This is a genomic window from Bradyrhizobium sp. SOJA106 (assembly GCF_059448745.1).
Window position 1 is genome coordinate 7,582,063 of the sequence record NZ_CM182549.1, and the last position, 57,671, is coordinate 7,639,733.

The window sequence follows — 57,671 nt, forward strand, 5'->3', positions numbered from 1 at the left end:
GCGCTCGCCCACGCCGCCGGCATCGAGATGTCGACGCACCTGTTCTCGGAGGTCAGCGCGCACCTGCTCTGCGTGACGCCATCAGCGCACTGGCTGGAATATGTCGACTGGGCCGACGCGGTGCTGACGACGCGCTTGAAGATCAAGGACGGCTTTGCGCTGCCGAGCGAGGAGCCGGGGAACGGGATCGCGTGGGACGACGCGGCGGTGAGGAAGTATTTGGTGGAGTGATCATGCCGGCCCGGTCATCCCCGCGCAACCGCCAAGCGGTTGTCGCTGGAGGTGCGCGTTGCGCGATGCGAAGCTTCGCACCGCGAGCCTCGAAGAGTGAACAGCCCGGATGCAGCGGGCCCGTCGCCCTTCGAGGGCCGCTGAAGAGGCGAGCGCCTCAGGGGTGATGGTGACAGAACGCGTCACTGTCTCCACACCGTCATTGCGAGCCAAGGGGTCCGCGCTTCGCGCGGACCCCTTGGCTCGCAATGACGGAGTACTACCACACCTCAGCGCCCGGTATTTTCTTGCGCACCGCCATGCGCTGGATCCAGATGCAGCGACGGACAGACCGGTTGGAGCGGCCGACGGCGGATATCCCCTCGCCGGCCTGAAGCAGCGGCGCCACGTTCTGGCGCAGCTCGCGGCAGCGCTGGAGCTCGGCCTGCCAGTCGATGATCGCAGCCTCGGCGCGCGACGCCATCAGCGCCATCACCGCCAACGCAAGACGGCCAACCCGGGTCATTTGCGGTTCCTTCACTGTGACCTGCCTCCATCGCGCCGATAGCGGAAATTGCAATGAGAGGCGCCCTGCATGATCGTCTGGGTACGCGTGAGCTTGACGTCGGGGCCGAACCCTTCGGCGGTCGCAAAGTCCGCGGTGCAGACCAGGAGAAAGCCAAGCTCCGGCTCACCGAGCGCCTTATAGAACTCGGCATAGGCGCAGCGCGTCACGTCGAATGCGAACGCGTCCGGCGTCTGCTCGATGACGTCATAGCTGAGCGCGTCGTCGCGGGCGTAGGTCCTGAATGCCGAAGATACGGTCTTGCCGAGATCGGCTTCGTTGTTCGCAGGGTTCTTGGTCTTCCAGAATTCCTCGCCGAAACCGCGGTAGAGATCGCCGAGCACCCTGCGCACCAGCGCATTGGCGCGCGCCTCGCCGAGCTCGGCCTGCAATGCCTTGACCAGCGGCACCAGCACCTGCGCCTGGATTTTTGCCTGCTCGATGACGGACACGCTCATGGGCGGCCTCGTGTCTCTGGAAGATATCTCGCCTGGATGCCGGCGAGCATATCTCTGGCGTCGACGCTTGGCTAATTTTGCGCGGGGTAGGACAGGCGGCCATCAGCCATGACGCGCGCGGCCGGATTGATCTCGGCCTCTTTGACCTGCCCGGGTCCCAGAATGTGAAACACCGTCTCGCCGGCCGCGAGCAGACAATCTGTGATGATCCGGCGGTGGCACCGCCACCACAATGTTTCCGCACACATGATGGCGCAGCGCTGCATCCGCCCGAGGCCGCGCAAATGAACGAGACCTTCGTGAAAGACCGAGCCCATAGCGTGGTCGGCGTAATTGTGAAAACTGTCGTTCTGCCAGAAGGCGTTGGTCTCGCGCGGCACTTCACCCTTGCGGCCGCGCAGGCCGCCGAGCGAGGCGATGTGCTCGTAGCCGATCGCGTCGACCGCCAGCGACTGCGGCAGCGTCTCGCGATTGTACTGCGGGTTGGTGCGGGATCGGGGCACGGTGCGCACGTCGGCGACGAAGGTGACCGAGCTGCCCTGCAACAGTCCGGCGAATTCCTCGAGCGAACGCGCGGCATGGCCGATGGTGAAGAAGGGATGAGCCATGGGCAGCCCGTCAGCTCGCCTCGTGCCGCTCAGCTGCGCAGCCGCCGCAATGCCCGGCCCTTGTGCAGGGCGACGTGATCGGTCTTGTCGCTCTTGATCTCGTATTGCGGATCATCCGGGCTCGCATGGTGCGTGTGCCCCTTGTAGTCAACGTCCTTGGTGTGCACCCGCAGGATATGGCCGCGCACGCGGCCGGCCTCTGAATTCCAGCTGACGTGATCGCCGCGCTTGAAGGTTTTTGCGGAGGCTTTGGGCATGGCGGAACAATGCCGGATGGCGTTCGGGCGTTCCACGATACCGAGCAAGACGCGCCCGTCCGTCTACGCGCTCTAGGATACGCCGGACACGCTTCGCCGCAATTTTCCAGGCTGTGCCACGCGAAGCCGAACGCGACGCGTGGTGGGCACGACAGGGATCGAACCTGTGACCCCTACCATGTCAAGGAAGGTCCCGCAGGCGTATCTCGTTGATTTCAAAACGCTTCCGTTTCGTCCCGTGCCGTCCGGTTCGGCGCCATTTTCCGGCGTTTTGGCCCGAACGTGGAAAGCTCATGGAAAGCGGCCGACCTCCCGGGAGGTGCTGGCATGAGCGGAGCGCCCTCCCGTGCCACCGGACGCCTGCTCGACCGGCTACCTCCCGAGCCCCGCCAGCGCGGTGCTCATCCCGCGAGCTGTTCGGGAAACGACGCGCTCCGTGCGACATTGTGCGTGCCGATCGAACAGCTGATTGAGAGTCAGATGTTTGATGAACAACGACAGGTACTTAGATGTAAAAAGCGGTGCGAACCTGCCTGTACAGATCAATAGGTTACCGTCGAATTGTAAATCGAGTTCCGCGGATTAGCGAACCTGCACCCTCTGCGTCCCGAACGCAGTGAGCATCTTCTAAGTCATTGGCTTTTTGATACGGCAGGCCCGTCGGTCGCGTTCTGTTCACGTTCGTTTCGCTCAATTCGTTGCGATTTCGCTGCGGTGTTCTCGAGGAGACGCGCGACCCGTCCCTTCCTGGTTAGCGCCAACACACACTATCCGACGGTGACGTCACAGGTCTATTCGGCAAGTTCGCAAAACTCGTGAAAACTCGTCACGGCGACTCCACCCTCGGATCCGAGCACGGGCATAATGGAGCGGTCGGGGCATGCCATCGTCGCGGAGCGCGCTGCTATGCGGCCGCTGTTCGTCCATTTCAGGTTTCGCGGAAAGCGCGGGAGAAGCTGTCGAGGACCGGCTTCATGATGTACTCGAAAAAGGTGCGCTCTCCAGTCTTGATGTAGACGTCGGCGGGCATCCCGGGCGTCGGAATGAATTCAGGCATGCGCCTTAGAATATCGTCTTGGTCCAAACGCACCCGAACGACATAGAATTCCCGACGCGTGTCGCCGTCGGAGCGGGATTCGGTCTTCACCTGTACTTGCTCCGCCGCCAAGGCGTCCGCTGACACGTAGATAACGCTCGCTGCGACCATAGGCGTGATGCGCTGGTTGAGCGCGGACAGCCGCACCAGCGCCTCTTGGCCAATGCTCACGTGCGAAATGTCCTTGGGATTCACATGGGCTTCGATGATGCGCTCGTCGCCGATCGGTAGAAGCTCAAGGATCACGGCGCCGGGAGAGACGACGCCGCCTGGCGTGTGGAAGTTCTTCTTCACCACGATGCCCCGGACTGGCGAACGAACATCGATCCGGTCGACCACGTCCTGCGCGGCGCGGATCTGCTCATCGACGTCGTCCAGATCCGCCTCCGTCTCGCGCAGCTCCTTGGTCGCATCGCGGAGCGCCGTCGCATGGAGCTGCGTTATTCTTTCATTCGCCTGAGCGATCCGCTCCTTCGCATCCGCGATGCGGCCGAGATACTCGCCGAGATCTCCCCCGAGGCCTGCCTCGGAGCGCCGCAGTGCCAGCACATCTGACTTGCGGACCAACTGCTGACCAAGGAGCGAGTTCTTGTCCTTCAGCTCTTCGGCGAACAAGGCAATGCGCTCTTTGGTGGACTGCACTTGCGCCTGATATCCGCGAATGCTTTCCTCCAGCCCGGCAATTTGCTTGACGAGAACGCTTTCCTCGGTCATCAGACTAGCCCGACGTGCCCCGAGTTCGGCACGTTGCCGCTCGAGAATCGCTTTGATTTCCGGATCGCGTGCGCTCTCGCTGAATGCGACCGGAGTTTCGATATGATCCGAAGAGCTCATTTCAGCTTCAAGACGCGCCTTCATAGCGAGGAGCCGATACTTCTTCAAGACCAGTCGCCTCAGCTTGGCATTGGCAGCAGTGTCATCCATGCGAACGAGGACCTGGTTCGCCTCGACGATATCACCGTCATTGACCGCAATCTCGCGGATGATGCCGCCCTCGAAATGCTGAACGAGCTTGTTTTGTCCGGTTGCCACGAACGTACCCGAGGCGACGACCGCACTGTTCAGTGGAGCGACTGCCGCCCAAAGGCCGAAACACCCGAGCCAAACTACCAGGATGGCAAGGCCGGTGAAGATGGGCCACTTAGCGCTCAACGGAACGTCACGATACCATTCGCCGATACGGTCGTTTTCCGCCCTCATGCCATCCTCCCGCACTCGTCACCGGCCCGAGGATTCCATCCGTTGCGGCTGCTCCGGCTTATCTCCGCCGGCACCGCCCGGCGAGCGAACCAGGCGATGCAACACGTCGCTCGGAGATCCGAATGCTTCCGCGCGCCCGGCCCGCAGGATGAGGACTTTATCCACACTGTTCAGGAGCGCCGGGCGCAAGGTTACGACCACCACAGTGACCCCCCGCCTCTTGGCGCGCTGCAGCGTCTCGGTCAGAGCCTGCTCGCCAGCCGCGTCGAGATTCGAATTGGGCTCGTCGAGCACGACAAGGGACGGACTACCGAAGAAAGCCCGGGCGAGCGCGATGCGCTGCTTCTGCCCGCCGGAGAGCGGCCCGCCGCCGCGGTCGAGCACGGTCTCGTAACCTTGCGGCAGCTGGCAGACCATATCGTGGATGCCCGACAACATCGCCGCCTCATAAATGCTCGCATCAGGCAGGTCGTCGCGCATGCGGCAGATGTTCTGCTTGATGGTGCCGGGAAATAGCTCGACCTCCTGAGGCAGGTAGCCGCTATATTCCCCGAACTGGCGGCGATCCCAGTTGCGCAGCTCCGTGCCGTCCAGTCTGACCTTGCCAGCGGTTGGCACCAGGCAGCCCACCAGAATGCGCGCGAGCGTTGACTTGCCCGATCCGGACGGTCCGACAATGGCCAAAGATTCTCCTGGCGCCAGGTCAAGCGATACGCCATTGAGTATCGGCTCCTTCGAGCCGGGCGGCAGATACAAGACCCGATCAACGCTCAGGCGCCCTTGCGGTTTGGGCAAGCGCAGCTTGGGCGTCTCGCGCTGGAATGACTCGACTGCCTGCTTGACGCGCGCGTACGCCGATCGCGCCTGCACGCAGCTGCGCCATCCCTCGATCAAACCCTCGAGCGGCTGCAGGGCGCGTCCGGCAATGATCGAAGCCGCGATCATCATGCCCCCAGTGATCTCGGCGTGGAGGGCCAGATAGGCGCCAGTGCCGAGGATCGTAATCTGGGCCACGAGCCGGACGAACTTCGACGCACCGCTAATCCAGAAATTCCGGTCAAGCGCCTGGCTCTGAACCGTCAGCGCCGGCGCCTGCCGCTGGCCCCAATGCAGAATGCTTTCGCTCAGCATTCCCATGGCATTGATTACTTGCGAATTTCGGGCCAGCGACTCCGCCGCCGCATCGGCCTCTGCGGCGTGCAGGCCTGCCTCGCTCAAACGTTCCGAGGTCGCTTTCTGGTTGATCAGCGCAATCAGCGCAAGAGCCAAGCCCGATACGACTGCGATCCAGCCGAGATGCCGGTGAACGAGGAAAATGACTCCGAAGTAGAGGGGCGAGAGCGGCGCGTCCATCAGCAGAAGCATGATAGGGCTCGAGATGAAGCCCCGCACTTGATGAAGACTACGGATCGCCTGAATGGTCCCGCCCTCGCCGGCCCTGGCGTTATTGATGCTACTCGCCAGCACTGCGCCGCCGAGCACCGCCTCCATCTTGGTTGCAAGACGCCCCAGCACCTGCCGACGCAGAATGTCGACGATCGAGAGGACGCCGATGAACGCCAGCGCGAGAGCCGAGAGCATCAGCAGGGTCTCGAGACTGCGGCTCGTCAGCACGCGATCAGATATCTGGAACAGGTAGATCGGTAGCGTGAGCATCAGCAGATTCACAACGAGCGAAAATGCCGCGACCGCTATCAGGTTGGTGCGCGCGACCGAACGCCAGGTGGCCAGCGCGTTAACAGGTCCGACATAGTCGCGGGGTTTGCCGCCGGGTGCGACACGAAGGTGATCTGCAGGAACATTGCGCGGCGGATTGTCCAGTGTCTCGACGGCCGCCATGTTTGCCTCCTACTACAGGATGGCGTCGTGAGGTGCAACGTGATCGATCGGTTGAGTCGTGTCGACGCTGTCAGGAGGCGGCGGCGCGGGTTTTTGGACATCGGCAACCACTGGCCCCGAGGTGTCGAGAGCCGAGGCGGCGTCCCCCGGAGAGACAGCATTCTGGAGGGGAACCGCGGTGTCGCTGCTGAGCGTGACGCCATAGTCGGTATACTGGCTTCCGGTGAACAGCGCATTTGAGGGAGGGGGTGGGGTGTCGTTCAAGGCGATCACATCGCCAGAGACGGCACTCGGATCGACGGTCGCCGCGGCATTCGATGTGCCCGTTGCCACATTGTCCGCGACGGAGTTCGCGGATGTAGGACCCTGGTTCGGTGCGTCAGTTGCGGTGGCGAGCGCGAGAAGGGTGTCGGCTGATCCGGGGGGTGGAGCACTGCTGGAGTCCAGGGTCGTATCAACCACCGGCGCTGCATTGGCAGGCGCTGCACTGGCAAGAGTGTCGCCGGCTACATTCCCGGCGTCGGCCGGATGTGACGTGTCGCTGCTCGGATCGGCCGGAGCGGTAGCTGTGTTGGTGAGCACCGGCTCGGTCGGGTCAGCGATCGGCGCGGCATTCGCAACAGCGTCGCTGGCCGCGTTCGCGGCGTCGGCCGGATGTGACGCATCGCTGCTCGGATTGGTCGAAGCAGCAGCCGTCGGGGTGAGCAGCGGCTCGGTCGAGTCAGCGATCGGCGCGGCATTCGCAACAGCGTCGCTGGCCACGTTCGCAGCGTCGGCCGGATGTGACGCATCGCTGCTCGGATTGATCGAAGCAGCAGCCGTCGGGGTGAGCACCGGTTCGGCCGAGTCAGCGATCGGTGCGGCAGTCGCAACGGCGTCGCTGGCCACGTTCGCGGCGTCGGCCGGATGTGACGCGTCGGTGCTCGGATTGATCGAAGCAGCAGCCGTCGGGGTGAGCACCGGCTCGGTCGGGTCAGCGATCGGCGCGGCATTCGCAACAGCGTCGCTGGCCACGTTCGCAGCGTCGGCCGGATGTGACGCATCGCTGCTCGGATTGATCGAAGCAGCAGCCGTCGGGGTGAGCACCGGCTCGGTCGGGTCAGCGATCGGCGCGGCATTCGCAACAGCGTCGCTGGCCGCGTTCGCGGCGTCGGCCGGATGTGACGCATCGCTGCTCGGATTGATCGAAGCAGCAGCCGTCGGGGTGAGCACCGGCTCGGTCGGGTCAGCGATCGGCGCGGCATTCGCAACAGCGTCGCTGGCCGCGTTCGCGGCGTCGGCCGGATGTGATGCGTCGCTGCTCGGACTGGTCAGGATGGCAGCCGTTGGGGTGAGCGCCGGCTCGATCATATCAACGGGTGCGGCAGTCGCAACGGCATCGCCAGCTACATTGGCGAGCTCCGGCTCGTCACTGGTCGCAATACGCGTAGCCAGCGCCGACTCCGTGATTTCAAGAGCTGGCGAACTGTCAAGGGTGTCAGCGCCGGCGCTGTCCAATGCAGCCATTTGCGACAACAAGGTCGACTGGCTATCTGCACCCGTCTTCGGGCCGGCCATGTCGAGGGGGAGCGTGCTGACAGTGTCGGCCACGGTCGTGAGCACCGGCTGCACCGTCGCCTCCACCGGCGCAATCACGCCGCCCACGTCGCTTGCCAGCGTGCCGGCGGTGTCGCTCACCGTCGTGAGCAGCGGCTGCGCCACCGCCTCGACTGGCGCAATGGTGCCGGCCGCGTCGCTGGGCAGCATGCTGACGGTGTCGGCTACGGTCGTGAGCACCGGCTGCAGCGTCGCCTCCACCGGCGCAATCGCGCCGGCCACGTCGCTTGCCAGCGTGCCGGCGGTGTCGCTCACCGTCGTGAGCGCCGGCTGCACCTCCGCCGCGATCGGCGCGATGGTGCCGGCCACGTCGCTGGGCAGCGTGCTGACAGTGTCGGCCACGGTCGTGAGCACCGGCTGCACCGTCGCCTCCACCGGCGCAATGGTGCCGGCCACGTCGCTTGCCAGCGTGCCGGCGGTGTCGCTCACGATCGTAAGCGCCGGCTGCACCTCGGCCGCGATCGGCGCGATGGTGCCGGCCATGTCGTAGGGCAACGTACTGGCGGTGTCGGCCACGGTCGTGAGCACCGGCTGCACCGTCGCCTCCACCGGCGCAATCGCGCCGGCCACGTCGCTTGCCAGCGTGCCGGCGGTGTCGCTCACGATCGTAAGCGCCGGCTGCACCTCGGCCGCGATCGGCGCGATCGCGCCGGCCATGTCGTAGGGCAACGTACTGGCGGTGTCGGCTACGGTCGTGAGCACCGGCTGCAGCGTCGCCTCCACCGGCGCAATCGCGCCGGCCACGTCGCTTGCCAGCGTGCCGGCGGTGTCGGCCACGGTCGTGAGCATCGGCTGCACCGTCGCCTCCACCGGCGCAATGGTGCCGGCCACGTCGCTTGCCAGCGTGCCGGCGGTGTCGCTCACCGTCGTGAGCAGCGGCTGCGCCACCGCCTCGACTGGCGCAATGGTGCCGGCCACGTCGCTGGGCAGCATGCTGACGGTCTCGGCCACGGTCGTGAGCACCGGCTGCACCGCCGCCTCCACCGGCGCAATGGTGCCGGCCACGTCGCTTGCCAGCGTGCCGGCGGTGTCGCTCACCGTCGTGAGCGCCGGCTGCACCTCCGCCGCGGTCGGCGCGATGGCACCAGCCATGTCGTAGGGCAACATGCTGGCGGTGTCGGCCACGGTCGTGAGCACCGGCTGCACCGGCGCAATCGCGCCGGCCACGTCGCTTGCCAGCGTGCCGGCGGTGTCGGCCACCATCGTAAGCGCCGGCTGCACCTCCGCCGCGATCGGCGCGATCGCACCAGTCATGTCGTAGGGCAACGTGCTGACGGTGTCGGCCACGGTCGTAAGCGCCGGCTGCACCGTCGCCTCCACCGGCGCAATGGTGCCGGCCACGTCGCTTGCCAGCGTGCCGGCGGTGTCGGCCACGGTCGTGAGCATCGGCTGCACCGTCGCCTCCACCGGCGCAATGGTGCCGGCCACGTCGCTTGCCAGCGTGCCGGCGGTGTCGCTCACCGTCGTGAGCAGCGGCTGCGCCACCGCCTCGACTGGCGCAATGGTGCCGGCCACGTCGCTGGGCAGCATGCTGACGGTGTCGGCTACGGTCGTAAGCACCGGCTGCAGCGTCGCCTCCACCGGCGCAATCGCGCCGGCCACGTCGCTTGCCAGCGTGCCGGCAGTGTCGGCCACGGTCGTGAGCATCGGCTGCACCGTCGCCTCCACCGGCGCAATGGTGCCGGCCACGTCGCTTGCCAGCGTGCCGGCGGTGTCGCTCACCGTCGTGAGCAGCGGCTGCGCCACCGCCTCGACTGGCGCAATGGTGCCGGCCACGTCGCTGGGCAGCATGCTGACGGTGTCCGCTACGGTCGTAAGCACCGGCTGCAGCGTCGCCTCCACCGGCGCAATCGCGCCGGCCACGTCGCTTGCCAGCGTGCCGGCGGTGTCGGCCACGGTCGTGAGCACCGGCTGCACCGTCGCCTCCACCGGCGCAATGGTGCCGGCCAGGTCGCTTGCCAGCGTGCCGGCGGTGTCGCTCACCGTCGTGAGCAGCGGCGGCGCCACCGCCTCAACTGGCGCAATGGTGCCGGCCACGTCGCTGGGCAGCATGCTGACGGTCTCGGCCACGGTCGTGAGCACCGGCTGCGCCGCCGCCTCCACCGGCGCAATGGTGCCGGCCACGTCGCTTGCCAGCGTGCCGGCGGTGTCGCTCACCATCGTAAGCGCCGGCTGCACCTCCGCCGCGATCGGCGCGATCGCACCAGTCATGTCGTAGGGCAACGTGCTGACGGTCTCGGCCACGGTCGTAAGCGCCGGCTGCACCTCGGCCGCGATCGGCGCGATCGCACCAGCCATGTCGTGAGGCAACATGCTGGCGGTATCGGCCACGGTCGTGAACACCGGCTGCACCGTCGCCTCCACCGGCGCAATCGCGCCGGCCATGTCGCTGGGCAGCGTGCTGGCGGCGTCCGCCACGGTCGTGAGCACCGGCTGCGCCGCCGTCTCGACCGGCGCGGTCCCTCCCCCCGCGCCGTTGTCGAAATTGCCGACCATTCCAAGCAGCTGGCTGTTTCCGAGGTGGGAATTCGCTGACAGCGCGTTGACGGAACTGACGTCGATTGAGATTGGAGCGTCCTGCTCGGGGGAATCGGCATCATCGCCGCTTCCGCCGTCCCCGCCCAATGCGGCCGCGACAGCCTCACTGCGAGAGGAGCTCGGCGTGGCCGCCCCTTCATGTAGCTCCGCTTGAAGTCCAATCGGATCGAGCTGGGTCGCATGCGCCTGCGACGAGTGGGCGGCTCCCTTGGCCATCTCATCCTCTGCACTCGTTTTCCGCGCATCACCCATCGGCTGAACATCGTTTGTCACGTGCGGCGCGCCTGCCTGAGCGGCTTTCGCATCCTCCTCCTCGGCCGTCGCGGAATTGAACGTGGCAGCAAGAAACTCTTCTCTAGCGATCAAGGGGGCAATGGCAATGAAGAACGGCCAGGTTAAGAAGCTGAAAGAGCCGATTCGCTTGTCCAAACGCTGCGACCCAGCCTCGAAGATCTTTCGCTCTTGTTCGAACAGTTCACGCTTTTCTACATCGTTCATGATCGCCACCGTTCAACTCGTTCGTTACAAAGCAACTCGCACCGGGCGGCATTCACCGCCGGGCGCCGCTCTTTCGGCGCATCAGGCATCCGTGTTGTGTGACGTGTCCGTTGCCGCGTCGAAATGCCCTACGTCGACGTGATCCGCGTCCACCGGCCCCATCTGGCCGATGGCGTATTCGAGCGCATCGTCGGACGACATCGAAGCGAGCGCGCCGTGTATGTCACTCACATGATCCGGACCGTGCGAGCCGAAATCACCATGCGAGAAATCGAACCTGGCCAGCGCTTCGCCGGGATTACCATAGGTGTCACTCCCGCCGGCGTCGTCGGACCGAAGGTCGCAAGAATCCTTCGGCTGATAGTTGTGGTCCTTGGCGTCCATCCAGCCAACATGATGCTTGGAGTAGTCGCCCGGGCCATCTGTCGACGAGCCATCCTTTCCGCCAAGCTTGGAATACTCGTCGTTGTCACCGTTCTTCGAGTAGACGCTGCGCCCCCCATGATCGTCATTCCACTTGGACTGCTTGCCGTCGCTGCAGTCGTCGGGCTTGCTTGGCGTGCATTCCTGCGTTGGGACACCGATCCCCAAACTCTTTGTCAACCCGAAAATGCTCGTAATGCTGCTCAGGATAGACATGATTGTGCTCCTCCCTGCAGGTTTGCGACGGCAAGGGCACATGCGTCATGGGCACATGCCCCCGGATCACTGACCGTCACCCCTACTGTCGCCGACGCACACCGATGGATGCAGCGGCGAAAAATAATTTCACGCCTTATGCGAGCTGCCGCCGCAGGGCCACGAGCTCTCTCCGGATCCACGCCTTGACAGTTCCGACTGGAACCCGGAGGTATTCGGCGATCTCTTCATGTGTGCGCCCGTCGACGATCGCCAGAAGCAGGGTCGCGCGGCGCTTTGGCTCGAGTTGATCGAGCATGGTCCTGAGCGTCATGCTATCTGGGATAGAGGCGGCGGGGTTCCGGATGGTCTGTTTGCGCGCGCAGATGGCGTTCAATGTCTCGTCCTCCAGGGCGAATTCGCGCCTGGCGTTCTCCTGCATCTTGAGTGCCGTGTTGCGGACGATTGTGTAGATCCAGCCTCGCGCGGACCCGCGGGCAGGATCGAAGTTTTTGGCGTATCGGAGAATTTGCGCGAATGCATCGTGGACGACGTCTTCCGCACGCGACCTGTCGTGGACGATGCGGTGCGCCATCGCGCGCAACTGCTCCTTTTCACGGGCGTAGATTTTGCCGAGGGCCGACTGCGATCCCGAGGCGCAGTCAAGAAGCGCCATCTCGTAATTAAGAGCTGTCTCGCAACGATAGGTGTTATGCCGCGCCGCACCGGAGCGAGACTCTGGCTTCGTGAAACCAACGCATGGATGGGGCATGGTCGAAGTCACCCCTCATAAAGCAGGTACGCTATTACCCTTCCCGCGCAGGGAGACTGCCTACTGCGTTCGAATTGCTGCAGTATAAAATTGTCAAGTTCTGAATCGAAATCGGCTAACTCAAGTCAACACAGTCGACTTTCGTTCCGGAAATTTTTCAAAAATTTTTCCAATCGCCAAAACGCGACGTGGTCGACAGTGTAAGCGGCCGCAAACGGATCAAGCTCGCTAGCTCGGTGAGCCGGCCGCGAGCAGCAACGTGAATTGCCTCTGTTCGGAGAGCAGTTGGAGGCGGCCCGTCATTCGTATTGTTCAGGCCCGCCGAAGCCGTTGCAAACCACGTTTGCCCGCGGCCGCTTGCGGACTGACGCCATGTTCTTGAGCGAAACGTCTTCGACGTTGTCATTTTGCGCGGCGGCTTTTTCGAAGAGAGCCGCAGCGGCCGCCGCCGGGTGGCACTGTCCGCTAATTGGCGTTTAACGACTTCAGAGTAGGCATCGGATCCAACTTCGATACTGTGTAACGACTTCGAGGGTCAATCGCAGCCCTTCAAAAAGATCGGTATCGCTACCCTCACATTTTCCACCCTCTATACAAAATACAAACCTGCCCGCAACGCGCTCACACTGTCACGACTGCAAGCCTTTGCGCTGCTCATCGGAGCGGTGACGTGCGCCGCTATTGCGATGAGTGCGGCTATCGATGGAAGCCATGCCGCCTCTCGGGGGCGTACCAGCCCATGGCGTCGCAACGCATTTTCCTTGAAGACACGATCTCGCATTTCTGCCGCCGCCATCGAAGATATCGTCAATCAGAACGTCCAACTCACTCAGACGAAACCGCACTGACCCCGAACTTCAAGGCGCCATGCTTTCGTCGCTGTCGATTCACGATGAGGACGAGCGCGTAGCACGTACCACACAGCAATTTGCGCGAATCTGCGCGACGGTCATCCCACAGAAAAATTCTGCGACAGTGCATCCAGATTTACGCCTTGCAACTAGTTAGAACGTGGCAGCAGTCACAGCGATATCCCACCACTTACATCGAAAGGAGACCAACATGGAGAAGATGGACAAGTTTACTCATCCTATGGAGCTGTCTGATCAGGAACTCGATCTGGTTGCAGGCGGTGGCGGCCATCGTTGTTGCGGAGGAAACGAAAACAACGGCGGCATTGGCGGCCTCGTCGGCATCGGATTCCTCAACGACAACAATGTCGCGATTCAGGTTGGAGCTGGAAACGTCGCCGTCCAAAGAACGTAGCGACCCAATCTGCTCGTCCCCTGGGCGGTGCAGCGCCGCCCAGGGAGCCGAAGGAGCGAGCTACAATGAGCTACATCGCTGCCGCACTGCCGTCGCAGGTCAGTTTCTTTCGGCCCGACGCTGGGCGACCCACTTTCCCGATAATGAGGCGCGGTTCTCCATCGCATTGTGGGGTACCATTCGCAGCCGTGGCGCGGCGGAAGCTATCGGGTTGCGAGAGATATCGCGCGTAGCCCTTAACGTGACGAACGAAAGCTAACTAGGTGCATCCATGGCGGCTCGACCAGCTCTATTTCGCCAGGAAGCAATCGACTTTCTACGTCAGCGCCATAGCTGGGGTGAGGTCGTATTGCTGCAACCGCTATCGAGCACGCTCCTTAGCTGGAGCCTTGGAGCGCTCGTTGTACTCATTTTGTGTTTTCTCTCCATCGCGCAATACGCGCGCAAGGAGACCGTCTCCGGGTATCTCACGCCTACCTCCGGCACGGCTAAGATTTTCGTACCACAACAGGGTTTCATCAAAGGGATACATGTGAAGGAGGGGCAGGAGGTTGCGGAGGATGACCCGCTCCTGACCGTAGTCACTTCTCAAATCACCGCCAATGGCGACGACGTCAATGCCACCGTACTTGGAGTGCTGACCCAGCAACGCAATGTGGTCGAGCGACAAATCGATGCGGAAGATCGCCGAACCGCCTCGGAACGGGATCGCCTCGCTTCCACGATCCAAGGGATTGAAGCAGAGATTGCTCAGCTCGAGGACCAGCGAAACATCCAAAACGAGCGACTGAAGCTTTCGGAGGGTTTCGTATCAACCGGCGCCAAGCTAACTGCGAGCGGAGCATTGCCAGCGATTGAGCTGAAGCGCCGCGAACAGGCTGCACTTGAGCAAAAACAGAGCGTGGTATCGCTCGATCAGCAGATCATCGCGCGACGCACCCAATTGACAGACGCTCAGCATACACTCGAGCAACTCCCGACCGTTACTGCAGAGAGGATCCGGGTGCTGCGCAATGATCTCTCCTCGATCGAACAGCGCATCGCCGAGGTGAACGGGCGGCAGGCTTACGTCATCAGGGCACCAACGAATGGGCGCGTGTCCACGCTGCAGGCGACTGTTGGCCAGGTCGCTGATCCACGGCATATGCAGCTCGAAATCATTCCCGTTGATGCGCAGTTGCAGGCGGAGCTGTTCTTTCCGACGCGCGCGTTTGGTTTTGTGCGCCCCGGCCAGCACGTTAGGATACTTTACGATGCATTTCCGTATCAGAAATTCGGCACCTACCGCGGCAGCGTGACAAAAGTCTCTCACACCATTCTGACCGCCAACGAAACGACCGGGCCGATCACCCTCAAGGAACCGGCTTACCGTGTGACTGCGGCGCTCGAGCGGCCCGACATCGACGCCTATGGCCGGAAGATGCCGCTTCAGCCGGACATGCTGCTTAGGGCCGACGTTATCCTTGAGCAGCGCTCCCTGATGAGGTGGCTGCTTGATCCGGTGTTAAGCGCAAGGATGTAGCGCATGCAAAGCCTACTGAATTTCAGCGGACGCAGATTCCTTCCGGTCATCAGGCAGACGGAGGCGACGGAATGCGGGCTCGCCTGCCTCGCAATGGTAGCGTCCTATCATGGTCATCGAACGGACTTGAACAGCCTGCGGCGCCGATATCCAGTATCCCTGAAAGGCGTCACTCTCCGCGACCTCATGGAGATAGCAGCTCACCTGGGACTGGCATGCCGGCCGCTGCGAATCGAAATGGGCCATCTCTGCCAGTTGCGTTTGCCGGCCATTTTGCACTGGGACATGGCTCATTTCGTTGTACTGAAAGCGTACAGGAAGAAAGGGATTGTGGTGCACGATCCGGCTGGCGGCCAGAAATGGTTTCCGCTCACTGAAGCATCTAGACATCTCACCGGGGTCGCGCTCGAACTGTCGCCAACCGAAGAGTTCTGCCGCACAGACGAGAGAGTGCGATTGCCGTTCTCGGTATTCTGGAGCGGAATGAACGGAAACACCTATGCGCTCGCCCAAATATTTGTTCTCTCAGTTGTCATCGAAATTCTTCTCCTTGCCGCCCCCTTCTACATGCAGCTCACAGTTGACGAGGTCATAGCCAGAGGGGACGTCGATCTCCTGGTCGTACTCGGGCTAGGATTCGCGTTCCTTCTCCTGATACGGGTCGCGTCAGCCGCGACACGCTCGTTCATTATTCTAATTCTGCAGAACACCTTGAGCTTTCAAATCGGCGCCCGCCTGTTTCATCATCTGGTGCGTTTGCCACTCTCATTCTTCGAAAAGCGGCACATCGGCGACATCCTTTCTCGCTTCAACTCGATCGAGCCGATCCGCAACGTGCTCGCGGAGGGACTGATCACGGGCTTGATCGACGGGCTCATGTCGGTGTTGATGCTGGCCTTGATGTTCACCTACAGCGTCCAGCTCGGACTTGTCGTCCTGCTCGCGTTCGCGCTGTATGCCGCCTTGCGGCTCGCACTTTTCGGAATGTTCCGACAAAGAAGCGAAGCGGCCATTCACAGTAAGGCAGACGAGAATTCCACCTTCATCGAAACCGTGCGTGCGGTACAAAGCCTAAAGTTGCTCAACCGAGAGAACGAACGGGAAAGCCAATGGCTGAACCGCTATGCTGCGTATATAAATGCCGTCGTGCGGCTTGGTCGCGCGAGGATCAGCTTCAAAGCGATGAACGACACGATCTTCGGCCTGGAAAACGTCATCACAATCTACCTCGCGGCTCGCCTCGCACTGGACAACCTCATCACGGTTGGGATGATATTCGCGTTTGTCAGCTACAAGCTGCAGTTCGCCGAGCGGACAGCGCTGCTGATAGAGAAGCTGGTGGATGTCCGCATTCTCGGATTGCATTTGGAGCGTCTCGCAGACATTGCGCTCACTCCGCTGGAGCGTGGGCACGATCGAGACCTGTCGTATCTCCGACAGATTCGCGGCGCGATCGAACTGCGCAACGTGTGCTTCCGCTATGCAGAAGGAGAGTCTCTGATTCTTAGTAATGTCAATCTGTGCGTCGCTCCCGGACAATTCGTGACGATCATGGGACCGTCGGGCTGCGGCAAGTCAACTCTTGTCAAGATTATGCTTGGACTGCTCGAGCCAACGAGCGGAGAAGTTCTGATCGACGGCCTTCCGCTGGGCCAGATCGGACCGCGGGCTTATCGCGAGCAAATTGGCGCGGTGATGCAGGAGGATCAATTGCTATCGGGATCGATTGCCGACAATATCTGCTTTTTTGACACAACATTCGATCTGCAAGGGATGATCGAGTGCGCGCGGATTGCCGGCATTCACGACGACATCATGGCAATGCCGATGAGCTACAACAGCCTCATCGGTGACATGGGGAGCTCGTTGTCTAGCGGGCAGAAGCAGAGAGTACTGCTTGCGCGCGCGCTTTATCGCCGACCAAAGATCCTGTTTCTGGATGAGGGCACGGCACATCTCGACACCGAGAAGGAAAAAGAAATCAATGCGAATCTCCGGCAGCTGAACATGACGCGGGTGAGCGTAGCGCACCGGCCCGAAATTACCGAGGGAGCGGATATGATCATCCATCTTACCTCGGCGAGTGAGCCGTCCCAAGTCAGGATTGCAAGCCCCAGCCCAGCGGCGGCTCCCGCGTGCGATGCTGGTTCCACCAGGCTTGCCGTAGAGGGTGCAAGATCGGCCGAGGCCGCATCGGCCGGCGAGGGCCGCGATGCCTGCTCCGATCACGGCCGCACGCTCGATAACGCGCATCATGCCGGGACGGACAACTACTCGACGGACAGCCGGTTGGACCACTCCAAGCATGTTGGTGGCGACGAGTGCCAGCCGCACCAAGACGGCAGCCAGCTAAAGAAGCACGATTGCACCACCGAGCCATCCGACCACCGCGGCAACGGCGGCGCCATTCGTAACCCGGGCGAAGCGCTAGCCAAGATCGACTTCTCGCGATATTGATCTCGGCTCGCATTGTCCTGGATCACTCGGTTGACCTACGGGGCGCGCTCCATTTCTGCGCGCGAAACGCCATCTCATTAGCACGCTCGGGTTACTCGGTCGGAGAAAAAACGGCCTCGCAACAATTCAGCATGCGGTTGCGCAGGGCCAAAGCTGCGCGAGGGTGCATCCAGATCGTCGGCTTTCGACTAGACACAACATGACAGCTACTACAGCAATTGGCCTGCGCCGGATGCCGGGAAGCAAGCGCGAGCGGCTATGCCTGGGTTCTCTTTCTTAGGTTGAAGCGATGGACGTGCATGAAAAGATAATCGATGATCCAATCGGCGACGGGCTGGGCGACCAAAGCCGCCGACCTGCTCCAACTAGATCATCCGCGCCTTGGTGACCCGCAAGCTGCGTACTCGGAGCGTTGCGCAGTCAAACCGAAGCGAAGTTCGGCACGAAGTGGCATAGATGCGCTGGATCAAGCGATGTGCTGTCAGCGGCTGACGCGCCACAGCAGCGCCCCTGTTCCGAGAGCGCTGGGCGGGCATAAACCAATGATTGTGAGAAAGTCTCAGCAGACGATCCGCGCCGCTTCTTCGCCGTGCTATGGCCGGCACCGCAGCTTACACTGGGCACATCCCCGCGTCTGTGTCAGAATCTGCGTTCAGGACAGTACCTCCTCGCCCTGCAATGGGTCACTTGGAGGCTTCCGGTTGAACCCCTCGTTTTCGGTTCGACGCGCATGGACAACAGGTTCCAACTGCTATGGGAGGACGATGCCCGGATCTTTTGCCGGGCTTCGTGCCCGGATTCCAATGCCACTTGCAGAGCTGTATTGGCGGTACTTCCCAAGGCGACGCACGCTTCCTCCGGCATCCTCGATCGACTGGCTCACGAATTCGAACTGAAGGACCAGCTGGATGGCGCGTGGGCAATGCAGCCGCTCGGGCTGGAGTACGACGGCGGTCACCCTGTTCTGCTGCTTGAGTATCCTGGCGGCCAGCCACTTGAGCAGTTGCTTGGCGCGCCCATGGATATCGAACGCTTTCTGCGACTGGCGATCGAAATCGCGAGCGCCTTGAACAAGGTGCATCAGCGAGGCCTCGTTCACAAGGACGTGAAACCGGCGCATATACTGGTAAACTGCGACGACGAACGAATCCGGTTCTTCGGATTCGGTATCGCTTCGCGTCTCGTCCGGGAGCGACGTACGCCCGGCCCGCCCGAGTTCATTGTGGGCACGCTCCCCTACATGGCGCCCGAACAGACCGGGTGGATGAACCGCTCGATCGATTTCCGTAGCGACCTCTACTCGCTTGGTGTGACGCTCTATCAAATGCTGACAGGCTCGTTGCCGTTCACTGCGGCACATTCAATGGAGTGGGTCCATTGCCATATTGCGAGAAAGCCGGTAGCGCCCAGCGAGCGCTTGAGCACTGTACCGAGTGCAATCTCGGCCGTAGTACTCAAGCTGCTCGCCAAGTCCGCCGAGGAACGCTATCAGAGCGCGCTGGGCCTCGAGCATGATCTACGCCGGTGCCTGCGTGAATGGGAAACCGGACGCGGGATCGAAGACTTTGCACTCGGGCAAAATGACGCGCCCGACCGACTGCTGCTCCCAGAAAAGCTCTATGGAAGAGACCGCGAGATTGACATCTTGCTGGGCGCGTTCGACAGCATGCTCAAGAGTGGCGTGCCGGAATTGGTGCTGGTTTCCGGCTGTGCCGGCGTCGGCAAGTCCTCGGTGGTCAATGAGCTCCATCATCGGCTCGTTCCGGCGCATGGACTGTTCGCGTCGGGCAAGTTCGACCAGTACAAGCGCGATATTCCGTATTCCATGCTGGTCGAGGCCTTTCAGCGCCTCGTGAGGTCTCTTCTGAGCAAGAATGACGCCGAGCTCGCGAACTGGCGCCAAGCCTTTCAAGATGCGCTGCGCGCAAATGGCCGACTTGTAGTCGACCTGATTCCCGAATTGGGGCTGATCATGGGAGAGCAGCCGCCGGTCCCTGACCTGTCGCCCTTGCAGGCACAAAACCGCTTCCACCACGTCTTGCGGTGCTTCATTGGGGTATTCGCGCGTTCCGAGCATCCGTTGGTACTTTTCCTCGACGATCTCCAGTGGGCCGACGCCGCCACGCTCGATCTGGTTGAGGATCTATTGACCCGGACCGATCTGGAATACCTGATGCTGATCGGCTCCTTTCGGGACAACGAGGTCACCGCCGGCCATCCGCTACGGCGGCGACTTGAGGCCCTAGAGAACGCTGGCGCAAACGTGCAGCAGATCAGTCTTGCGCCGCTTGCCGGCGAACACATTTCGCGGCTGATTTCTGATGCTCTAGGCTGCGATTTGCTGCATGCGGCGCCGCTCGCGCATCTGATCCACGATAAAACGGCCGGCAATCCATTCTTCGTGAATCAGTTCCTCCACGCACTCGCCGCGGAAGGCCTCGTCCGCTTTGATCATGACGCGGTGTGCTGGTGCTGGGATTTGGACCGCATTCACGCAAAGGGTCACACCGACAATGTCGTGGATTTGATGATTGCAAAGCTTGCACAGCTGCCGGCTGACACACAGAACGCGCTGCGGGAGTTGGCCTGTCTCGGAAATTTTGTCGAAACCACGACACTCTCGATCGTCCTCGGGCGCTCCGAGCAGCAGGTTCATGCGGCGCTCTGGGAAGCGGTCCGCCAGGAATTGATCGAGCAACAGGCCGGCGCCTACAGGTTTGTCCACGACCGCATACAAGAAGCCTGCTACTCGCTGATCCCGGATCATGAACGCGCGGCGCTCCATCTACGAATCGGACGGCAGTTGCTGGCGCAGACATTCGGGGAGAAGCGCGAGAAGGCGATCTTCGCGATCGTCAATCAGCTCAATCGCGGCGCGGCCTTGATCACCTCCCGAGATGAACGCGTGCAGCTTGCGGAGTTCAATCTGACAGCCAGCCTGCGCGCGAGGGCATCGGCGGCCTACGCGGCGTCGCTCAATTACGCCGCGACCGGCGCGGCATTGTTACCGCACGACCGTTGGGAGCGCTTCCAGCGGCTTGCTTTTTCGCTCGAGTTGCAGCGCGCCGAATGCGATTTCGTGACCGGCGCTGTCGTTGAGGCGGAACAGCGCTTACAGGAACTGACGACGAGAATCGCGAGTGCAACTGACCTTGCAGTCGTCGCACGCCGGCTGGTGGATCTGTATACGGCGCTCAGCAAGCCGGACCGCGCGGTTGGCGCCGGGCTCAGCTGTCTGGAGCAACTCGGGATTCGATGGGTGGCCCACCCAAGCGACGATCACGTCCGACAGGAGTACGAGCGCGTCCGATCTCGTCTCGGAGACCGAGCCATCGAGGAGGTGTTGGATCTGCCACTGATGACCGACCCGCTCGCACTGGCCATCTTGGATCTTTTGACGGCCCTCATGCCGCCCGCATTCTTCACCGATACGAACCTTCGCTCGCTGGTGGTCATCAAAGCGGTGGATTTCAGCCTGGAGTGGGGGAACAACGATGCTTCGTGCGTTCCCTACGTCATGTTCGGCGCCATTGCCGGCGCACGCTTCGACGACTATGAGGCGGGGCTTCGATTGAGCCGTATCGGCACTGAGCTGGTCGAGCGGCGCGGATTTTCGCTCGTTCAAGCGCGGACCTACCTGAACTATGGCAACCTTGTCCTTTCATGGACAAAGCCCCTGCAGCATGCGCGAGACGCGTTTCGACGCGCGTTCGAGGCGGCGAGCAACAGTGGCGATATCACTTTCGCGGCTTTCAGCTGCGCCAGCCTGAACACCAATTTCCTTGCGGCGGGCGATCCGCTTGCAGAAGCACAACGCGAAACCGAGCACGGATTGCAGTTGACCGAGAAAGCGAAATTTTCGCTCATCGGCGACATCATAAAGTCGCAGCTTGGGCTGATCCGGATGCTGCGCGGCCTGACGCGCCGGTTTGGCACTCTTCACGACGATCACTCCGACGAGCTTCGGTTCGAGCAGCATTTGGCCGCTGATCCGGCACTCGCATTGCCTGAGAGCTGGTACTGGATCCGCAAGCTGCAAGCATGCTTCTTTGCCGGCGACTATGTGTCGGCCGTTGCCGCCGCAGCCAGGGCTCGGAGCCTACCGTGGTCACCACCTCAGCTATTCGAAACGGCGGAATACGAGTTCTATGCAGCACTGTCCCACGCCGCATGCTGCGATTTTGCCTCCCCTGAAGAACGGGAAGGGCATTTTGAAGCGCTGAGGGCCCATCATCAGCAGCTCGAACTGTGGGCGCAGAATTGCCCTGAGAGCTTCGCAAATCGCGCTCTCCTCGCCGGCGCAGAAATCGCGCGCCTCCAAGGCAGAGAACTTGAAGCGGAGTGTCTTTTTGAACAAGCCATCCGCTCCGCCCGCGGCAACGGCTTCGTCCACCACGAGGGACTCGCTTACGAATTGGCCGCGCGCTTTTACGGCATGCGTGGCTTCGAAGAGTTTGCTCGCATCTATCTTCAAAAAGCACGCGAGTGCTACGTTCGTTGGGGGGCCGACGGCAAAGTGCGGCAACTTGAGAATATCCATCCGTACCTCAAGGAGGAGAGATCAGAGCCTGGCCCGATGAGCACCATCGGGGCGCCAGTCGAGCATCTCGACCTCACTACCGTGATCAAGGTGTCTGAAGCGGTCGCAGGCGAGATGGTGTTGGAAAAGCTCATCGAGACCCTTATGCACACGGCAATTGAACAAGCAGGCGCTGAACGGGGCCTGTTGATCCTGTCGCACGAGAACAACGAGGCGCGCATCGAGGCGGAAGCCACGACAACCGACGAGAGAGTGACCGTCGAACTGCGCGATGCAGCGGTGACCGAGGCTCTCCTTCCGGAATCCGTTCTCTATTACGTAATGCGGACCAGAGAATGTGTTGTTCTCGAAGATGCCGCTTGCCAACCTCCTTTTGCTACGGACCCGTACGTTGGTCAGCGCAAGCCTCGTTCGATTCTTTGCTTGCCTCTGATCAACCATGGGAAGCTTATCGGGGTACTCTACCTCGAGAATACACTGACACCCGACGTTTTTGCTCCCGCGAGAGTCGCGGTTCTAAAATTGCTTGCCTCACAAGCGGCAATCGCGCTGGAAAATGCGACTCTGTATCGCGATGTCAGAGAACGCGAAGCGAAGATCCGGCGCCTCGTCGACGCCAACATCATCGGGATCATCATCTGGGAGCTTGAAGGTCCCATTCTGGAGGCCAATGACGCGTTTCTGCGCATCGTGGGGTACGATCGTGAGGATCTCGCCTCTGGCCGCCTGCTCTGGACTGCCCTGACGCCACCGGAATGGCTCGACCGACACGAACGATGGTGGATCCCGGAACTCAAGAAGATGGGAAGCGTACAGCCGTTCGAGAAAGAGTATTTCCGCAAGGACGGAAGTCGCGTACCGGTCTTGATCGGAATGGCTGCGTTCGACGAGCAACGGGACCAAGGTGTCTCCTTTGTCGTCGACCTGACGGAGCGTAAACGGTCCGAGGAGGCTCTGCGGGAGAGCGAAGAGCGTTTTCGAACTCTCGTACAGTTCTCTTTCGACGTGTACTGGGAATCAGATGCGAACCACCGCTTCATCCGCCAGGAGTTCGCCGAAACCATTGCTGACGCGCCCGCCTCGGGCTCTGAACTGGGTAAAACGCGCTGGGAAGTGCCCTACTTGGAGCCCGACGAGGAGGCTTGGCGCAAGCATCGGGAGACGCTCGATGCGCACCTGCCGTTCCGCGATTTCGAGCTCGCGCGCCCTACGAGCGACGGCCGGAAGCGCTACGTCTCCGTCTCGGGGATGCCGGTCTTCGACAAGTCCGGCCAGTTCATCGGTTATCGCGGCGTGGGACGCCACATAACCGAACAGAAGCGCGCTACGGAGGCCCTGCGCGAGATGCAGAGGGAGTTGGCACATGCCAACCGCCTCGCCACCATGGGCGAACTGACGGCCTCGATCGCCCACGAAGTAAGCCAGCCGGTCGCCGCGGCATCCATGAATGCTAGTGCGGCCGCGCGGTTCCTCGACAGAGACCCACCGGATCTAGAGAGGGTCAGGCAATCACTGGACTGGGTGATGAACGATACTGCGCGCGCCCGCGATATCATCCAGCGAATTCGCGATCTCATCAAAAAAGCACCGCCCCGAAAGGATAGTTTGGACATTAACGAGGCGATCCGGGACGTGATTGAGCTTACCCGCGGCGAAGCGATGAAGAACGGCGTCTCGGTACAGACGGAACTTGCACACAGCTTACCGCTTGTGCAGGGCGATCGTGTCCAGTTGCAGCAAGTCATCCTCAATCTGATTGTCAATGCCGTCCAGGCAATGGGCACTGTGGCGGACGACGCCAGAAGGTTGCTTATCGCCACCCGTGAGGTCGACCCTGACCGTATTCTTGTCGAGGTGCAGGACTCGGGACCGGGGTTGGCAGTGGAGAATCCCGAGCACGTCTTCACCCCCTTTTACACGACGAAGCCGGGTGGGCTCGGTGTGGGACTGTCCATCTGCCGTTCCATTGTTGAAGCTCATGCCGGGCGCTTGTGGGCGACCCCAAGCCTGCCTCGCGGCGCGACTTTTCACTTCACCTTGGCGGTCCGTCCCGCAGACGCTACGCGATGATCTCCGGTTGGCTTTTAACTTCTGTGCCCAGCCTCGTGCGATTCCGCGCGCTCCTCTTCGAGCCCTTGTTCGACATAGAGGAAGCGTGGAAACCACCTCTTCAGGCCTCAGGCGCAAGGCGCCTAAGTCATTGAAGAGGATGGTGGGCACGACAGGGATCGAACCTGTGACCCCTACCATGTCAAGGTAGTGCTCTCCCGCTGAGCTACGTGCCCTAAAAGTCCACTTGCGTCGGGTGGGGTCCCTATAACGGCTCAGGGGAGCGTGCGCAAGGACGGAACGGGCCTGATTTAGGCCGCCAGCATCTTGTTCACTTCGCTGACCAATTCGCGCAAATGCACGGGCTTGGACAGCACCTTGGCGTTTTTGGGGGCGTCCGAATCCGAGTTCAGGGCGACCGCGGCAAAACCCGTGATGAACATGATCTTGATGTCGGGGTCGAGTTCCGAGGCCCGGCGGGCGAGCTCGATGCCGTCCATTTCCGGCATCACGATGTCGGTCAGCAGCATCTCGAACGGCTCTTCCCGGAGCCGCTGATAGGCGGCCATGCCGTTGTCGTGGGACGAGACCTGAAAACCGGCGTTTTCCAGCGCCTTGACCAGGAAACGGCGCATGTCGTTGTCGTCTTCGGCGAGCAGGATCTTTGGCATGGCAGGAAACGTCGAATCCCCAGAGGATATCAGCAGAAGTCACTAAGCCCGATAGACGGTAAATTTGGGGTGAAAATCTTTACCCTCGCGGCCCGCGCTGCCGGCTCCTTGTGAACCCGATCGAGCTGCGAATCAATCAAGCCGGCCGCGCCGATCCCCACCTCGATGCCTGCACGGTTAAGACAAGTTCCAGTGCCCGTCACATCTTTTCGCTTGGCAGAATGGTTGCGATTCCGGACAATGGCGACACATAAGAGCCGTTCGACCGGCCGAATCATTCGATCCGGGGCCCCGGATCGTGCGGCGAAGGGACGAAGCCTGAGAAGATGACGCGGTTTGACGGCGAGGTGTCGCCAGCCTTCGAGATCGTGGAGCCCGCCGAGTGGCGCGCGCCAATCATCTTCAACTCGCCCCATTCCGGCTCGACCTATCCGGACGAATTCCTGACAGCCTCGCGGATTGATCTGCCGACGCTGCGGCGGTCCGAAGATTCCTTCATGGACGAGCTGATCGGCCATTTGAGCGCGCGCGGCTTTCCGACCGTGCGGGTCAACTTTCCCCGCTCCTATGTCGACGTCAATCGCGAGCCCTATGAGCTCGATCCCCGCATGTTCACCGGGCGCCTGCCGAGCTTCGCCAACACCCGCTCGATGCGGGTCGCGGGTGGTCTCGGGACCATTCCGCGCGTGGTCGGCGACGGCCAGGAAATCTACCGCGACCGCATCCTGGTCGACGATGCGCTGGCGCGGATCGAGACGCTGTACAAGCCCTATCATCGCGCGCTGCGGCGGCTGATCAACAAGGTGCACCAGATGTTCGGCACCGTGGTGCTGGTCGATTGCCACTCGATGCCGTCGGTTGGCGTCAGCAGGGACGAGCCGCGCCGGCCCGACGTCGTGATCGGCGACCGCTACGGCACCAGCTGCACGCCGCTGCTGCCGGACCGGGTCGAGGAGACCTTGGGCGGGCTCGGCTATTCGATCGGCCGCAACAAGCCCTACGCCGGCGGCTTCATCACCGAGCATTACGGCAACCCCGCAAGCGGCCTGCACGCCGTGCAGCTTGAGCTCAACCGCGCGATCTACATGGACGAGCGGCATCGCGAGCGCGGTCCGCGCTTTGCGCAAGTCGCGTCCGATTTCGGTGTGCTTGCCGACGTGCTGGCGACGACGATCCCGTTCGGCGATCTCGGCCCGTTCCAGGCCGCAGCGGAATAGACGACAGCTTGTCTCGAACGATCGCACCGCGCGCGATTGGCGCGAACGCGTTTTCGCTTCGCGGCCCAGCGCGCGCGAAAATGAAAACGGCGGCGACAAGAAAAAAGGGCCGCTTCTGATGAAGAAGCGGCCCAAGTCTAGGGAGGAAACGCCCAAGGAGGGCAGCGGTAACGCGAAGCGCTACCGCACCGCAACAATATGCGGCCGCGCCGCACAAAGTGCAAGGGCTTTTGAGCCATTTCCCATGCAATATGCACATGGCTCAATTGCTCTAAGAGAAACCCAGATTCAGTTTGTTTAATAAGGAAATTCAATGGGTTGATAGTTGTTTGCATACGAACAAGGCATATTCGGAACTAAGTTTTCAACTCCGTGATCGATATTTGGCCAGGATATGACTGAGCTGAGGCAGTCATCCGCGGCATTCAAAATACCAGGGGCCAAATCAAGACAGCGCTGCACGCGGCAGGCGAATTGAGCTAGCTAGAGGCGAGCTTCATCCGACTTTCGCTTCGAGGATACGCCGTGACGGTGATCGACTTCTCCGCCTTCATCGGACGGCTCGCCACCGCCTCCGGCGAGACCATCTTGCCGTTCTTCCGCACCTCGCTGTCGATCGACGACAAGAGCAAGACCAAGGATTTTGATCCCGTCACCGAAGCCGACCGCGCCGCGGAAGCGGTGATGCGGCGGCTGATCAAGGCGAGCTTCCCCCAGCACGGCATCGTCGGCGAGGAATTCGGCAACGAGCGCGAGGATGCCGACTATGTCTGGGTGCTCGACCCCATCGACGGCACGAAGTCGTTCATCGGCGGCTTTCCGATCTGGGGCACGCTGATCGCGCTGCTGCACAAGGGCACGCCGGTCTACGGCATGATGCACCAGCCCTTCATCGGCGAGCGTTTTTCCGGCGACAACGGCTCGGCCAATTATAAAGGGCCCTCCGGCGAGCGCCGGCTCCAGGTCCGCCGCTGCGCCTCGCTGTCGGAGGCGACCACCTACACCACCTCTCCGCTGCTGATGAACGAGCGCGACCGTGCCATTTTCGGCCGGATCGAGCAGGGCGCGCGGCTGTCGCGCTATGGCGGCGATTGCTACTCCTATTGCATGCTGGCGGCCGGTCATGTCGACCTCGTGGTCGAGACCGAGCTGAAGCCCTACGACATCGCGGCCCTGATCCCGATAGTGACCGGCGCCGGCGGCGTCGTCACCACCTGGGAAGGCAAGCCGGCGCAAGGCGGCGGCCGCATCGTTGCCGCCGGCGACGCCAGAGTTCATGAAGAAGCCTTGAGGCTGCTCAACCAATAACAAACGTGAGCAGGAGGCTTGCATGACCATCTCGCGCCGGCCGCTGGTTGAATTTGTTTCTTGGACTAGTGAAGGAAAAGCTCAGCCAGCAAGGCGCGACGCTCGTTGGTGATGAGCCGGAACATTTCCGGCAGTTCATCGCCGATAAGACCGGGAAGTGGGCGCAGGTGATCAAGGACGCGCGCGTCGAGACGGCGAAGTAAGTGGCTCTGTTGCCGCACCGTCATGGTCGGGCTTGTCCCGGCATGACGAGTTTGCTCAATCACCTCACACCGCCGCCGCGCGCAGATGCTCCACCAGCATCTTCGCCGGGCGCGGCAGTGCCTTGAAGCTGCGCGCGCAGATCACGAGGCGGCGATTGGCCCATGCATCGCGCAGGCGGACCATGGCGAGCGGCATCAGCTTGGCGCAGCGGCGGGCGGCGGATTCCGGCACCAGCGCGACGCCGACATCGGCGGCGACCATCTGGCAGATCGCATCGAAATCGCGCAAGCGCGCGCGGAAATGCGGGCGCATGCCGAGCCGCGCGGCGTGCTTGGAAATATGCATCTGGAGCGCCGTGGCGCTGGTGAGCCCGACGAACTCGCAAGAGCTCGCCTCCTGGAAATCGATCTGGCGGCGGCCGGCGAACGGACCGCGTTTGGACGTCACCAGCGTCAAACGATCCTCGCTGAACGGGAAGCGTTCGATATGATCGGGCAGCGCGTGCTCGGCGGCGAAGCCGAGCTCGGCGGCGCCTGCGGTGATGGCCGCCGCAATGTCGGTGCTTTCACGCTCCTCGATGTCGATGGCGACATCGCGATGCTCGCGCAGGAAGCCGGCGAGCGCCTTCGGCAGATGCTCCGACAGGCCCGACGTGTTGGCGAGGAAGTGCACGCTGGCGCGCACGCCGCTGGCAAAGCCGGCGAGATCGCCGCGCATGGCGTCGATCTGGTGAATGACGAGCCGCGCGTGGTCGAGCAGGCTCTCGCCCGCCGCGGTCAATTCGACGCCGCGGCGCCCGCGCTTGAGCAGCGCGACGCCCAACGCATCCTCGAGCCCCTTGATGCGCGCGCTGGCGGAGGCCAACGCCAGATGCGAGCGCTCGGCGCCGCGGGTGATGCTGCGCTGGTCGGCGACGGCGATGAAGAGCTGGAGATCGACGAGATCGAAGCGCACTCTTGTTTCCTCCAAGCTAGCCTACGTCACGTACGAAGGCTGTCTCCGGAACCTCCAGATTGTGCCGGGATGCAGCTTCGGTCAATGTGCCCGCTATGATTGACCCCCTTCTCATTGCCGTTGCCGCCGTCTTCCTGATCGCCGGATTCGTCAAGGGCGTGGTCGGGCTCGGCCTGCCGACCGTGTCCATGGGCCTGCTCGCGGTGAGCATGGCGCCCAGCCGGGCGATCGCCATCGTCATCGTGCCCGCCATTGTCACCAACATCTGGCAGACTTTTGTCGGCCCCCATTTGCGCGACATCCTGAGACGGCTGTGGCCGCTGATGATCGGCACCGTGATCGGCTGCTGGCTCAATGCGGGCGCGCTGACCGGCCCCCATGCGCGCTACGGCACCGTGGTGCTCGGCGTCCTGCTGGTGATCTACGCTGTCATCGGCCTCAGCAAATTCAAGTTTCACGTCGCCCCTGAGAACGAGAAATGGGTCGGCGGCGTGGTCGGTGTGATCACCGGTGTGATCTCGGCCTCGACCGGCGTGCAGGTGATCCCCTCGATGCCGTTCATGCAGGCGATCGGCATGGAGAAGGACGAACTGGTGCAGGCGCTCGGCGTGTTCTTCACCACCGCGACGCTGGCGCTCGCCTTCAATCTCACCGCCGGCGGATTGCTGACTCCGGCCAATGCGGTGCCGGGCGCCATCGCGATGGCCATGGCCTTTGCCGGCATGTTCATCGGCCAGTCGGTCCGGGCGCGGATGCCGGCCGAAGCGTTTCGCCGCTGGTTTTTGATCGCGATGATCCTGCTCGGCCTTTATCTGGCTGGCAGTGCGCTGGCGAAGGAGTTCGTCTAGACGCGCGTTACCGCGTCTCCAGCATGGCGACGCGGATGCCGAGATAGATGAAGAGGCCGCCGAGCGCGCGGTTGACCCAGGCGATCGCGCCTTCGGAGCTGCGCAAGCGATGCGCGGCCTTGGCCGCAAACGCGGCCAGCACCAGGCACCACAGCGTTCCCGTCGAGATGAAGATCAGGCCGAGCGTCAGGAAGGCGAGCGGCTTGTGCGGCGCGTCAGCCGCGACGAATTGCGGCAGGAAGGCCAGGAAGAACAGCGCGACCTTGGGATTGAGCGCGTTGGTGAAGACGCCCTGGAGGAACACCCGCCGCAGCGAGCTCCGCGCCGGCTCGTCGATGGCCGGCGCCAGCACCGGACGCGACCACAGCATCTGAAGCCCGGTGACGATGAGATAGGCCGCGCCGACCAGCTTCAGGATCGAGAACGCGGTGGACGAGGCCATCAGCAGGGCCGAAAGGCCGATCGCGGCGCCCGCGACGTGGAAAAAGCAGCCGCAGCTGATGCCGAGTGCGGCCGCGGCGCCGCCCCGCCAGCCCATCTGCATGCTGCGGCCGATCACATAGACGGTATCCGGCCCCGGCGCGATGTTGAGCAATATGCCCGACAGGATGAAGAGCCAGATCTCGTGAATACCCAGCATGTGAGGTGCCCTGCCCGGCCGCCTGCCGAAGGATTTGGGCTTAGTCGGTTCGCCCGCCCCCGTCCACCACCGGCATGCGTCAAATTTACCTCGAATTTGCAATGCGGATCATACTTTCGCTCGGCCGCATCTGCTCTATAAAGGCAGGGTTCTTGAAATGCGGGATTCGAGGCGACTGCCACGCCGTGGCCGGTCCCCGATCCCTTGGAGCTCCGGGGCTATGGAAAGACGTCTGGCCGCCATCGTCTGCGCCGATGTCGCCGGCTATTCGCGCATGATGGGCAGCGACGAGGCCGGCACCCATGCCGCCTTCAAAGCCCATCGCAGCGCGATTCACCCCATTATCCTCAATCACGGCGGCCGCGTCGTCAAAAACACCGGCGACGGCTTCCTGCTGGAATTCCCCTCCATCGTCGGCGCCACCGAGGCGGCGATCGCGATGCAAACGCTGATGGCGGAGCGCAACCACCATCTGCCAGCCGACCGCGCCATGCAGTTCCGGCTCGGCATCCACATGGGGGATGTCATCGCCGACGAGGACGAGGTCTTCGGCGACGACGTCAATATCGCCGTCCGCCTCGAAGCGGTGGCGAGCCCCGGCGGCTTCGCGATCTCGGCCAAGGCCTACCGGGAGGCGAGCAAGCATCTTCAGGTGCCGCTGACCGATGCCGGCAACCATCGCTTCAAGAATATCAAGGACTCGGTCGGGGTCTTCACCTGGACGCCCGAGAACGCACCGGCGCTCGTCCCCGAGCTGCGGGAGGCGTCCGTCCTGTCGCAGCAGTACCGCACCGCGATCGTCGGCGTGCTGCCCTTCGCCAATCTCAGCGACGCCCAGGACGAATATTTCTCCGACGGCCTGACCGAGGATCTGATCCACGCGCTGGCGCTGCAATCGTTCTATCGCGTGCTGAGCCGCAACTCGACCTTCGCCTTCAAGGGCAAGAATGCCTCGACCCGCCTGATCGCGCGCGAGATCGACGCCACCTATCTGATCCAGGGTTCGGTGCGGCGCGCCGGCGCAAAGATCCGCGTCACCGCCGAGCTGATCGCGCCGGAGACCGGAGAGCAGCTCTGGACCGGCCGCTACGACCGCGACATCGGCGACCTCTTCGCGATGCAGGACGAGATCACCACAAATCTGTCCGCCGCCATCGCCACCGAGATCGTTCGCGCCGAAGCCTCGGCGCCGGCACGGCCCTCCGCCGACGTGACCGCGTGGGACCGCTTCCTCAAGGGACTGTCGCATTACTACCGGCAGACCAAGGAGGACCTCGCCACCGCCGTTGACCTGTTCCGGGAGGCGATCAGGCTCGATCCCAAATTGTCGATCGCGCATGCTTATCTCGCCACGATCCAGATCCAGAGCATCCAGTTCGGCTGGGTCAAGGGCACGCGCGAGATGTGGGCCGAGGCGATGAACCTCGCCGAGACCAGCGTCCGGCTCGATCCGCGCTCCTCCTTTGCGTTCTCGATCCTGACCTGGGCGCACGCGTTGGAGGGTCATCACGAAGCGGCCATGGACGCCGCCAAGCGCGCGGTCGCGCTCAATCCCTACGACATGGGCGCACGCGGCGTGCTCGGCATCTGCCATTTCATGGTCGGCGAGCACCGCGAGGCGATCGAGCTGTTCTCGATGGCCGCGCAACGCGACAACAGCGACCCGCGCTACCAATGGGCGGCATTGAACGCGTTCAGCCATTATCTGTTGCGCCAATATGACGCGACGCTGTCATGGGCGCGCGAGCAGCTCTACATCAACCCGAATCACATGCAGGCGCTGGCGATCCGGGCCGCCGCATTGGCGCAGCTCGGACGAAGCGACGAGGCTAGCGAAGCCGCCCGCGTGCTGATGACAAATTATCCGACGCTGAACGTCGACAGGCACTTGCGCAACTTCCACTGGAAGCGGCCCGAGGACATCGCCCATTATCGCGAGGGACTGCTGAAGGCCGGCGTGCCGCTTGGCAAGCTGACGCTGGTCCAGAGCGACGTCAAACGCGCCGCTGAATCCTGAAAGGCAGGCGGCGGCCTCCTGCGATCCCCTCCGTCTTTTCGGTGACGCTCGCACCTGCCCTTGTTGACACGACAGTGAATTCGGACACACTTCGCTACACGCTGAAGTAGTATAGTGTGCTGCCGGTTTGTTAGGACTTTTCGCGCTTTATCGGCGCGTACATTTCACGATCCGCTGTTTTCAGGATTTGGGCCATGCACGACCCCGTTTCGAAGCCGCCCTTTGCCCCCTCAATCCCAGTCTCGCCAGACAATCCTTGCCCATTCCTGCGCGGCCTCGTCGGCGAAGGTTTTGTCGATGGCGGGACCGTCCCGCTCAACACGCTGTCGCAGACCATCGCGAATGCGAGCGGCGAGAACGGACTGAAGAAGATCTGGGCCCGCATCCAGGTCCGCGGCGTTGCGACCATCGCCAACGGTTTCAGTCACATCCTGAAAAGCATCTGGTCCGGCCCGCAGCTCGACGCGCTGCGTGGCGGCCCGCTGGATAAGCTGGGCGCCGGCTCGCGCATTCTCGGCGTCGACGGCAAGGTCAACGAGGACGAGATCGCGCGCCTCCAGAGCTTCGGCCGGACCTACACCGACCCGAACACCGGCGTCAGCGAGCCTGGCCTCAACGCCGCGGAAATCAAGACCTTCATGCACGACAATCTCAAGCGCGCCGGCAGCGCCGCGCGCTGGTACTACCCGGTGCTGATGCAGTTCGAATGGCCCGTGCTGCTGAAGATCATGGGCAAGGGCAAGGTCGACGGCAAGAAGGCAGAGCTCTATCTCAGCGTCGCCGACGTGCGCACGCTGTTCAACGAGCGCAAATTCCCCGTCAGGATCACCCAGCGGATCGTGTCACAGCCGCTGCTGTCGGCCTGCGCGCTCAGGTTTCGCTGGGCCCTCGGGATCGTGGGGCTCTTCCTCGCCGCCGCTCTCGTCGCGCTCGTTGCGGTCGCCGAATTCCCCAACCAGGTTCGCGCCATGCTGCCGCAGAAGGGAATCCTGGCGCAGCTCCTGCCGCCGCCCCTGCCCGCGGTACCCGAAACCAAGGCCGCTTTCTGGCTGGAGCAAAATTGGTCGCTGAAGGACCGGCACTGGTTTCACCATGCGAGCCAGGGCACTGCGACCTTCCCGGTGCCCTATGAGTGGTTCGTGGCGCTGGAGCAGCCGCGGCTGCATCTGTTCTCGAAGCCGGGCATGATGAAGGACAGCGCCTATCTCGAAAGCTTCGGCTTCATCCCAAGCCCGCAATCGGTCCACACCGACGCGACGACGCTGCGCCGCTTCGGCTACGCCAACGTCTATGACACGACGCAGGTGCCGGATTGGTCGACGAGATGGACGCCGGCCGAGAACGTCGACGGCCTGCCGGTCGGCTTTGCACGGATGACCGGCGTCGTCGATCCCGCGAGCGGGCGACGCGAGGAGGACAAGATCGGGCTGACCTGCGCCGCCTGCCACACCGGCCAGATCCATTACCAGGGCATCGACGTGCGCTTCGACGGCGGCCCGGCCATGACCGACCTGAAGAAGCTCGAACTCGCCACCGGCCTGTCGATCGCCTACACGCTGTACGTCCCGTTCCGCTTCGACCGCTTCGCCGATCGCGTGCTCGGCACTGAAGCCGGCAAGGCGGATCGCGACGCGCTCAAGCAGAAGCTCAGCGCGATCGGCAAGTTCCTGATCGGCTGGCAGGACACGTACAACGAGACGATCGAAGGCAAGAAGACCTGGAACGGCAGGCAGCAGAAGGACACCGAGGAAGGCTTCGGCCGCCTCGACGCCCTCAATCGCATCGGCAACCAGGTCTTTTCGCAGGATCTCACGTTGAGCGGGGTCAAGGGATTCGAGAAGAACCTGCACGCCCAGGACGCGCCGGTGAGCTATCCCCCGATCTGGACCGTGCCGTGGTTCAAGTTCGCCCAATACGACGCCTCGATCGAGCAGCCGCTGATCCGCAACGCCGGCGAAGCGCTCGGCGTGACGGCGCTGCTCAACCTCTCCGACGCCTATCCCGGCGACCGGATTTGGCGCTCCTCGGTTCACGTCAACACGCTCGGCTGGATCGAGGACATGCTGAGGGGTCCCGATCCCTTCAAGTCGCCCGATCCCGCCACCGGTCCGAAATTCGGCGGCCTGCTGTCGCCGAAATGGCCCTCGCAGATACTCGGCGATGCCTGGAGGATCGACAGGGACAAGGTCGAGAAGGGCCGCAAGATCTACGCCGAGATGTGTGCCGGATGCCATCTGCCGGCGATCGACACCCCGGCGTTCTGGTCGTCAAAACGTTGGGAGCCGAGCGGCGACAGCAAGGTGCTGAACGCGGTCACGATTCCCCTCAAGGAGATCAACACCGACCCCGAGCAGACGCTCGTGCTCAGCAACAGGATCATCGATGTCCCCGGCTTCCTGAAGGTGAATACGGCGGACCTGCAGACATGGTGGCAATGCGAGGTCCCGACCGCGAGCACCTCGCCCAACGAGATGGTCTATGCGCTCGGGCTGATGACAGTGGTGGACCTCGTCGCCCGCAAATGGATGGACGACGAGAAGCTATCGGAGGCCGAGCGGGCGAAGCTGTGGAATCTCGCGCGCAAGAACTGCCTCAATCCGGCGGGGGGAGCGCGCTATCGCGCGCGCCCGCTGAACGGCATCTGGGCGACGGCGCCCTACCTGCACAACGGCTCGGTGCCTTCGCTGTACTGGCTGCTGAAGCCGCAGAACGAGCGCCCGATCAAATTCTGCATGGGCCGCCGCGACTATGATCCCGTGGCCGTCGGTTTCGCCGTCACCGCCGACGAGCGCTGCAAGACAGGCGAAACGCAGTTCTCCATGACCGGACCCGACGGCAAGCCGATCCAGGGCAACAGCGTGCTCGGCCATTCATTCGAGCTCAGGGACGGCGAGCCGCGACGCGACGGCGTGATCGGCCGCATGTTCAAGGACGACGACGAGCGCTACGAGCTGATCGAGTATCTGAAGACGCTGTGAGCTGATGTGCCCGGGCTTGTCCCGCGCCCGGTGGCGGTAGGACTACGCCACGCCCGCCCGCAAGAGGTCGTGCAGATGCACGATGCCGACCACCTCGTCCGCGTCGGTCACGATCAGTGTCGTGATCTTGCTTGTGTTCAGCACCTCGATCATCTCGGTGGCGAGCATCGAGGGCGGCACGGTCTTCGGCTGCCTGGTCATGATCTCGTCGACCGACGCCGTCAGCAGATCGGGGCGCATGTGACGGCGCAGGTCGCCATCGGTGATGATGCCCGCGATCCCGCCGGCCTCATCGACGATGCAGACGCAGCCGAGGCCCTTGGCCGACATCTCGACCACCGCATCCGACATCTTGGTGCCGAGCGGCTTTAACGGAATCTCGGCGCCCGTGCGCATGTAGTCGCGGACGAATTTCAGCATCGCGCCCAGCTTGCCTCCGGGATGGAAATGCGCGAACTCCAGCGCGGTGAAGCCACGGCCTTCGAGCAGCGCGATCGCGATGGCATCGCCGATCGCGACCTGCATCATGGTCGAGGTGGTCGGCGCCAGATTGTGCGGGCAGGCCTCGCGCGCCTTCGGCAGCTCGATCACGATGTCGGCGGCCTGGCCCAGCGAGGACATGGCGTTCGACGTCACCGCGATCATGGGAATCGCAAAGCGGGCCGAATAATTCACCAGCGTCTTCATCTCCGGCTGCTCGCCGGACCAGGACAGCGCCATGACGACGTCGTCCGCGGTGATCATGCCGAGGTCGCCATGGGCGGCTTCCGCGGTGTGAACGAAGAAGGCGGGCGTGCCGGTCGAGGCCAGTGTCGCCGCGATCTTGCGCGCCATGTGGCCGGACTTGCCGAGCCCGGTGACGATGACGCGGCCCTTGGCGTTGCGGATCAGATCGACCGCCTTGGCGAAGGTCACCCCCAACGGGCCGCGCAGCGCGGCGGCAAGCGCGGTGATGCCGCCGCTCTCCGTCTCCAGCGTGCGGAGCGCGGATTCGACGCTATCAGGAATGGGGCCGGATGATTGGGTCATCAGCGGTTTCGAACTCGGCATGATCAGGTCCCGGGAGGTGGGGCGTTCGCCCGTTGGCGCCTGCTTAGCACGCCCGGGCGGGTGAGGCGACGCAGCCGCAAATGCCCTCAACCGGTCATTAACCATAATTGTTTTAAGTCCATTAACGATGGTTCCCGCCAGCGGGTGGGGAGGCCATCATGAAAGTACTTGATTTCGTTGGGGTTATTCCATCGTGGGGTCGTCTCCAGGCATGGGCCGGAGCAAACGCGCGCAATTGCTGCGTGCGGCTTTGCCGTGCCTTGTCCCGTGCCTTGCGCTGACCGCCCTCGGAAGCAGCCCGGCGACCGCCCAGAGCCTCACGCCCGACCTGTTCAATCCCAATCGCGGCGGCTTCGCCTCGCCCGACACGCTGCCGACGCGCCGCACGGCGGGCGTGCCGCAAGCCCCCTCGGACGCGCTGCCCACGCTGCCCGATCCCGGTGCCGATCCGCGCAAGCGCCAGCAGATGCCGACGACTTCGCGCCTCGGCCAAAACACAGCCGGTCAGGCCCCGACCTACGGTCTGCCCGCCGCCAATGGCGCAAGCAGCTCCGGCTACGACTCGCTCAACCGCAAACGGCAGCAGCCAAAGCTCTATCCCGGCCAGGCCAAGCCCAAGCGCCCGCTCGGGCCCGGCTCGCCGCCACCGCCCGCAACGCCGGTGACGACGCTCGGCCCGCCGCGCATCGCGCCGCCGCCGTCCGAGACCGCGCACAAGACACCGGTCGCCCCGGCGATGGCCGGCATCGTGCCCGGACAGCCGCTGCGCCGCCGCCTCAAAGCCGATGACGATGCGTTCGGCGCGGTCGGCGATTATGCCGGCAGCTTCCTGATCAAGGGCGGGCTTGAGCTCTCCGCCGGCTACGACACCAATCCGGCGCGCCTGAACAAGCCGGTCGGCTCGCCGGCTTATGTCGTCGCGCCTGACCTCCTCGTGATCTCCGACTGGGAGCGCCACGCATTGGTCGCTGACCTGCGCGGCTCGTTCTCGGGCTACACCAACAACATGCCGGCGACGATCAACGGCTTTGCCTCGCCCTCGCCGGTCGACATCGACCGGCCCGATTTCACCGGCCATGTCGACGGCCGCCTCGACGTCGACCGCGATCTCAAGCTGACCTCGCAGCTGCGCCTGCGGCTCGCCACCGACAATCCCGGCAGCCCGAACGTGCAGGCCGGCCTGCAGAAATATCCGGTCTATGCCAGCTATGGCACGACGATCGGCTTCGACCAGACCTTCAACCGCTTCCAGGTCGCCGCCGGCGCCACCGTCGACCGCACCGCCTACACGGATTCAAAGCTCACCGACGGCTCGACCTCTGGCAATAACGACCGCGACTTCAACCAATATGGCGGCGTCGGGCGCTTCTCCTACGAGCTGAAGCCGGGCCTCAAACCCTTCGTCGAAATTGAGGGCGACACCCGCGTCCACGATCAGGCCGCCGACCGCAACGGCTACTTGCGCGATTCAAACGGCGGCTATGCCAAGGTCGGCTCGTCCTTTGAGTTCTCGCGCATTCTCACGGGAGAGATCTCGGTCGGCTACTCCGCGCGCAACTATGTCGACCCGCGCCTCAGCCAGCTCTCGGGCTTCCTCACCGCGGGCTCGCTGATCTGGAATGCGAGCGGTCTCACCACGGTCAAATTCTTCACCGACACGCAGATCAACGAGACCACGGTCCCCGGCTCATCCGGCGTGCTCGTGCACACCTATGCCGCCGAAGTCGACCACGACTTCCGCCGCTGGCTCACCGCCATCGGCAAGTTCACCTACGGCACCTACGACTACCAGAACCAGGGCCGCAACGACAAAACCTACTCGCTCGAAGGCAACCTGATCTACAAGCTCAACCGCAACCTCTGGGTCAAGGGCACGCTGCGTCACGACATCCTGGATTCGAACCAGGCGGGATCGAGCTCGCAGGGGACTGTGGTGATGCTGGGGGTGAGGCTGCAGAATTGAGGAAAAGCCGCCATGGCAGCTCGAATTACTTTGGATATCAATTCGGCGGGTGAATTCGAGCTATGGCTCAATCCCAAAGGCCGAGACCTTCTGGTCAAGAACTGCTGGCCCTCAGTGAGACCAACGAGCATTTTCACTTGATGCCAAGTGATGTAGCATCGGACGTCGAAGTTTCGAGGCGTCCTTATCGGCCAACCGACAAACTTCTCGAATACGGTAGCTGATGTTCCGGCTTGACGAGTGGGATGCGAAGCATTTTCCACACGTCTTGGAGACTGAGACCCACTGCTGTCGCCACCCACTCGGCTGTCATGCCCCGGCTTGACCGGGGCATCCAGTACGCCGCGGCTTATCCGTATACGTTTGACGTCTCTGGAATGCTGGATCGCCCGGTCAAGCCGGGCGAGGACACCTTTCGTAAATTTGGCAGCGGAACGAAAACTACCGCGGCAGATCCGTCTTCCCCATCAGGAATGTGTCGATCGACCTTGCGCACAGCCGGCCTTCGCGGATCGCCCACACCACCAGCGATTGGCCGCGGCGCATGTCGCCGGCGGAGAACACGTTCGGGCGGGAGGTCTGGTAGTCGAGCGTGTTGGCCTTGACGTTGCCGCGCGCGTCGAGCTCGACCGCGAGCTGCTTGAGCAGGCCCTCGTGCACGGGGTGCACGAAGCCCATGGCCAGCAGGACGAGCTCGGCGTCGAGCTCGAACTCGGTGCCGGCAATCGGCTTGAACTTGTCGTCGACGCGGACACAGTGCAGCTTCTTGACCTTGCCGTTCTCACCCGAGAACTTCTGGGTCAGCACGGCGTATTCCCGGACCGCGCCTTCGGCCTGGCTGGAGGAGGTGCGCATCTTTACCGGCCAGTTCGGCCAGGTCAGGCCCTTGTTCTCGCGCTCGGGGGGAGCGGGCATGATCTCGAGCTGGGTCACCGACAGCGCGCCCTGGCGCAGCGAGGTGCCGATGCAGTCGCTTCCGGTGTCGCCGCCGCCGATGACGACGACATGCTTGCCGTCGGCCAAAATCTCCCGGACGCCGCCCAGCGGCTCATTGGAGACGCGGCGGTTCTGCTGCGGCAGGAAATCCATGGCGTAGTGGATGCCGTCGAGCTCGCGGCCGGGGATCGGCAGATCGCGCGGGGCTTCCGCGCCGCCGGTCAGGGCGATCGCGTCATACTCGTTGAGCATCTCGCGCGGATCGACATTGCCCTCGGCGCCGACATGACTGTTGTAGTGGAAGGTGACGCCTTCGTCTTCCATCTGCTTGACGCGGCGGTCGATGATGCCCTTCTCCATCTTGAAATCGGGAATGCCGTAACGCAAGAGGCCGCCGGCCTTGGCGTACTTCTCGAACAGATGCACGTCGTGGCCGGCGCGCGCGAGCTGCTGCGCGCAGGCCATGCCGGCCGGACCCGAGCCGATCACGGCGACCTTCTTGCCGGTCTTCGCGGCGGCGACCTCAGGCTTCAGCCAGCCATTGTCCCAGGCGCGGTCGACGATCGCGCATTCGATCGTCTTGATGGTGACGGGGTTGTCGTCGATGTTGAGCGTGCAGGACGCTTCGCACGGCGCCGGGCAGATGCGCCCGGTGAACTCGGGGAAATTGTTGGTCGAGTGCAGGTTGCGCGAAGCTTCTTCCCAATTGCCCTGATAGACGAGGTCGTTCCAGTCGGGGATCTGGTTGTTGACCGGGCAGCCGGGCGTGCCGGGCGCGACCGAGCCGGTGCCGTGGCAATAGGGAATGCCGCAATTCATGCAGCGCGCGGCCTGGTCGCGCACTTCCTTCTCGCTCAGGGGAACGACGAACTCTTTGTAATGCTTCACGCGCTCGGCGACCGGGGTGTACTTGCGGTCATGCCGTTCGATTTCGAGAAAACCCGTGATCTTGCCCATTAAACCCGAAGTCCCTGCCGCTTAGTTTTCTTTTCCGTCGTTCCGGGATGCGCGCGCCGCGCGCAGACCCGGAACCTGGAGGTTATCTTTGCGAGATTCCGGGTTCCCGCTTCGCGCGCCCCGGAATGACGCGAGGTAAGAATTACGCCCCGATCGCGATCTTCGGCTCGGCGTCCGCGTTGGCGGCCATCTCGCGCAGCGCGCGCCGGTACTCGACCGGCATCACCTTGCGGAATTTGGGCAGCCAGTCCTTCCAATTGGCAAGGATCTCGGCGGCGCGCCTGGAGCCGGTCGCTTTCGCATGGCGCGTGATCAGGACATGCAGACGCTCGACGTCGGAATCGAGCAGGTTCTGGAACACGTCGACCCGGCCGTGCGCTTCGAGGTCACCGGCGTGATTGTAGGTGCCGGCGTTGATCAGCTCTTCCGACAGGACCGGCTCGAGCTCGACCATGCTGAGGTTGCACAGCTTGTCGAAGTCGCCGGCCTCGTCCAGCACATAGGCGATGCCGCCCGACATGCCGGCCGCGAAATTGCGTCCGGTCTTGCCGAGCACGACCACGATGCCGCCAGTCATGTATTCGCAGCAATGATCGCCCGCGCCCTCGACCACGGCGACCGCGCCCGAGTTGCGTACGGCGAAGCGCTCGCCGGCGATGCCGCGGAAGTAGCACTCACCCTCGATCGCGCCGTACATCACGGTGTTGCCGACGATGATGCTCTCTTCCGGCACGATGCCGCCGTTCCGCGGCGGCTTGACGATGATCTTGCCGCCGGAGAGACCCTTGCCGACATAGTCGTTGGCTTCGCCCTCGAGCTCGAAGGTGACGCCGTGCGCGAGCCAGGCGCCGAAGGCCTGACCGGCGGTGCCCTTGAGGCTGACATGGATCGTGTCGTGCGGAAGACCCGCATGGCCGTAGATCTTGGCGACCGCGCCCGACAGCATGGCGCCGGCGGAGCGGTTGGTGCTATTGATCGTGGCCTCGATCTTCACGGGCGCGCCGCGGTCGAGCGCGGGCTGCGCCTTCTCGATCAGCGTGCGGTCGAGCACCGCCTCCAGATGATGGTTCTGGCGCTCGGAGTGATAGATCTTCTGGCCCTTCTCTTCCTTCTGCTTGACGAAGAGCTTCGAGAAATCGAGGCCCTTGGCCTTCCAGTGCGCGACCAGCTTGGTCTGATCGAGCAGCTGAACCTGGCCGACCATCTCGTTGAAGGTGCGGAAGCCGAGGGAAGCCATGATCTCGCGGACTTCCTCCGCGACGAAGAAGAAGTAGTTGATCACGTGCTCGGGCTGGCCGGTGAAGCGCTTGCGCAGGACAGGGTCCTGGGTCGCGACGCCGACCGGGCAGGTGTTGAGATGGCACTTGCGCATCATGATGCAGCCGGCCGCGATCAAGGGCGCGGTGGCGAAGCCGAACTCGTCGGCCCCGAGCAGCGCGCCGATCACGACGTCACGGCCGGTGCGGAAGCCACCATCGACCTGCACCACGATGCGGCTGCGCAGCCGCTCGCGCACCAGGGTCTGGTGGGTTTCGGCAAGCCCGATCTCCCAGGGCGAGCCGGCGTGCTTGATCGAGGTCAGCGGCGAAGCGCCGGTGCCGCCCTCGAAGCCCGCGATGGTGACATGGTCGGCGCGCGCCTTGGCGACGCCCGCCGCGACCGTGCCGACGCCGATCTCGGAGACGAGCTTGACCGAGACGTCGCCTGCCGGGTTGACGTTCTTGAGGTCGTAGATGAGCTGCGCGAGGTCCTCGATCGAATAGATGTCGTGGTGCGGCGGCGGCGAGATCAGGCCGACCCCCGGGGTCGAGTGACGCACCTTGGCGATGGTCGCGTCGACCTTGTGGCCAGGCAGCTGGCCGCCTTCGCCGGGCTTGGCCCCCTGCGCCATCTTGATCTGCATCATGTCGGAGTTGACGAGATACTCCGTGGTGACGCCGAAGCGGCCCGAGGCGACCTGCTTGATCGCCGAGCGCATGGAGTCGCCGTTCGGCATCGGCTTGAAGCGGTCGGCTTCCTCGCCGCCTTCACCGGTGTTCGACTTGCCGCCGATCCGGTTCATGGCGATCGCCAGCGTGGTGTGCGCCTCGCGCGAGATCGAGCCGAAGCTCATCGCACCGGTGGCAAAACGCTTGACGATCTCCTTGGCCGGCTCGACCTGGTCGAGCGGCACCGGCTTGCGCTTCTCCTCCTCGGCGTTCTTGATCCGGAACAGGCCGCGCAGCGTCAGCAGGCGCTCCGACTGCTCGTTGAGGATCTTCGCGAAGGCGCGGTAGCGCTCCTGCGAATTGCCGCGCGCGGCGTGCTGGAGCAGCGACACCGACTCGGCGGTCCAGGCATGGTCCTCGCCGCGACTGCGATAGGCATATTCGCCGCCAACATCGAGCGAGGTCTTGTAGACCTGCGCCTCGCCGAACGCGTCGGCATGGCGGCGCACGGCCTCTTCGGCGATCTCGGCAAGGCCGACGCCTTCGACACGGGTGTGGGTACCCGCAAAGAACTTCGACACGAAGTCCGCCTTGAGGCCGACGGCGTCGAAGATCTGCGCGCCGCAATAGGACTGGTAGGTCGAGATGCCCATCTTGGACATCACCTTGAGCAGGCCCTTGCCGATCGACTTGATGTAGCGCTTGACGATCTCGTAGTCGTCGAGCGAGCCGGGCAGGCGGTCCTTCATCGCGATGATGGTCTCGAACGCGAGGTAAGGATTGATCGCTTCGGCACCGTAGCCGGCAAGGCACGCGAAATGATGCACTTCGCGCGGCTCGCCGGATTCGACGACGAGGCCGACCGAGGTGCGCAGGCCGGTGCGGATCAAATGATGATGCACGGCGGCACAGGCCAGCAGCGAGGGGATCGGCACGCGGTCGGTGCCGACCATGCGGTCGGACAGGATGATGATGTTGACGCCCTCGCGCACCGCGCTTTCCGCGCGCGCGCAGAGCTCGTCCAGCACCTGATCCATGCCGGCCGCGCCGAGACCGGCGTGGAAGGTGGTGTCCAGCGTGCGCGACTTGAAGTGCGATTCGGCGACGTCCGAGATCGAACGGATCTTTTCGAGATCCGCATCGGTCAGGATCGGCTGGCGCACTTCGAGGCGCTTGGTCGTGGCCATGCCCTGCAGGTCGAACAGGTTCGGCCGTGGCCCGATAATCGAGACGAGGCTCATCACCAGCTCCTCGCGGATCGGATCGATCGGCGGGTTGGTGACCTGCGCGAAGTTTTGCTTGAAATAGGTGAACAGCGGCTTGGCCTTATGCGACAGCGCCGAGATCGGCGTGTCGTTGCCCATCGAGCCGGCTGCCTCCTCACCGGTGGCCGCCATTGGCGTCATCAGGATGGTGATGTCTTCCTGGCTGTAGCCGAACGCCTGCTGGCGATCGAGCAGCGACAGGTTCGAGCGCACGCCGGTGGTCGGCACCTTCGGCAGCTCTTCAAGCACGATCTGAGTCCGCTCCAGCCACTCCTTGTATGGATGACTCTTGGCGAGCTCGGCCTTGATCTCGTCGTCCGGGATCAGGCGGCCCTGCTCGAGGTCGACCAGCAGCATCTTGCCCGGCTGCAGGCGCCACTTGGTGATGATCTGGTCCTCGGGGATCGTCAGCACGCCCATCTCGGACGCCATCACGATGCGGTCGTCCTTGGTGACGAGATAGCGCGCCGGCCGCAGGCCGTTGCGGTCGAGCGTCGCGCCGATCTGGCGGCCGTCGGTAAAGGCGATCGCGGCGGGGCCGTCCCACGGCTCCATCAGCGCGGCATGATATTCGTAGAAGGCGCGGCGCTTCTCATCCATCAGCGGATTGCCGGCCCACGCCTCCGGAATCATCATCATGACGGCATGCGGCAGCGAGTAACCGCCCTGCACCAGGAATTCGAGCGCGTTGTCGAAGCAGGCGGTGTCGGACTGGCCCTCGTAAGAGATCGGCCAGAGCCGGTTGATGTCCTTGCCGTAGAGTTCGGAGCTCACCGAAGCCTGGCGCGCCGCCATCCAGTTGACGTTGCCGCGCAGCGTGTTGATCTCGCCGTTATGCGCGATCATGCGGTACGGATGCGCCAGCGACCAGGCCGGGAAGGTGTTGGTCGAGAAGCGCTGATGCACCAGCGCGAGCGCGCTCTCGAAGTCCGCCTCGTGCAAATCGGGATAGTACTTGCCGAGCTGGTCGGCGAGGAACATGCCCTTGTAGATCACGGTGCGGCAGGACATCGAGCAGGGATAGTAGCCGGCAAGGCCGCGGTCGCGGCGCTGGTAGATCGCCTGCGAGATCGACTTGCGCAGGATGTAGAGCCGGCGCTCGAACTCGTCCTCCGTCTTGGCGACGCCGTTGCGGCCGATGAACACCTGCATGCAGGCGGGCTCGGTCGGCTTTACGGTGGCGCCGAGCGAGGAATTGTCGGTCGGCACGTCGCGCCAGCCGAGCAGGGTCAGACCCTCTTCCTTGATCTGGTCGGCGATGATGCTCTTGATGACATTGCGCCAGGCGGTGTCGCGGGGCATGAACAGCGCACCGATAGCGTATTCACCGGGCGCCGGCAGCGCGAAGCCGAGTTCCTTGGCCTTGCGGCCGAAGAAGGCGTGCGGGATCTGCACCAGGATGCCGGCACCGTCACCGGCGCGCGGGTCGGCGCCGACCGCGCCGCGATGCTCGAGATTGCAGAGGATGCTCAGCGCGTCCGAGACGATCTCGTGCGACTTCTTGCCCTTGATATTGGCGATGAAGCCGACGCCGCAGGAATCCTTCTCCAGGCTCGGATCGTAGAGGCCTTCGGCGGCCGGACGGGAGTTGTGCTCCTGAATCGGATCGGCCGGTTTCGAGGCGACCGTCGCCGACAGCTGTTCTGCCACGATGTTTGCGCGCTCGAATTGCGACCCGTTCATTGTTCCTGTCCTCTCCGTGCGGCAAGCTGCCTCACCGCCATCTTCGGCGCACCTTGGGCGTTCCGCGGCACCCGCCTCTGGGTCACCGCTCGTCCGCTAGCGAGCCGCATTTTCTTAAATTCAGGCCTAGGCGTTCTACGTCCCCGAGAACGGCTTTGCCTGGTACCTTCCTGGCGCTCGAAAGTGCCAGCTTTCGCTGCAATCCCTGTGCCGGAACCGCAGGCAAAATTGAGACAGTCTTCCTGTCCTAACCATCACCTTGCCAAATTTTTGTCTAGCACACAAGCGCGCGGAAGTCCCGATTCCCGATAAGTCAATCAATCGCTTTCCGAAAGTTGCGCGGCCCCGGTTTTGAAGCAAACGCGCCCTGATCCGGCCCAAGCCGCGCCGAAATCCCCATTGAAGCTTCGGATCAGCTCTTCGAAAGCCGCGCCACGCCGCAAGAAGCGAAAGAGCGCGAGCATCGGGGGCCTGACAGGAGCGTGTCGACCATGAAGTTTTTCACAGGATGTGTGGCCGCCGCCGCGTTGGCGCTGGCCGCGACCGGGACGCAAGCGCAGGTTCCGGCGAACGGAATCGGCGGCAGGGCCGTGACCGCCGTGTCGGATTTCGACGCGCCTTACGCCCCGCCGCCACCGCCACCGCGTTACGGCTATGGCTACGGCTATGAGGAGCGCGGGCCGGCCCCCGCCCTGCTGCCCGCCACCGAGGTCTACACGGTGCTGCGCGAGAACGGCTTCTCGCCGCTGGGCATCCCGCGCCTGCGCGGCAGCGTCTACACCATCGCGGTGATCGACCGCCGCGGCGACGACGGCCGGCTCGTGATCGACGCCCGCGACGGCAGGATCATCCGCTTCATGCCGGCTGCCGATGCCTATGGCATGGCGCCTGCGTATGACGAACCCGCGGTGACACCTTACCGTCCGCAAAGTGCGCTGCCGCCGCCGATCATGGTCCGCGGTGGCCCGCCGCGTCCGCCCGCCCCGATTCCTCATGTCGCCAGCCGCACAGTGCCGCTGCCCAAAGCCGCCCCGCAGCGCGCCGAGGCGCCGGTCGCAGCAGTGAAGCCGGCTGAGCCGGTGACGCAGCAGGCCCAGCCCGCGCAACAGACGGCGGCCGTGCAGGCGAGGCCTGCTGAAGCGGCGCCGCAAGCCGCCGCGCCAGCCGTGGGGCAAGCCAAGCCAGCTCCTACCATTCTGCCGACACAGGAGATGCCTGCCGCGCAGGGGCTAGATTAGCGCTGCGCGTTTGATGCGAAGGGGATGACCACACAAACGGTGTCGTCCCTGCGAACGCAGGGGATCCATACCGCGTGATCTATCGGTGGGGATGAGGCGCGAGTACCGAACCAATAGTCTTCGCCAAACTGCTCCCTGGGGTTATGGGCCCCTGCGTTCGCAGGGACGACAGCGGGGAGAGAGTTGGGCAAAACAAAAAGGCGCCCGAGAATCTCGGGCCGCTTTTGCGATCTCAGCGACCGCCCCTCAGCTCCGCGGATACCCTGCCGCTTCCAGAATCAAATTCGCGACCTCCTTCGGATGCGACACCAGTGAGAGGTGGCCGGCATCGAGCTCGACCGTGGTCGCGTTCATGCGCTTGGCGAGGAAGCGCTCGAGATCGGGGTTGATGGTGTAGTCGTTCTTCGACACCGCGTACCAGCTCGGCCTGGAGCGCCACGCGGCTTCCGTGGTGCGGCCGGCGAAGATCGAGGCGGCCGTCGGCCATTGCACGGCGTAGAGCTCCCTCGCCTGCTCCGGCTTCACGCCATTGGCGAAGTACTTCAGGAAGGAGTCTTCCGACAGCTTGGTGTAGCCGTCGCGTTCGACGATCCCGGCGCGCAGGGGGCCGGTCGGGAATTGCTTCGAGAGCGCGACGAAGTCCTCATTCGCGTCAGGCGCGCGTGCTGCGACATAGACGAGGCCGGTGACCTTCGGGTCGGTGCCGACCTGGCTGATCACGGTGCCGCCCCAGGAATGCGCGACCAGCACGGTCGGTCCATCCTGCTCGGCCAGCGCGCGCCTGGTCGCATCGACGGAGTCCGCGAGCGACGACAGCGGGTTCTGCACGGCGGTGACATGCAGTCCGGCGGCCTGAAGGATCGGAATGACTTCCGACCAGCTCGACCCGTCGGCCCAGGCGCCATGCACCAGTACGACGTTCTTGGCCTTCACGGTCTGCGGTGCTTGCGCGTGAGCGAGGCTGAGCGGGGCCGCCAACAGGCTCGCGGCGACGAAAAGGCTGCGCCAGAGTGACATGATCATCTTCCGTCTCGTTAGGGTGTGATGCCCAAAGGACGGAGCGCGAGGCCGCGGCGTTACGGTCCTCACCGTTCTGTGATGCGATGCAAAATGAAAAAACGCCCCGGGGCACCGGGGCGTTTTCGCAACCTGGAGGTCGCTTGTCTCAGGCGGCTTGCGCGGCCGAGTTCTCGATCACCTGCGCCTTCGGCGCGGCGGCGTTGATCGCGATCTGGCGCGGCTTCTTGGCTTCGGGAATCTCGCGCACGAGATCGACGTGAAGCAGCCCGTTCTCGAGCGAGGCGTCCTTCACCTGCACGAAGTCGGCAAGCTGAAAGGCACGCTCGAAGGCACGCGCGGCGATGCCGCGATAGAGCACCTCGGACTTGCTGTTCTCGTTGGCGACTTTCTCGCCCTTGATCGTCAGCGTGTTTTCCTTCGCGACGATGGAGAGCTCATCCTTGGAGAAGCCCGAGACCGCAACGGTGATGCGGTAGGCGTTCTCGCCGGTACGCTCGATGTTATAGGGGGGATAACCGGGGCTGCCGTCCGAACCGGCCTGGTCGAGCAGGTTGAAGAGGCGGTCGAAGCCGACGGTGGAACGATAAAACGGGGTGAGGTCGTAGGTACGCATGGTTCAAGTCCTCCATTGAGCGACTGTTGGTAACCCGCCCGCCAATCGGGCCGGGCTTTAGTCTGTGTGCAGCCTGATGTTCCGGTTCCGAAACACTGGTAGCGGCCTGCACGAAGGTGATATGGGTGAGTCCAGACGGCGTTCAAGAGGGTGGCACTGGCCCCTTTTCGGCGCTCCCGCCCCTTGATTTGCAGCACTTGGCGCCCACGCACTCCCATCATGACGCTGGTCTCGATTCCGTCCAACCCCGTTCCCGAAGACGTCGTCAGCGGCACGATCAAGACGTCCGACGGCGTTGAGCTGCGCTTTGCGCGCTGGGCGCCACCGGCGAACCGCAAGGGCACGGTCTGCGTCTTCACCGGGCGCAGCGAGCAGATCGAAAAATATTTCGAGACCGTGCGCGACCTGCGCGACCGCGGCTTTGCGGTGGCGATGATCGACTGGCGCGGCCAGGGCCATTCCGCGCGGCGCCTGCGCGATCCGCGCAAGGGCTATGTGCGCGATTTCGCCGATTTCGAAATCGACGTCGAGGCCTTCGTGCAGCAGGTGGTGCTGCCGGACTGTCCGCCGCCGTTCTTCGCGCTCGCCCACTCCATGGGCGGCACGGTGCTGCTGCGGGTTGCGCATGCGGGCAAGCGCTGGTTCGACCGCATGGTGCTGTCGGCGCCGATGATCGACCTGCCCGGCCGCACCACCTCGTTTCCGGTGCGTGCGCTGCTCAAGACGATGCGCCTGCTCGGGCAGGGCGGCCGTTACGTTCCCGGCGGCAGCGACCGCCTCACCGGGCTCGATCCCTTCATCAACAATCCCGTGACCAGCGATCCCGTGCGCTATGCGCGCAATGCCGCGATCCTGGAGGAGGACCCGACGCTGGGCCTGGCCTCGCCGACGATCGCCTGGGCGGACACTGCGTTCCGCGCGATGCACACCTTTAAGCGCACGAACTACCCGTCCGAGATCCGCCAGCCGATCCTGATGCTGGCGGCCTCCAACGACACCGTGGTCTCGACCGCGGCGATCGAGGAGTTCGCCTATCACTTGCGCGCCGGCTCGCATCTCGTGATCGCCGGCGCCAAGCACGAGATCCTGCAGGAGCAAGACCGCTACCGCTCGCAGTTCTGGGCCGCCTTTGACGCCTTCGTGCCGGGCACGCCGCTGTTCGGGTGAGGCAATCCGTCCCCGGCGCGAGGTGATCTCTCGGCTCGGGCACCGTTCGAGGACTGTCATCCACCGCGCAGTTTCGCTGCGCTCAGCCAACCCTTCCCTTCAGGGACCTCCAGGGAAGGGCAGAATCGCTACGTCACCGCGACCGTCAGGTTGGCGCCGTCCACCTGCACCACCTTCACCCGCGCTCCCGCCGGCGTGTCGGGGCCGGCGACGCGCCACACGGTGTCGCCGATGCGGACCGTGCCGGAGCCGTCGATGATCGGCTTCTCCAGCGTGAACTCGCGGCCGAGCAGCGCCTCAGTGCGCTTGTTGAGGAAGGGGCTGGCGCTGGCGTCCAGCTTCGGACGGGCGAGCCGCCGCCACACCGGCACCGCCGCTGCCGCGAAGATGGCGAACATCACGAGCTGGATCTGCCAGGACATCGCGACCGCGAACGAGACCAGGCCGACCAGCAAGGCCGCAAGCCCGAGCCAGAACAGGAATACGCCCGGCGCGATCGTTTCCAGCGCCATCAGGATGAAGCCGAAGATCAGCCAATTCCAGTTGCCGAGCGATGCGAACATCTCGGTCATGACACGACCTCGTCATATTGGCGCATGTCCTCATCGGAAAACCGATACCCATTTTTCCTGAGCATACGCGCAAATCCCGTTACTGCGGCGGCACGGCCGGCGGCGTCGGGCCTGACGGCGGCACCGAACTGCCGCGACGGGCCGCGGCCGCAGCCGATGCAGCACTCTCCCCGAACGTCGCCTTGGCGATCTCGCCGATACCGGCGAGCGAGCCCAGCATGCTCACGGCTTCCACCGGCAGCATGATGATCTTCTGGTTCGGCGCGTCCGCGAACTGGCCGAACGCCTTGATATACTTGTCGGCGATAAAATAGTTCAGCGCAGCGACGTCGCCCTTGGAAATGGCCTCCGACACCGCCTGCGTCGCCTTGGCTTCGGCCTCGGCGAGGCGCTCGCGCGCCTCGGCGTCGCGGAAGGCGGCCTCGCGGCGGCCCTCGGCCTGCAGGATCTGGCCCTGCTTGGCGCCCTCGGCGCGCAGGATCTCGGACTGGCGCTGGCCTTCGGCGGCGAGAATGTCGGCGCGCTTGACGCGCTCGGCCTTCATCTGCCGGCCCATCGCCTCGACGAGATCGGCGGGCGGCACGATGTCCTTGATCTCGATGCGGTTGACCTTGACGCCCCACGGCGAGACCGCGGCGTCGACGACGCGCAACAGGCGCTCGTTGATCTCGTCGCGGTGCGACAGAACCTGGTCGAGATCCATCGAGCCCATCACCGAGCGGATATTGGTCATGGTCAGCACCGTGATCGCCTGGTTCAGATTGGCGACCTCGTAGCTCGCTTTCGCCGCGTCGAACACCTGAAAGAAGGCGACGCCGTCCACCGTTACGGTGGCATTGTCCTTGGTGATGACCTCCTGCTCGGGAATGTCGATCACCTGCTCCATCATGTTGATCTTGCGTCCGACGCGATCGAAATAAGGCACGATCAGGTTGAGCCCGGGGCTCAGCGTCTGCGTGTATTTGCCGAACCGCTCGATGGTCCAATCATAGCCCTGCGGCACCGTCTTCACGCCGGCCAGCAGCGTGGCGATGACGAGCAACACCAGAACAATCGCGAAAATGTCGAAGCCGCTCATATTTCCTCCAAGGCGGAAAAACAAAGGCAGGAAAAGCCCTTTCCCGCGCCGTCATTGGTCGGGAGCGCGACCCTAACGGTTCAGCGCCGATTCACGTCGGTATCGGCCCGATTCTGCACAAGACGGAGAGGGAGGGAATGGTCACGATATGTATTCGCAACGGGCTCTTGAAAGCGTGCAGGCGGAGACCTAGCGGCAAGAATTAACGAACCGAGCAAGGCGTCCGTTCGATGACCTCATTCGATGACGTCGTTCGCGAGTGCAATGAGGCCCGGGGCAGGCGTGACGCCGATCGCCCGCGCAGTCCTAAGGTTGATCGCCAGCTCGAATTTGGTGGGGTTCTGAACCGGGAGGTCGGCCGCCAGCGCGCCCTTGAGGATGCGGTCGATGTAGGACGCAGCACGCCGCAATTGCTCGGCGCTATCCGTGCTGTAGGACATCAGCCCGCCTTCATCGACGAAGGTGCGGCTCCAGAACACCGCCGGCACGTGCGCTTCGCTGACGGCCGACAGGAGCTGCGCCCGATTGGCCATGGTGAAGAAATCGGGCAGCACCAGGAAGCCACCCTCCTTGCGCGCGGCCAGCGCCGCGATCGTGGCGGCATCATGGACCGGCGCGGGCTCGACCGTCACGTGAACGGTCCGCGCCGCCTCCTCGATCGTGCGCAGCATCAGGGGCGCGAACGGCGCGGTGGCGGGATTGTAGACGACGAAGACGCGCGACACCCTCGGCGTGACCTGCGTCAGCATCTCCAGCCATTTGCCGGCCAGCGGACCGTCATAGTCGGTGAAGCCGGTAACGTTACCGCCGGGATGGGCAAGGTTCTTGACAAAGCCCTGGCTGACGGGATCGGTGACGACCGCGAACACGATCGGGATCGTCGCGGTGCGCTGGCGCAGCTCCTCGACAGAGGGTGTGCCGAGCGCGAGCAGGACGTCGGGCTTGAGCGCGATCAGCTCGTCGGCAAGCAGGGCGATGCGCGCGCGATCGCCGGCGCCGCTGCGCCAGTCGACCCCGAGATTGTCCTGCTCCCTCCAGCCATGGCTGGCGAGCGCCTCGGCCAGGCGTGTCTGGCCGATCACCTCATCGCCCGCAATCACCGACAGCACGCCGAGCCGGCGCGTTGCGTTCGCCTGCTGCGCCAGCACTGCGGCCGGCAGCGCGACGGTCATCCCGAGAAACGCCAGGCAGTCGCGGCGACTCACCGGGCCAACCATCAGATCCAGCCCTGAAGCTCGCGCAGCACCAGGGTGCGGATCACGTCCATCCCAGGCTCACTGTCGTTGAGGCAGGGGATTGCGGAAAACTCTTCACCGCCATTGTGCCTGAATATCTCGGCGTTCTCCTGCGCGATCTCCTCCAGCGTCTCCAGGCAATCGGCGGAAAAGCCCGGCGTCACCACCGCGATGCGGCGCACCCCTTCCTTCGCCAGCCGCTCCACGGTCTTGTCGGTGTAGGGCTGGAGCCACTCGTCATTGCCGAAGCGCGACTGGAAGGTCAGCAGCAGCTTTGTCTCGTCCATGCCGAGCCGGCGGCGCAGCGCCTCGGTCGTGGCGATGCAGTGGCTCTGATAGGGATCGCCCTTGTCGACGTAGGATTTCGGCATGCCGTGGAAGGAGGCGACGATCAGCTCCGGCTTGAAGGACAATGTCGCCAGATGCGTCTCGATCGAGGTCGCGAGCGCCTCGATATAGGCCGCGTCGTCATAATACGGCGGCGTCACCCGCAGCGTTGGCTGGTTGCGGAGCTGTGCGAGCACGCGGAACACCTCGTCGCAGACGGTCGCCGAGGTCGACGCGGAATATTGCGGATAGAGCGGCACGGCGAGGATGCGCTCGCACCCCTTGGCGATCAGCGCATCGATGCCCGATCCGATCGACGGATTGCCATAGCGCATCGCCCAGTCCACGGCGACATGCGCGCGGTCCGACAGCGCGGCGGCGAGCTTGTCGGCTTGCGAGCGCGTGATGGTCTTCAGCGGCGACTCGTTGCGCTCATTGTTCCAGATCTTCCGGTAGTCGAGCGCCTTGGTGCGCGGGCGGCTGCGCAGGATGATGCCGTTCAGCACCAGCTTCCAGATCAGGCCCTGGTCCTCGATGACGCGGGGGTCCGAAAGGAACTCCTTGAGATAGACCCGCACGCCGGGCGCGTCGGCCGTATCGGGTGTGCCGAGATTGACGAGGAGCACGCCGACCTGCGGGCAGCCGGACTGCACGGCGGGCTTCGCGCTCTCGATGGGGACAACGTTCGTCATGGGCCGTTGCGTCGCGCGTTGCCCCGAACTTGTCAAGATGAGGCTGCTTTCGCTACGGTCTATCCAAGCGGGGGAGGAAAGATGACACTCGCGGAATGGTGCGTCTTCGGAGCGCTGCTGCTGTATCTGTCGACGATCGTCTCGATCAAATGGATCAGGTTTCGCGGCTTCGACAATTCACGGCCGCGCGATCCGGCCTTCTATGAGGACGCCATCGCGCAGCGCGCGCTCGGCGCCCACCAGAACGGCATCGAGACCTTCCCGTTCTTCGCGTTCGCCGTCCTGCTCGCCGAATTCCGGGATTCGCCGCAGCGCCTGATCGACGAGCTCGCGGTGCTGTTCCTGATCGTGCGGATCGCCTATGTGCTGACCTATCTCGGCAATCGCCCGACGCTGCGCTCGATCCTGTGGAGCATCGGCTTTGCGATTAATCTCGGGATCTTCTTCATGCCGGCATTGAAAAAGTTTTTGCCGGTGTGAGCTGCCGTGTCCCGGACGCAGTGGAGCGCCCCTGCGCTGCTCCGCAGAGCCGGGACCCAACAGAAAGCCAAGCTCTACCCCGTGGACAGATGGGCCCCGGCTCTGCAGCGCATCGTCGAAGGGACGCTGCGCTGCGTCCGAGGCACGAGGGCTTGGTTCAAAAACACGTGGTCCGTTCGGCCGCGATGTAGCCGAACAAGAGCCCTGCACCGAACAGCAGCACGACGGCGGCCGCTGCGAATTCGATGCCGCGCATGAACAGCGCGCCGCCGCCGTCGCGGCCGGCGCTGAGGCGCTGCGCGATGTCCTTGGCGGAGATGGCGACGACGGCGATGGCCGCGACCGTGATCGCGGTGCCGAGCCCCATCAGGAAAGTCGCCGCAATACCGGCCCAGAACAGGCCCTGCGCCAGCGCAAACACCAGCACCAGGATCGCGCCCGAGCAGGGACGGATGCCGACGGTGAGGATCGCCGCAAAGCCGCGCCGCCAGCCGCCGGGGCCGGCGAGCTCGGTCGGCATCGGCCCATGGGAATGGCCGCAATGCTCGTCGTGGACGTGGTCGTGCCCGTGATGGTCATGGGCGTGAGCATGATCGTGGTGATGATGATGGTGGTCGTGCGCATCATCACGATGGTGATGATCATGCGGCACGCCGGCGATCGCCGGCACCGGCTGGGCCGCCTGGAGCGCGCGGATGAAGGTACGGCCCTTGACCCAGACGAGGCGCAGACCGAACAGCGCGATCAGGGCGTAGCTCGCGATCTCGATCGCGCCCTCTGCCTTGCACATGGTCTTGGCGGTGGCGTTCAGGATCCAGGCCGAGATGCCGACGATCAGGATCGCGACCAGCGACTGCATCAGCGCCGAGGCGAACGACAGCGCGATGCCACGCCGCGCGCTCTCGCGGTTGGCGACAAGGTAGGAGGCGATCACCGCCTTGCCATGGCCGGGGCCGGCGGCGTGAAAGATGCCGTAGGCGAACGAGATGAAAAGCAGCGTCCACACCGCCGAACCGTCGGACTTGGCGGCGCGGATGGTCGCCGACATCTGGCGATAGAATTCGGACTGCTTTGCCAGCAGCCAGCCAACGATGCCGCTGGCTTCGGGCTCGGCCGCCTGCGCCGGCCGCGGCGCGCCAAAGGGATTTTGCGCGAGAAGGTCGTGGAGCGCGGCATCGGCCAGGCCCAGAGCGACGACGACCGCAGCGCAGGCGAGCAGCCCGCGGGCGAGCGGGGATTGAAGACGACCGGTCAAGGGCAATCCACCGTGATCTTGTTGGCGAACATCATGCCGAAATTGGTGTTCTCGCCGCTCAAAAAAGTCTGCTCGTTGAGCTTCTGCGCGGTCGCGGTGCCGTCGCTGGGTCGGTCGAGCTTCATCTGGCAGCCTGGGGGTGCGCCGACCAGCTTGACCGGATTGTCCTTGGCCATCTGGAAATCGATGAAGAAGGAGCGGTCGAACACTTCGAGTACCAGCTGCTTGGACTTGACCGGGTTCTTCAGCGGCAGCGTGAAGTGCAGGGTCAGCACCGTATCCTTGTAGTCGAGGAAATAATCGACCGGCTCGTTGAAGCGCTCCTTCTTGCCGTCGGCCTTCGCGAAGGTGAAGTAGGCATATTCCTTCAGCGACTCGACATTGGTCTGCGCCAGCGGCCCCAGCTCCTCGCGCGTATAGGCCCCCTTGGTCTTGCTCTCGAGCCCCTGCACCGCATAGGCCGAGAACATGTCGTCGAAGGTCCAGGCGTGGCGGACGCCGGTGATGGTGCCGTCGGCTGCATAAACCAGCTCGCTGGTCGCAGTGATCCAGACATGCGGATGAGCGCTCGCCGCTCCCGACGCAAGCGACAGGCCAGCGGCGAGCAGCATTCCAAGCAGGACGCGCATGCCCATCATGCCGCCTTAGCGTCGTCGAGCAGGCCGCGGCGACGCAGCAGCGCATCCGGCTCGGGCGGGCGGCCGCGGAAGGCCTCGTAGGCGGCTTGCGGATCGACCGATCCGCCGGTCGAATAGATGTCGTCGTGCAGGCGCTTGGCCACATCAGGATCGAAGATGTTGCCCGCCTCCTCGAAGGCGCCGAACGCGTCGGCGTCCATCACCTCCGACCACATGTAGCTGTAATAGCCGGAGGCATAGTGGTCGCCGGAGAAGATGTGGCCGAACTGAGTGGGCCGGTGGCGCAGCGAGATCTCCTCGGGCATGCCGATCTTCTCCAGTTCCTTCTTCTCGAAGGCGCGCACGTCCTGCGCAGCCTCAGCCGGCTGGGTATGGAATTCGAGATCGATCAGCGCCGAGGAGACGAACTCGACGGTGGCAAAGCCCTGATTGAATTTTCGCGCGGCCAGGAAGCGCTGCAGCAGGTCGTCCGGCAGCGGCTCGCCGGTCTGGTAGTGGCGGGCGAACTGCTGGAGCACCTCGGGCCGCTCCTGCCAATGCTCGTAGAGCTGGGACGGCAATTCGACGAAATCCGTGAACACGGCCGTGCCCGACAGCGACGGATACGTCACGTTGGAGAGCATGCCGTGCAGGCCGTGGCCGAACTCGTGGAACAGGGTGCGGGCGTCATCCGGCGACAGCAGCGAGGGCTCGCCGTTGGCTCCCTTGGCGAAGTTGCAGACATTGATGACGAGCGGCGCGATGTCGCCGTCGAGCTTCTGCTGGTCGCGCAGCGAGGTCATCCAGGCGCCGGACCGCTTCGATGGCCGGGCATAATAGTCGCCGTAGAACAGCGCCTTGTGCTTGCCATCGGGTCCCTTCACCTCCCAGACCCGGACGTCCGGGTGCCAGGTGGGAACGTCCTTGCGCTCCTCGAAGGTGATGCCGAACAGGCGCGTCGCGCAGTCGAAGGCGGCGGCGATCATGTTGTCGAGCGTCAGGTACGGCTTGATCGCGGCGTCGTCGAAATTGGCGCGCTGCAGGCGGAGTTTTTCGGCGTAGAAGCGCCAGTCCCAGGGCGCGAGCTTGAAATTGCCGCCCTCTTCCGTGATCAGCGCCTGCATCTCGTCGCGGTCGGCGAGCGCGCGTGCCCGGGCCGGCTTCCAGACCCGCTCCAGGAGGCCGCGCACCGCGTCGGGGGTCTTGGCCATGGAATCCTCCAGCCGGTAGGCGGCGAAGGTCGGATAGCCCAGCAATCTGGCGCTCTCCTCGCGCAGCTTCAGGATCTCGACGATGATGCCGTTGTTGTCATTGGCATTGCCGTTGTCGCCGCGCGCCGTGAAGGCCTTGTAGACCTTCTCGCGGAGGTCGCGCCGCGCCGAGCTCTTCAGGAACGGCTCGACCGAGGAGCGCGACAGCGTCACGATGGCCTTGCCGGCCATGCCGCGCTCTTCTGCCGCAGCCCTGGCGGCGTCGACGAAGCTTTCCGGCAGCCCTTGGCGGTCGGCCTCCCCCAGCTCCATGAACCATTCCTGCTCGTCGCCGAGCAGGTGATGGCTGAAGCTGGTGCCGAGCTGGGCGAGTTTTTCGTTGATCTCGGCCATCCGCGTCTTGGCCTCCTCCGAGAGGCCGGCGCCGGAACGGTGGAAGCGGGTGTAGGTGCGCTCCAGCAGCCGGAGCTGCTCGGGGGTGAGACCGAGGCCAGTGCGGTTCTCGTGCAGATGGGCGATGCGACCAAACAGCACGGCGTTCATCATGATCGGATTCCAGTGCCGCGCCATCCGCAAGGAAACTTCCTTGTCGATCTCCAGGATGGCCGGGTTGGAATGCGCCGAGACGAGGTCGTAGAACACCGCCGCGACCTTGCTCAGCAGCTTGCCCGAGCGCTCCAGCGCCGTGATGGTGTTGGCGAAGTCGGGCGCGGCCGGATCATTGGTGATCGCCGCGATCTCGGCGGCGTGATCGGCGAAGGCCTGCTCGAACGCGGGAAGGAAGTGCTCCGGCCTGATCTCGTCGAAGGGCGGAGTTGCGAACGGCGTCACCCAGGCCTTCAGCAGCGGATTGATCGCGGTGTCCGGATTTTGGCGGGGTTCTGACATCACAAGTCCCGATTTTTGTGGCTCGATTGTTGTGGGCAGCTATAGCACGCGATGGGGCTTTTTTGGGCCATTTGCCCTTGCTCCCGGCCGGCTTTTCGGGGAGATTGCGGCCCTCGAAGTCTTGGGATCCCAGAGTTCATGAACGCGCCTTCCTCGTCCTCCCGCCAGATCGTCTGGCCGAGCGTCATCACCGTCGTCAGCGCCGCGATCCTGATCGGCGCGGAGGTGTTCGGCGCGGCCTTTGCCGGCGGCTGGGCGCTCGCGATCCTGTTCGGTCTCGGCGACCAGGGCACGCACATCCTGCAGGCCGTGCTGTTCGCACTCGGCGTGCTGGTGATGACCGCGTTCATCCGCGCAGCTCAGCGCGTCGAGCCCTTCACCAAGCGCGGCTGACGCTTCACGCGCGAGAGCAACACGCGCGCGACACAGAAAACTTAACGCTCGTTCATCTCCCGGGTCGCTCGCGCAACACTGCGCAAGCAGATGTTAGGCAATTCTGTCCGCAGCCTAAAAAAATTCTTGCGAAGCAGAGTCAAAACGCTTATGTGCGGTCTTGCCCAATTTCGCACG

Annotated in this window: 39 protein-coding genes, 1 tRNA gene and 1 pseudogene (1 of these 41 running past the window's edge); 16 read left to right on the forward strand and 25 right to left on the reverse strand. The window is 63.6% G+C overall.

All coding sequences use genetic code 11. The features are described 5' to 3' along the window. On the forward strand, positions 1 to 231 hold the final stretch of the coding sequence (locus AC5V87_RS35800; protein WP_495369277.1) for an enolase C-terminal domain-like protein. It extends 858 nt beyond the left edge of the window; 231 of the gene's 1,089 nt are visible here — the last part of the coding sequence; the start codon falls outside the window, past its left edge; its stop codon occupies positions 229 to 231. 259 nt (positions 232 to 490) lie between these two features. On the opposite strand, the gene AC5V87_RS35805 is transcribed toward AC5V87_RS35800, so the two are convergent. The 9 genes from AC5V87_RS35805 to AC5V87_RS35845 all read right to left on the reverse strand — a co-directional run bounded on the left by AC5V87_RS35805 (position 491) and on the right by AC5V87_RS35845 (position 12,159). Beyond that, complete coding sequence (locus AC5V87_RS35805; RefSeq protein WP_495369278.1) at positions 491 to 736, reverse strand: hypothetical protein; 246 nt, start codon at positions 734 to 736, stop codon at positions 491 to 493. A gap of 11 nt (positions 737 to 747) precedes the next feature. Beyond that, positions 748 to 1,233 carry an L-2-amino-thiazoline-4-carboxylic acid hydrolase gene (locus AC5V87_RS35810; RefSeq protein WP_495369279.1) on the reverse strand — a complete coding sequence of 162 codons (486 nt, stop codon included), beginning with the start codon at positions 1,231 to 1,233 and terminating at the stop codon, positions 748 to 750. A gap of 71 nt (positions 1,234 to 1,304) precedes the next feature. Further along, on the reverse strand, positions 1,305 to 1,841 hold the full coding sequence (locus tag AC5V87_RS35815) for a DUF488 domain-containing protein (RefSeq protein ID WP_495369280.1): 537 nt from the start codon (positions 1,839 to 1,841) through the stop codon (positions 1,305 to 1,307). Between the two features lie 29 nt (positions 1,842 to 1,870). After that, positions 1,871 to 2,098: a hypervirulence associated TUDOR domain-containing protein gene (locus tag AC5V87_RS35820; protein WP_456842449.1), complete on the reverse strand. Its 228-nt coding sequence runs from the start codon at positions 2,096 to 2,098 to the stop codon at positions 1,871 to 1,873. 928 nt (positions 2,099 to 3,026) lie between these two features. Further along, entirely contained in the window at positions 3,027 to 4,394 is a 1,368-nt protein-coding gene (locus AC5V87_RS35825) for an HlyD family type I secretion periplasmic adaptor subunit (protein WP_495369281.1), read from the reverse strand. 18 nt (positions 4,395 to 4,412) lie between these two features. Further along, a complete protein-coding gene (locus tag AC5V87_RS35830) occupies positions 4,413 to 6,233 on the reverse strand; it encodes a type I secretion system permease/ATPase (protein WP_456842447.1) in 1,821 nt (606 codons plus the stop codon). Between the two features lie 12 nt (positions 6,234 to 6,245). Beyond that, positions 6,246 to 10,874 carry a beta strand repeat-containing protein gene (locus AC5V87_RS35835; protein ID WP_495369282.1) on the reverse strand — a complete coding sequence of 1,543 codons (4,629 nt, stop codon included), beginning with the start codon at positions 10,872 to 10,874 and terminating at the stop codon, positions 6,246 to 6,248. 72 nt (positions 10,875 to 10,946) lie between these two features. Further along, positions 10,947 to 11,504 carry a hypothetical protein gene (locus tag AC5V87_RS35840; protein ID WP_495369283.1) on the reverse strand — a complete coding sequence of 186 codons (558 nt, stop codon included), beginning with the start codon at positions 11,502 to 11,504 and terminating at the stop codon, positions 10,947 to 10,949. A gap of 136 nt (positions 11,505 to 11,640) precedes the next feature. Then, entirely contained in the window at positions 11,641 to 12,159 is a 519-nt protein-coding gene (locus AC5V87_RS35845) for a sigma-70 family RNA polymerase sigma factor (RefSeq protein ID WP_456842444.1), read from the reverse strand. Positions 12,160 to 13,317: 1,158 nt separating this feature from the next. Here AC5V87_RS35845 and AC5V87_RS35850 point away from each other — a divergent pair. The 4 genes from AC5V87_RS35850 to AC5V87_RS35865 all read left to right on the forward strand — a co-directional run bounded on the left by AC5V87_RS35850 (position 13,318) and on the right by AC5V87_RS35865 (position 24,110). Next, complete coding sequence (locus AC5V87_RS35850; RefSeq protein ID WP_456842443.1) at positions 13,318 to 13,521, forward strand: hypothetical protein; 204 nt, start codon at positions 13,318 to 13,320, stop codon at positions 13,519 to 13,521. Between the two features lie 271 nt (positions 13,522 to 13,792). Continuing rightward, on the forward strand, positions 13,793 to 15,043 hold the full coding sequence (locus tag AC5V87_RS35855; RefSeq protein ID WP_495369284.1) for a beta-barrel domain-containing protein: 1,251 nt from the start codon (positions 13,793 to 13,795) through the stop codon (positions 15,041 to 15,043). A gap of 3 nt (positions 15,044 to 15,046) precedes the next feature. Then, entirely contained in the window at positions 15,047 to 17,500 is a 2,454-nt protein-coding gene (locus AC5V87_RS35860) for a peptidase domain-containing ABC transporter (RefSeq protein WP_495369285.1), read from the forward strand. A gap of 730 nt (positions 17,501 to 18,230) precedes the next feature. Next, a complete protein-coding gene (locus tag AC5V87_RS35865) occupies positions 18,231 to 24,110 on the forward strand; it encodes an AAA family ATPase (protein WP_495369286.1) in 5,880 nt (1,959 codons plus the stop codon). Between the two features lie 140 nt (positions 24,111 to 24,250). On the opposite strand, the gene AC5V87_RS35870 is transcribed toward AC5V87_RS35865, so the two are convergent. Both AC5V87_RS35870 and cpdR read right to left on the reverse strand, forming a co-directional pair. Further along, a tRNA-Val gene (locus tag AC5V87_RS35870) sits at positions 24,251 to 24,325 on the reverse strand. 75 nt (positions 24,326 to 24,400) lie between these two features. Further along, positions 24,401 to 24,760, reverse strand: coding sequence for a cell cycle two-component system response regulator CpdR (gene cpdR / locus AC5V87_RS35875; protein WP_007597092.1), 360 nt, complete (start codon positions 24,758 to 24,760; stop codon positions 24,401 to 24,403). Positions 24,761 to 25,086: 326 nt separating this feature from the next. Between cpdR and AC5V87_RS35880 the strand changes: the two genes are divergently transcribed. The 3 genes and pseudogenes from AC5V87_RS35880 to AC5V87_RS35890 form a co-directional block, all read left to right on the forward strand. Beyond that, positions 25,087 to 25,977, forward strand: coding sequence for an N-formylglutamate amidohydrolase (locus AC5V87_RS35880; protein ID WP_456842438.1), 891 nt, complete (start codon positions 25,087 to 25,089; stop codon positions 25,975 to 25,977). Between the two features lie 525 nt (positions 25,978 to 26,502). Then, complete coding sequence (hisN, locus tag AC5V87_RS35885; RefSeq protein ID WP_027562920.1) at positions 26,503 to 27,285, forward strand: histidinol-phosphatase; 783 nt, start codon at positions 26,503 to 26,505, stop codon at positions 27,283 to 27,285. 68 nt (positions 27,286 to 27,353) lie between these two features. Continuing rightward, a pseudogene (locus tag AC5V87_RS35890) lies at positions 27,354 to 27,488 on the forward strand (tripartite tricarboxylate transporter substrate binding protein); the annotation flags it as partial. A 64-nt stretch (positions 27,489 to 27,552) separates the two neighbouring features. Here the strand turns inward: AC5V87_RS35890 and AC5V87_RS35895 are convergent. After that, entirely contained in the window at positions 27,553 to 28,443 is an 891-nt protein-coding gene (locus AC5V87_RS35895; RefSeq protein ID WP_495369287.1) for a LysR substrate-binding domain-containing protein, read from the reverse strand. A gap of 95 nt (positions 28,444 to 28,538) precedes the next feature. Between AC5V87_RS35895 and AC5V87_RS35900 the strand changes: the two genes are divergently transcribed. Then, positions 28,539 to 29,291: a sulfite exporter TauE/SafE family protein gene (locus AC5V87_RS35900; protein WP_495369288.1), complete on the forward strand. Its 753-nt coding sequence runs from the start codon at positions 28,539 to 28,541 to the stop codon at positions 29,289 to 29,291. A gap of 7 nt (positions 29,292 to 29,298) precedes the next feature. Here AC5V87_RS35900 and AC5V87_RS35905 read toward each other — a convergent pair whose 3' ends face one another. Continuing rightward, positions 29,299 to 29,931, reverse strand: coding sequence for a LysE family translocator (locus AC5V87_RS35905; protein ID WP_456842435.1), 633 nt, complete (start codon positions 29,929 to 29,931; stop codon positions 29,299 to 29,301). Between the two features lie 220 nt (positions 29,932 to 30,151). Between AC5V87_RS35905 and AC5V87_RS35910 the strand changes: the two genes are divergently transcribed. Next, positions 30,152 to 31,948: an adenylate/guanylate cyclase domain-containing protein gene (locus AC5V87_RS35910; RefSeq protein WP_456842434.1), complete on the forward strand. Its 1,797-nt coding sequence runs from the start codon at positions 30,152 to 30,154 to the stop codon at positions 31,946 to 31,948. 194 nt (positions 31,949 to 32,142) lie between these two features. Then, the gene (locus tag AC5V87_RS35915; RefSeq protein WP_495369289.1) at positions 32,143 to 34,926 is read left to right on the forward strand and encodes a di-heme-cytochrome C peroxidase; all 2,784 of its coding nucleotides are present in this window, start codon (positions 32,143 to 32,145) and stop codon (positions 34,924 to 34,926) included. A gap of 42 nt (positions 34,927 to 34,968) precedes the next feature. Here the strand turns inward: AC5V87_RS35915 and AC5V87_RS35920 are convergent, their stop codons facing one another. Beyond that, positions 34,969 to 35,976 carry a KpsF/GutQ family sugar-phosphate isomerase gene (locus AC5V87_RS35920; protein ID WP_495369290.1) on the reverse strand — a complete coding sequence of 336 codons (1,008 nt, stop codon included), beginning with the start codon at positions 35,974 to 35,976 and terminating at the stop codon, positions 34,969 to 34,971. 193 nt (positions 35,977 to 36,169) lie between these two features. Between AC5V87_RS35920 and AC5V87_RS35925 the strand changes: the two genes are divergently transcribed. After that, positions 36,170 to 37,939, forward strand: a complete 1,770-nt coding sequence (locus AC5V87_RS35925; RefSeq protein ID WP_495369291.1) for an outer membrane beta-barrel protein — start codon at positions 36,170 to 36,172, stop codon at positions 37,937 to 37,939. Positions 37,940 to 38,380: 441 nt separating this feature from the next. On the opposite strand, the gene AC5V87_RS35930 is transcribed toward AC5V87_RS35925, so the two are convergent. Together AC5V87_RS35930 and gltB are read right to left on the reverse strand one after the other, a co-directional pair. After that, positions 38,381 to 39,832, reverse strand: coding sequence for a glutamate synthase subunit beta (locus tag AC5V87_RS35930; protein ID WP_495369292.1), 1,452 nt, complete (start codon positions 39,830 to 39,832; stop codon positions 38,381 to 38,383). A gap of 142 nt (positions 39,833 to 39,974) precedes the next feature. After that, a complete protein-coding gene (gltB, locus tag AC5V87_RS35935; protein ID WP_495369293.1) occupies positions 39,975 to 44,708 on the reverse strand; it encodes a glutamate synthase large subunit in 4,734 nt (1,577 codons plus the stop codon). Between the two features lie 491 nt (positions 44,709 to 45,199). Here gltB and AC5V87_RS35940 point away from each other — a divergent pair, with 491 nt between their 5' ends. Then, on the forward strand, positions 45,200 to 45,946 hold the full coding sequence (locus AC5V87_RS35940) for a hypothetical protein (protein ID WP_495369294.1): 747 nt from the start codon (positions 45,200 to 45,202) through the stop codon (positions 45,944 to 45,946). Between the two features lie 246 nt (positions 45,947 to 46,192). On the opposite strand, the gene AC5V87_RS35945 is transcribed toward AC5V87_RS35940, so the two are convergent. Both AC5V87_RS35945 and AC5V87_RS35950 read right to left on the reverse strand, forming a co-directional pair. After that, positions 46,193 to 46,963 (reverse strand): alpha/beta fold hydrolase, encoded by a 771-nt coding sequence (locus AC5V87_RS35945; RefSeq protein WP_495371998.1) that lies wholly within the window; start codon positions 46,961 to 46,963, stop codon positions 46,193 to 46,195. Between the two features lie 148 nt (positions 46,964 to 47,111). Continuing rightward, entirely contained in the window at positions 47,112 to 47,579 is a 468-nt protein-coding gene (locus tag AC5V87_RS35950; RefSeq protein ID WP_027562907.1) for an Hsp20 family protein, read from the reverse strand. 219 nt (positions 47,580 to 47,798) lie between these two features. Between AC5V87_RS35950 and AC5V87_RS35955 the strand changes: the two genes are divergently transcribed. Continuing rightward, a complete protein-coding gene (locus tag AC5V87_RS35955) occupies positions 47,799 to 48,746 on the forward strand; it encodes an alpha/beta fold hydrolase (protein ID WP_456842426.1) in 948 nt (315 codons plus the stop codon). 128 nt (positions 48,747 to 48,874) lie between these two features. Here the strand turns inward: AC5V87_RS35955 and AC5V87_RS35960 are convergent, their stop codons facing one another. The 4 genes from AC5V87_RS35960 to hemH all read right to left on the reverse strand — a co-directional run bounded on the left by AC5V87_RS35960 (position 48,875) and on the right by hemH (position 52,650). Then, complete coding sequence (locus AC5V87_RS35960) at positions 48,875 to 49,318, reverse strand: NfeD family protein (protein WP_495369295.1); 444 nt, start codon at positions 49,316 to 49,318, stop codon at positions 48,875 to 48,877. A 79-nt stretch (positions 49,319 to 49,397) separates the two neighbouring features. After that, positions 49,398 to 50,396: an SPFH domain-containing protein gene (locus AC5V87_RS35965; protein ID WP_456842424.1), complete on the reverse strand. Its 999-nt coding sequence runs from the start codon at positions 50,394 to 50,396 to the stop codon at positions 49,398 to 49,400. 236 nt (positions 50,397 to 50,632) lie between these two features. After that, entirely contained in the window at positions 50,633 to 51,601 is a 969-nt protein-coding gene (locus AC5V87_RS35970; protein ID WP_495369296.1) for an ABC transporter substrate-binding protein, read from the reverse strand. 11 nt (positions 51,602 to 51,612) lie between these two features. After that, a complete protein-coding gene (hemH, locus tag AC5V87_RS35975; RefSeq protein WP_456842422.1) occupies positions 51,613 to 52,650 on the reverse strand; it encodes a ferrochelatase in 1,038 nt (345 codons plus the stop codon). An 81-nt stretch (positions 52,651 to 52,731) separates the two neighbouring features. Here hemH and AC5V87_RS35980 point away from each other — a divergent pair, with 81 nt between their 5' ends. Continuing rightward, on the forward strand, positions 52,732 to 53,130 hold the full coding sequence (locus tag AC5V87_RS35980; RefSeq protein ID WP_456842421.1) for an MAPEG family protein: 399 nt from the start codon (positions 52,732 to 52,734) through the stop codon (positions 53,128 to 53,130). A 157-nt stretch (positions 53,131 to 53,287) separates the two neighbouring features. Here the strand turns inward: AC5V87_RS35980 and AC5V87_RS35985 are convergent, their stop codons facing one another. Genes AC5V87_RS35985 through AC5V87_RS35995 form a run of 3 tightly spaced genes read right to left on the reverse strand, consistent with a single transcriptional unit; the run spans position 53,288 to position 57,101 of the window. Further along, entirely contained in the window at positions 53,288 to 54,391 is a 1,104-nt protein-coding gene (locus AC5V87_RS35985; RefSeq protein ID WP_495369297.1) for a nickel/cobalt transporter, read from the reverse strand. Further along, on the reverse strand, positions 54,382 to 55,020 hold the full coding sequence (locus AC5V87_RS35990; RefSeq protein WP_456842420.1) for a DUF1007 family protein: 639 nt from the start codon (positions 55,018 to 55,020) through the stop codon (positions 54,382 to 54,384). The genes AC5V87_RS35985 and AC5V87_RS35990 overlap by 10 nt, the downstream gene beginning before the upstream one ends. Then, positions 55,020 to 57,101 carry a M3 family metallopeptidase gene (locus AC5V87_RS35995; protein ID WP_495369298.1) on the reverse strand — a complete coding sequence of 694 codons (2,082 nt, stop codon included), beginning with the start codon at positions 57,099 to 57,101 and terminating at the stop codon, positions 55,020 to 55,022. The genes AC5V87_RS35990 and AC5V87_RS35995 overlap by 1 nt, the downstream gene beginning before the upstream one ends. A 138-nt stretch (positions 57,102 to 57,239) precedes the next feature. Here AC5V87_RS35995 and AC5V87_RS36000 point away from each other — a divergent pair, with 138 nt between their 5' ends. Beyond that, positions 57,240 to 57,494, forward strand: a complete 255-nt coding sequence (locus AC5V87_RS36000; RefSeq protein ID WP_283083778.1) for a hypothetical protein — start codon at positions 57,240 to 57,242, stop codon at positions 57,492 to 57,494. The last annotated feature ends 177 nt before the right edge of the window (positions 57,495 to 57,671 follow it).

Bases quoted from the DNA above. Each gene is read 5' to 3' on its own strand.
- AC5V87_RS35815 (WP_495369280.1), bottom strand. From the start codon at position 1,841: ATGGCTCATCCCTTCTTCACCATCGGCCATGCCGCGCGTTCGCTCGAG.
- AC5V87_RS35880 (WP_456842438.1), top strand. From the start codon at position 25,087: ATGACGCGGTTTGACGGCGAGGTGTCGCCAGCCTTCGAGATCGTGGAG.
- AC5V87_RS35825 (WP_495369281.1), bottom strand. From the start codon at position 4,394: ATGAGGGCGGAAAACGACCGTATCGGCGAATGGTATCGTGACGTTCCG.
- AC5V87_RS35900 (WP_495369288.1), top strand. From the start codon at position 28,539: ATGATTGACCCCCTTCTCATTGCCGTTGCCGCCGTCTTCCTGATCGCC.
- AC5V87_RS35940 (WP_495369294.1), top strand. From the start codon at position 45,200: ATGAAGTTTTTCACAGGATGTGTGGCCGCCGCCGCGTTGGCGCTGGCC.
- AC5V87_RS35920 (WP_495369290.1), bottom strand. From the start codon at position 35,976: ATGCCGAGTTCGAAACCGCTGATGACCCAATCATCCGGCCCCATTCCT.
- AC5V87_RS35860 (WP_495369285.1), top strand. From the start codon at position 15,047: ATGCAAAGCCTACTGAATTTCAGCGGACGCAGATTCCTTCCGGTCATC.
- AC5V87_RS36000 (WP_283083778.1), top strand. From the start codon at position 57,240: ATGAACGCGCCTTCCTCGTCCTCCCGCCAGATCGTCTGGCCGAGCGTC.
- gltB (WP_495369293.1), bottom strand. From the start codon at position 44,708: ATGAACGGGTCGCAATTCGAGCGCGCAAACATCGTGGCAGAACAGCTG.
- AC5V87_RS35945 (WP_495371998.1), bottom strand. From the start codon at position 46,963: ATGTCACTCTGGCGCAGCCTTTTCGTCGCCGCGAGCCTGTTGGCGGCC.
- cpdR (WP_007597092.1), bottom strand. From the start codon at position 24,760: ATGCCAAAGATCCTGCTCGCCGAAGACGACAACGACATGCGCCGTTTC.
- AC5V87_RS35845 (WP_456842444.1), bottom strand. From the start codon at position 12,159: ATGGCGCTTCTTGACTGCGCCTCGGGATCGCAGTCGGCCCTCGGCAAA.
- AC5V87_RS35980 (WP_456842421.1), top strand. From the start codon at position 52,732: ATGACACTCGCGGAATGGTGCGTCTTCGGAGCGCTGCTGCTGTATCTG.
- AC5V87_RS35820 (WP_456842449.1), bottom strand. From the start codon at position 2,098: ATGCCCAAAGCCTCCGCAAAAACCTTCAAGCGCGGCGATCACGTCAGC.
- AC5V87_RS35855 (WP_495369284.1), top strand. From the start codon at position 13,793: ATGGCGGCTCGACCAGCTCTATTTCGCCAGGAAGCAATCGACTTTCTA.
- AC5V87_RS35930 (WP_495369292.1), bottom strand. From the start codon at position 39,832: ATGGGCAAGATCACGGGTTTTCTCGAAATCGAACGGCATGACCGCAAG.
- AC5V87_RS35950 (WP_027562907.1), bottom strand. From the start codon at position 47,579: ATGCGTACCTACGACCTCACCCCGTTTTATCGTTCCACCGTCGGCTTC.
- AC5V87_RS35910 (WP_456842434.1), top strand. From the start codon at position 30,152: ATGGAAAGACGTCTGGCCGCCATCGTCTGCGCCGATGTCGCCGGCTAT.
- AC5V87_RS35830 (WP_456842447.1), bottom strand. From the start codon at position 6,233: ATGGCGGCCGTCGAGACACTGGACAATCCGCCGCGCAATGTTCCTGCA.
- AC5V87_RS35810 (WP_495369279.1), bottom strand. From the start codon at position 1,233: ATGAGCGTGTCCGTCATCGAGCAGGCAAAAATCCAGGCGCAGGTGCTG.
- AC5V87_RS35960 (WP_495369295.1), bottom strand. From the start codon at position 49,318: ATGACCGAGATGTTCGCATCGCTCGGCAACTGGAATTGGCTGATCTTC.
- AC5V87_RS35965 (WP_456842424.1), bottom strand. From the start codon at position 50,396: ATGAGCGGCTTCGACATTTTCGCGATTGTTCTGGTGTTGCTCGTCATC.
- AC5V87_RS35905 (WP_456842435.1), bottom strand. From the start codon at position 29,931: ATGCTGGGTATTCACGAGATCTGGCTCTTCATCCTGTCGGGCATATTG.
- AC5V87_RS35850 (WP_456842443.1), top strand. From the start codon at position 13,318: ATGGAGAAGATGGACAAGTTTACTCATCCTATGGAGCTGTCTGATCAG.
- AC5V87_RS35995 (WP_495369298.1), bottom strand. From the start codon at position 57,101: ATGTCAGAACCCCGCCAAAATCCGGACACCGCGATCAATCCGCTGCTG.
- AC5V87_RS35990 (WP_456842420.1), bottom strand. From the start codon at position 55,020: ATGGGCATGCGCGTCCTGCTTGGAATGCTGCTCGCCGCTGGCCTGTCG.
- AC5V87_RS35840 (WP_495369283.1), bottom strand. From the start codon at position 11,504: ATGTCTATCCTGAGCAGCATTACGAGCATTTTCGGGTTGACAAAGAGT.
- AC5V87_RS35915 (WP_495369289.1), top strand. From the start codon at position 32,143: ATGCACGACCCCGTTTCGAAGCCGCCCTTTGCCCCCTCAATCCCAGTC.
- AC5V87_RS35865 (WP_495369286.1), top strand. From the start codon at position 18,231: ATGGACAACAGGTTCCAACTGCTATGGGAGGACGATGCCCGGATCTTT.
- AC5V87_RS35805 (WP_495369278.1), bottom strand. From the start codon at position 736: ATGACCCGGGTTGGCCGTCTTGCGTTGGCGGTGATGGCGCTGATGGCG.
- hemH (WP_456842422.1), bottom strand. From the start codon at position 52,650: ATGACGAACGTTGTCCCCATCGAGAGCGCGAAGCCCGCCGTGCAGTCC.
- AC5V87_RS35955 (WP_456842426.1), top strand. From the start codon at position 47,799: ATGACGCTGGTCTCGATTCCGTCCAACCCCGTTCCCGAAGACGTCGTC.